This is a genomic window from Mesorhizobium sp. M0923 (assembly GCF_040319365.1).
In the GTDB taxonomy this organism is placed as follows: domain Bacteria; phylum Pseudomonadota; class Alphaproteobacteria; order Rhizobiales; family Rhizobiaceae; genus Mesorhizobium.
The window spans coordinates 1-57,671 of sequence record NZ_JAMYNW010000027.1 but is presented as its reverse complement, the minus strand read 5'-3'; the positions used below and the strand labels follow the sequence as shown (position 1 = coordinate 57,671).

The following is a 57,671-nucleotide window of genomic DNA, read 5'->3' as shown; positions in this document are numbered from 1 at the left end:
AAAACGCAAGCTTATAGGTATACGTGCTTAGCACCTCGGTCGCATGGATCGGGCCACCGCCCGTTGTCATCCAGACCAGCGGGAAGACCTGCATCGTCCAGATGAAATCCAGCAAGGCGATGCTGATGATGATCGGCATCAGCTGCGGAATCGTGATGTACCGGAACTTTTGCAACTCATTGGCCCCATCGATGCCTGCGGCCTCGTAAAGGTCCTTGGGGATGCCCTGCAGACCGGCGAGTAAGCTGACCATGTAAAGCGGGTATCCCGCCCAGATGTTCGCAAACGTCAACGCATGGAGCGCGGTCTTCGTCGAGGAGAACCACTCGACCTTGAAGTTGACGATATGGAGCGCCATCAGGATGCTGTTGACCACGCCGTTGGGATCCAAAAGCAACCGCCATATGATCGCGATGATCACTGCCGTAAAGAGCCAGGGCAAGATGTAGAGAACACGCAGAATGCTTCTAATCACCGGATGGACGCGTTGGGTGTTCAGCAAGAGCGCGAAGGCCAAGCCGATTAGAAGATGGAAAATGACGCTCATCACCGTGAAATAGAGGGTCTGCCCGACCGACTGCCAGAAAACCGGATCTGCGAAGATCGTCACGTAGTTCCGCAACCCTACGAAAGCAGCGTCCTTTTTCATGATCGCGCCGTCCATCAGCGAATAGCGCAGGACCGTGATCATGGGAAACAGCATGAGCAGGCAAAACAAAAACGTGGCTGGTGCCACGTAAAACAGCGGGATCAGCCTCTTTCTTGTCTTGTAAGAGATCATGCCACGCTTGCGCACTTTCGTTGGCGTGACGATCAGACCTTCGTTGGCGAGGCTCATGAGGTGTAACCCGTTTGATCGTAGGAACGTATCGTCTGGTTACGATGCAGCGGCAGCGCGATAGAACCATATCGCGCTGCCGGAATTGTCTGGAGCTGCGCCTACTTGGCGAAGTCAACCAACCACTGCTTTTGCGTATTGGCAGCCGCGTCCTTTGCGGTTTGCTGGCCGTCGAACATCTTTTGCACTTCGACGTTCATGTCTCGCATCAGGTCCTCGGCGACGGGCAGGCCCACGAATTCGTTGGCCAGGTGGCCGCTTTGGTAGATCTTGAAGGCTTCCTCAAATAGCGGGTCCGATTTCGAGAAGTCAGGCTTCGCGTGCACATTGCCTGGAAAGGCGTTTGCGAGCGATACCAGGCGGCCGTTCACTTCCGGGCTCATCAGATATTCAACAAGCTTCCAGGCTTCAGCCTTGTGCTCGGAGCTGTTGCTGATGCCGATGCCCCACGAGGCATAGGGCAGTCCGCGCTTACCCGAATAGCCATCAACCGCAGGCAGGGCAGAGATGCCGAACTTGAGATCGGGGTTGCGCTGGCGGATAAGATTGATATGTGCCAGCGAGTCGATCATCATTCCAACGCGGCCGTTGACGAACTCTTCGACCTTGTCCTGTTCCTTCTTGGCAAAGATGCCTGGCGATATGACGCCGGCGTCCTGCAGGGACTTGATGTATTCGAGCGTACCGACCACGGCACTATTTTCCACATCGGGCTTACCGTCCTTGAGCATCGACGCCCCGGAAGCCCACACCCAAGACATCACGTCGTTCTGGATGCCGCCGGGATTTTGCAGCGATAGCGGCAGCACCCACCCGTATTCGTTCTTGTCCGTATTGGTCATCTTCTTCGCGGCAGCGGCGAATTCTGTGCGGGTAGTCGGCATCTTGTCGACACCGGCAGCCTTGGCCAGATCGAGATTGACGAAGACCGGGTATACGAACGAGGCTAGCGGGAACATGACGCTTTGGCCGTTGACCTTGATGATGTCAGCGATCTGACTCGGGTCATATTTGGCGTCGGCCATTAGGCTGTCCATCGACGCGATTGCGCCCTGCTTTGCAAGCCCGTTGACCCATGCGCCGTCCAGGCCGACGACATCGCTGAGCGTACCCGACGCGGCGCCGACCACGATCTGATCATGGGTGGCGGAGTAGGGGCCGCTGACAAGCGTCACCTTGATGCCAGGGTTTTTAGCTTCGAACTCATCCATGATGCCACGCAAAGCGCCAGCGGGCATTTCGGGCTCCCACCATTGGATGAATTCGAGATTGGTCTCAGCGAAGGCGCAGGTGGCAGATAGTACCCAGACGGCCACAGCGGACGAAGCCGCTACAATATATTTACTGACATTCATGTTTCCCTCCTCGGAGCGATGTTTTGGCTCGATCCTCCCGATCGCGATCAAACTAGGTTCCCTTCCGGGTCTTTGTGTCAATCAAGAACTGGGATCGTGAAGAATGGCTGGGATAATGCGAAGCCAGAAATAAATGTAAGCAGTTGAATAATAACGCGATTTGTCTGAGTTCCGAGGAGGTGCTTTTCCATTGTACACATTGCTCGCGTCGCATTTTTCCGCTAATTTCGTAAACAAACGAAAGCCTGTTAGCTCAAAAGAAAACAAATGAAAGGCGCATCGATCGGGCGGAAAAGCGGGCTTTCGGCGAGGTCACGCACTTGCGAAGACGTCGCAATTTAGACGGCGTTCAGGCGACTCTTGATCGCTTGGTCGCTTTGTTGGGTGACCAATGGGCACAAGACGATCTCGAGCTCCCGGTGAAAAAATCGGCGTGTCGCACCGCTGAACGATGTCGAGCAGGGTTGCACCGTTTGCCAAGGAGGACGGCCCGAAATTTCCCTTGATGCAAAGCCAACGATCTTAGTCGCCCACGAATGCTTGGCTCCTGGCCGGCTACGATCTTGCAGCTTAGAAGTCACGGCCCAAAAATAACCCTCAACCAACCGATTTGATGGTCGAGCGAGGGGTTCGCACACCAGAGCGGAGCCAGCGTCTAACAAAATTTGCGCGTCCGATTCTTTCCGGATCAACCCTCGCGGATCACGCTAAATTGCGAGATGCGTCTGGGGATCGAAGAAGTGCAACTTGGCCGCGTTGATCGCAAGATTAATCAACTCGCCCGGCCGGACCGCGCTGACGGCTTCAAACCTCGCTACGGCGTTTGCCGCACCGCTTAGATCTTCAACAGCATCTGGGTCGCCGGAATCGATTCGTGCCGCATCGACACTCAGGTGAACGACAAGCTCGGATCCCAATTCCTCCGTCGACTTTACGATGGCCGGCAGAGTGGCATGGCGCGATCCCGATTCCAGACTGCTGTCGTAGAGATCCTCGGGGCGTATGCCGAAGATGAGTGTCTTGCCTTCGAAGGCGGTCAGACTAGGCGAGCGCTCAAACGCACTCGTCGGCACCGGTATCGAAAAGGTCGGCAGGTTGATCCTGCCATTGCGCAAACGGCCTTCGAACAGGTTCATCGACGGCGAGCCGATGAAACCCGCCACGAAGGCATTGATTGGCCGATTGTACAGTGTCTTTGGCGTGTCGACCTGCTGAAGCACACCGCCCTTCAAGACCGCAACCCGGTCGCCCATGGTCAAGGCTTCGGTCTGATCGTGTGTTACGTAAATCGTGGTCACCCCCAACTGTCTTTGCAGGCTGACAATTTCCGCGCGCATTTGCACGCGCAGCTTGGCATCGAGGTTTGACAAGGGTTCATCCATGAGAAAGGCCGCCGGTTCGCGCACCATCGCGCGCCCCATGGCGACCCGCTGGCGTTGTCCGCCTGACAGCGCCGCCGGCTTACTGTCGAGCAGCGTTTCCAATTGCAGGGTCTTTGCAATTTCATGGACGCGCTTCGTGCGCTCGGCCTTGCTCTTCCCCGCAAGCTTCATCGAGAAGGCTATGTTGTCGAACACTGTCATATGCGGATACAGGGCATAATTCTGAAAGACCATCGCAATATCGCGGTCCTTCGGCGCCAGATCCTCAACATTCTCGCCGCCAATGCTCAGGGTTCCGCTGCTGATCTCTTCCAGCCCCGCGATCATGCGCAAGGCAGTTGATTTTCCGCATCCCGACGGGCCAACGAGAATGAGGAACTCGCCATCGTTTATCGTCAGGCTAAGATCCCTGATTGCTTGGAATTTCGTCCCGTAGGTCTTGCAAATCTTGTCCAACACAACAATGGCCACGTCACATCCTCCCTATTATCAGCGCTAGCTAAACGTCGAATAGCCTCCACCCAGCGCGACTGCAGATCGAACCGGCAGTGTCATCGGCGCAGCCAAGGCGCGCTCCCGGACGTTCCACCAGAAGCGGCAATATCCGAGCGATGAATTCTCAGTCTGGCGACGTAATCGGTATGGGCACAGGCGCATTTTCTTTCGCCATCCACGCGAGACAGGCGTTGTGGTCTGGCAGAGCCATACGGCCACCGCGGCCCGTTACCGAGATCGCGGCCGCGGCGTTTGCGTAGATAACGCAGGCGACAGGCTGCTTTCCCTGTGTATGGGCAAAGGCATAGGCCCCATGGAAACAATCCCCCGCGCCGGTCGTGTCCACTGCCCTGACCTTGTAGGCCGGAACGTGCCACAAAACGGCATCGTCCTTTTGCCGGAGGTAGGCGCCTCGATCGCCATCGGTCAACACGACCGCGGAGCGGTCATCCGACCACAACTTGCGCAGGATCGCCGTCGCCTCTTTTTCGCCTGTATAGGTCTGCGCAAATTCCAGAGGGAATACGAGGTGATTTGATAGGCGGATCAATCGGTCGGTTGCAGGTCCGATTGTCCACTCAATATCGGCGATCACCGCCAGACCCAGCGTGCGGGCACGAGCAACGACCATCTCCGCCTGCGTGGCGTAGCCGTCGATCAACAGTACCTGGGCTTGCGCAAGGACGCTGTCGGCCAGCGCATCCGAGGTCCCGTGCGGCACATCATCATCATAGGCGATGAATCGGTCACCATTAGGCGCGACAGTGATCACCGACCGGATCGGCCTGGCATCGGAACGACGTGGCGCGAACGATATGTCGACACCGTGTCGTTCAAGTTCGCGGGCGCTGACATCTGAATGTGGCTGATCGCTCAGCCAGCCGATGAAACCGGCACGCCCGCCCAACTTGGCGACAGCAACGAGTGCCGTCGCCACATTGCCGCCGTGGTCCCTCGTGCGATTTGTCACCCTCCCTTTGCCGGCACCCAGCGGGCTGTCGACATAGATGATGTCGTCAATCGCCAAGGCTCCGAAGCCCAAGACCTGAAGATCGCCGGTCACGGCTCACGTGCCGCAACCGCCAAAGCGTCTTGCGGCGCCATCCCGTCGTGAATGACGCCCTTGAACGCACGCGCTGCCATCGTGGTGTCACCATGCCCCCACAAATTGCGCCCCACGACCGCACCCTTCGCGCCGGCGCGCAGGGCTTCAGAGGTCTGGGTCAGAGCGCCCAGAAGATCCTCGGTCTTCGGGCCGCCGGCGATAACGATGGGAACCGGGCAAGTGGCGACGGTTTCCTTGAATGAGTCGAAGTCCCCAGTGTATCCGACCTTGATCACGTCGACGCCGGTCTCAAAGCCAATCCTAACTGCATAGGCGATCTCGTCGGGCGTGAAGACGATCTTGCAGCCGTTTGAATAGTCGCGCGGATAAACATGCGCAACGACCGGCATTTCGAAACGAGCAGCAGCGTTGACCGTATCGGTAAGCCAGCGAATGTAGTGGCCCTCGGTATCGCCCCGCACCGGAATGGCGACGGCCAGCGCATCGGCACCGTAGCGCACGGCATCTTCGGGTGTCGCGATCAACTGACTGATCCGATCGTCGGGCGTAAAGCACCCCGCCTGAATGACCAGCGCCGCCTTGCCGGCGTAAGCCGGCCACAGATGACGCGCCGCACCAGGCTGAATACTGATGTAATCTGGCTCTCCGGCCATCACTCGCTTGAGCGCGCCGGGGAGATCCGCAAGGCCGCCCTCACGGACGTTGCCATAGCCTACGAAATGGTCGACCGCACCACCGAACAGGTTTCCAGATCGATGCGAGAACAGCCGCGACAAGCGAATTTTAGTTCCAAGGCCCATATCGGTGCAGTCCCTTCGCGATTTTTGATCTGACATTGAGGGACCCTAACTCGAAAGCAAAACAACACTCAATATTTCGATTTCTTTCGTTTTGATATAAGATTGCGATTGCGACCGCTAGCGTTCGCTACGATGACGCGCTATCCGAAGGATTCGCAAACGCTTGCCGGTTTGGGGTTCGATTTTCGAAAGGTTAGCGTGTGCAGCTATTCAAACAGCAATTCGGGGTCACTCATGCTGGCGGAACAACGACGACATCAGATCATGCTCGAGCTTCAACGGACCGGCCAGGCGCGCACCAGCCAACTGGCGGAAAACTTCGGCGTGTCCGAGGTGACCATTAGGTCCGACCTGGAAATTCTGGACGCAAAAAAGCAGTTGATCAAAACGCATGGCGGCGCAATTGCCTTGCCCGCTGACTCGCCCGCCGCGGCCTTCGAAGAACGGATGTACCGCAACTTCGATGCCAAACGGCGTATCGCGCAGATGGCGGCGCGCCAGATCATAGACAACCAGTCCGTGGTGTTCGACAGCGGCTCGACGTTGCTGCAGGTCGCAATGCAGATGCCCCCGGTCAGCAATGTCGTAGTAGCGACAACCGCGATGAACATCGCGCAGCATCTGATGTATCGTCCCGGACTGGACGTGCATATGATAGGCGGTCGGGTCTATCCCGAGACGGTCAGCACGATCGTGTCGGATTTTGACAAGGCCGTGGGCGGTCTTGTGGCTCACCAGGCATTCGTCAGCGCGCATGCGATAGATCACTCATTCGACGTTGTCGATGTCTCAGAAGACATTGCACGTACGAAGCGTAATCTGGTTCGTATGGCCAGGCGTGTGATCCTTGTGGCAGATTCAAGCAAATGGGATATCGGCGCCTCGTCCAAGGCATTCTCGTTGTCACGTGTCGATCTGATCATCACCGACACTGGTATGCCGTATGGGATTCGTAGCCGATTGGACAAGCTGGGAGTCGAAGTGCGCTACGTGTGAGTGCCTTTCGTCTGCCATCAGCCTCTCGGTGCCGCGCCGCGTTTGACGCTGGAGTTCGAATTCGCTGCGGCCGAAGCGCTCACGGCGAGTGCCGGCGTCATCTTCTCTCGTCGTTCTGCGCCATTGCCAGTGACGTTCCTGGCTCGCCCTCCCACAGGATCAGGCTTGCCGCGCCGACCAGGCCGGCCTGGTCGCCGAGCTGCGCCTGTACGATCGGCACATCGCGATAGGCGGGCATCGCCCGCGCTTCGACGGTGCCCCTGATAAGCGGCGCCAGCAGATCGAAGCCGTTGGCGAGGCCGCCGCCCATCACGATCAGATCAGGCGAGTAGAGGTGCAACAGATTGGTGAAGCCGATGCCCAGCCACTTCGCCTCGGCCTCGACCAGTTCGAGCGCCCTGATATCGCCGGCGTGCGCGGCCTCGACGACGTGCCTGGCCGAGACATTGCCGTCGCCGGAAAGACGCCTGAGCAGTGAGCCGTCGCCGGGAGCCGTCAGCCGCGTGGCATGCCGTCCGAGCGCGGTTCCCGACGCCACCGCCTCGAAGCAGCCGATGGCACCGCAGAAACAGCGGTCGCCTTCGCCGGTGATGGTCATATGGCCGATCTCGGCTGCCAGCCCGCGTCGGCCATGATAGATGTGGCCATCGGCAACGACGCCGCCGCCGATGCCGGTCGACACGGTGACGAAGACCACCGATCCGCTACCCCGGCCGGCGCCGAAACGCCATTCGCCCAGCGCGGCTGCATTGGCGTCGTTCTCCAGCCGCACCGGCAGGCCGAAATGCCTGCCCAGAATGTCGAGCAGCGGCACGTCGTACCAGCCGGCCAGCGTCGGCGGCGCTATCACGATCCCGGCCTTGGGATCGAGCGGCCCCGGCGCGCAGACGCCGATGCCGGCAATCTCTGCCTGCGGCCGCTCGACCAGAAGCCTGCCAGCAAGTGAGATGATCTGGCCGATCACCGCTTCCGATCCCGCACCCGCCAACGTCGGCGCCGAAATGCGGGCGACAGCCCGACCGTTGCGCTCGACCAGCGCGCCCCGCAGCTCCGTTCCGCCGAGATCGAATGCAAGCGCAACTTTGGTCATCAGGCGGTGACCTTCAACCCATGCAGCCAGGCCATGCGCTGCGCAAGGTCGGGGTCGCCGAACGCCAGCGATCCGAGCACCACCGTTTCGGCCCCGGCAGCGCGCAGGCGCGGCACCGTCTCGTGTCGGATTCCGCCATCGGCAGCCAAGATGATTTGGTTCTCTCGACCTGCTTTTCGCATCAGCGCGCGCGCCTCGATCAGGCGCGGGCAGGCCTGGTCGGACAGGGCCTGGCCCTTGACGCCGATCGACGTGCCGAGAAGCGTCACAAAGGCAACTTCGGGCAAGAAGGGCGTGACGGCGCAGACAGGCGTCTCCAGCCTGAGCACCGCGCCGGCCTCGGCGCCTAGCTCATGCGCCAGCCGCACGGCGCGCAACCCGGCCTCGCCGTTTTCAACATGGACGCTGATGAGGTCGGCGCCGGCCTCGATGAACTGGCGCGTTTGCTCCTCGACGATTTCCGCTTCGACCATCAGATGCACATGGATCGGCTTTGTCGTCAGCTTGGCGATCCGTGCCACCAGATCCGGAAAGAACAGGAAGCCGGGGGTGAAGCGGGCGTCAGCGACGTCGATGTGATGCAGGTCGACATAAGCGTCTATGCGCTTCAGATCGCGCTCCATGTTGGCCAGGTCGGCCGACCACAGGGAAAACTCTCCGAGCAGCCGGTTGCGGGGCAAGGCGGCGATGGCAACACGGCCGGACAGGGATTTGCTCGTCATGACGCAACAAGGCTCCGGATGTTGAAGTGGGCGTGAAGGAACGTGGTGATCTCGGCCTGCAGCTCGGCGAAATGCCTTTTGCCGTCGAGCGCCTTGGCGGCGATCTCCACAAAGGCCGCGCCGGGGATGGCATCCGCAAGTGTATGCGCGGCCGATAGTGGATGCACCGCATCCACAGTATTGCCAATGACCAGCACAGGAATGGCAAGGGTGGCGGCGTCGCTTGCCGAGATCTCAGCTCCATGGGCAGCGATGTCGGTCAGGACTTGCGCAAACAATGCCGCATCCGGGCGGTCGAAATAACCGAACAGCGAGGCGAGATTGTCTGGTGCCTCGCTCTGGAGGCGCGCGGCGACTTCAGACCGCGAGAAGATCGTCCTGGCCTTGTCGGGGCCATGATCGAGGATGAGGCCGGCGACCTCGGCGATCGGCTGCAGGTTCACTGGCGCGCGTTCGAACGTCCAGGCCGGCCGCACAAGCATCAGGCCGGCGACGCGGTCCGGACAACGGCAGGCAAGGCGTAACGCAATCGCGGCGCCCATGGAAATGCCGCCAGCGACGAAACGTTCGAGGCCGGCCTGATCGGCGGCGGCCAGAACATCGTCCGCAAACATCGCCATTGAAAACGGTCGGCGGCTGCCCAGATCGGACTCACCGTGTCCGCGGCATTCCAACGTGATGCGCCGGCAGCCGGCGTCGATGGGGAAAGCCTGCGCGACCTGTGCCTCGCCGCCGCCCAGCCCGTGCTGGAAGACGACGGCAAGCCCGTCGCCCTCATCGGAAATCCGCAGCGTGGCATCGTCGCGAAACAAGGTGGCCGGGCGCGCCATCAGGCCAGCCCCTTCAGGAACCGGGCGACGCCTGGTGCCTCTTCGGCTGAAAGGCCGTGCGTGACCAGCGGCCCGTCAAAGCCTGACACTTTGAGCCGGGCGACGAAATCGGCGAAGTCGACGACGCCGCGGCCGACGGTGGCAAAGCGGCCGTCGGCGAAACGGTCCTTAGCGTGGGCCATGGCGACGTGGCCTGCGGTGCCTTCGACTGCTGCAGCGACGACGGCGCGTGCTTGCCCTGTGCTCGCCTGTTCGAACAGGTTCGCCGGATCGAGCACAATGCGCAGCCGCTTCGAGCCCATCTCTGCGATAAGGCGCATCGCGTCCGCTGCCGATGTGACGATGTTGGCCTGTTCGGGTTCGATGCCGAGATCGACACCGTGATGCTCGGCCAGAGCAAGCGCCTTTTCCATCTCGCTTGCCATATCGGCCCAGGCCGACGGATCGGCATTGCCAGGGTGATGCGCCCACTGGTCGTCCGCGTTGCGCGTTCCCGTGCACAGGGTGACGAGCGGAACCGAAAGCGCTGCCGCGGCCTCGATGACCGCGCCAAGACGGCGCAGGCCGTCGTGGCGCACCGTCCTGTCCGGATGGGCCATGTTGTAGGTGCCCGACAGCGCCACCAAAGCGACGCCGGAGGCATCAGACGCAGCCGCAATAGTGCTGATGGCGTGATCCGGCACCGCATCCGGCATCGACGGCAGGCCGGCGCAGGCAAGGTTGAACTGGGTAACGGCAAATCCGGCGTCGCGCACCGCGGCCAGCACACCGGCCGGCTCGCTTCCCGGAAAGGTCTTGGCGAACACCCCGATCTCCATCAGACCGCTCCTGTTACGCCAGCAATCTCGACGCGTTGGCCGGTTTCGACCGAGCGGGCGATCGCCACCATGGCGCGGATCGAGGCGAGGCCGTCCTCGACGTCGGCGCCACGCAGCGGCGCGCCGTCAAGCACGGTGTCGGAGAGGCCTTCGAGCTGGCGTCGGAAGAAATGGCCGTCCGCGCCAAGCGGCTTGCGCGACGTTGCATCCTTCTCATGGAAGATATCGACCTCGCTTGCCCGGAAGTACCAGGGATTGAAAGTCTTCGCGATCACCGAGCCGTTTTCGCCGTAGAGCTGGAAGCCCTCGTGCCAGTCCATGCGCACAGCCACCGTCAGGTCGAGATGGCCAAGCGCTCCGTTGGCGAATTCCGTTTCGACGAACCAGCAATAGGCGCCGAAACGTTGGTTGAGACGGGCGCGCACCGCGAGGATCTCGCCGCACAGGAAGCGTGCGGTGTCAACGAGATGCGAGCCATGCGCAAGCATGAAGTACCGCCTGAGATCGGCCTTCGGATTACCGGCCGGCTTGCGCGCCAGCCGGCTGCTGACCGGCAGCGGTTGGATGGCATCGGTGTTGGTGTAGCGGTGGGTGGAATCGCAATACCAGGCTTTTAGCGCCAGTATCTCGCCCATCTCGTCGCGGACGAAATCGCGCGCCGCCTCAAGAGCCGGGTCGAAGCGCTTCATGTGGCCGACCTGCAGCACCTTGCCGGAGCGCTTGACCGCGTCGGCGAGTTTTTGGCCCTCTTCGACCGAGACGCCGATAGGCTTCTCGCACAGCACATGCTTGCCGGCCTCGAGCGCCTTGATCGCCATCGGCACGTGATAGGCGTCCGAGGTCGCGACGATCACCGCCTCCAGTTCCGGGTCGGCCAGCATGGCGTCGTAGTCGCCATACATCTTCTCAGGTTCATAGGTTGCGCCCATGCGCGCCAAAAGGTCGGGGGCGGCATCGCAGATAGCATAGAGGTCGGCGTTCCTTGCTTTGACGCAGGATTCGAGATGGGCGAATTGCGCGATCGGCCCGCAGCCGAGCACACCGACACGAAGGCGGCGGTCTTGTTTCCGGATCATGATCTGTTCCTCACGCGCCGTAGCCGCGCATCGTCTGGCGGTTGGTCTTGACCGCGGCGGCCGGATCTGCGGCAGCGGTGTCGGATTCTTCCTCCAACACCAGCCAGCCGTTGAAGTTGGGCGCGGCGCTGGCGATGGCGATCACTGCCTGGGTGTCGCAGACGCCCTTGCCAAGCATTGCCCAAGTGCCGCTGGCATCGACATCCTTCAGGTGAACGTAGCGGATGCGGTCGCGATGGGTTGTGAGGGTGTCGATCATGTCGTTGTGGCCGCGCAATATATGGCCGGTGTCGGGCACCCAACCGACCAGCGACGGATCGATCAGCCCGAAGATACGGTCGTAGTCGGCGCGGTCGAACAGCAGCGTGTTGTGGTGCGAGCTCGGATGTACCGCGACATCGACGCCGGCCTTGCGCCCGAGCTCACCCGCCCTGTTGTAGATCTCGGCCGCGATGGCGAACCTGTCGTCGCGTCGGCCGTCCGAGACGACGGTGGCCGAGCCCATCGACACCATCGCGCCCGGAAAAGCGGCGGCGAAGTCGATCCAGCGCTTCGCGGCCTCGAGGTCGGCGCCGATCTGCTCCTTCAGTGTGAAGCCGTTCTTCGAACCGAAGGCAAAGGAGACGAGGGTGAGGCCGGTCGCCTTCAGTGCGGTGGCGAATTCCGCCGGCCTGCCGGCATAGCGGCCGATCATCGTGTCGGTGATCTCGATGCCGGCATAGCCGCCATCCGCGATCGCCTTCACGAGATCGTCGGGGCCGCCGGCAAAGCGGTCTCCCAACATTTCCCAAGTAAAAGTCTGGCAACCGACTTTCAGGTTTTTCACGACCGTCCTTTCCTTCCTTGATGCCGCCCTGCGTCAGCCTCCCCCGAGGCGGTGTTGGCAAAGCTCGGCGCGCGACTGGCGCGAGTCCGGCGAACGCCCAGTCCTGCGCGCAAGCCGACCGCTGCTGCACCAGCTGCCCGGCGCTTCCAGTGAGAAATTGCCGGCGGTCGGCGATCGTCACATGAGCACGGGCTTCGAGCCGGCGGCCGGCCGATTTTTCATGTCAGTCATTTCTCCTCCCAGGGCCGGCAGCGCGCCCGACGTTCGTCAGCATTTTCGCATGTTCTATAACAATTTTACGCGCGTCAATATTTAAAATGTTGTATAGCGGCTTGCGAATGTGATCCGTTGCCGCGCAGCGGTCCAGGCCGCTGACGTGTTGGGAGGTACGATCGAAATGCACGGGAAATCAAAGACAAAGCTCGGCATCGGCGTTGTCGGGTGCGGCAACATCTCGATGACCTATTTGCGCAATGCGGCTCTGTTCGGTGAGGTGGAACTGCGCGCCTGCGCCGACATTTCCGCCGACATGGTGGCCTTGCGCGCCAGCGAATATGGCATCCGTCCGCTCAGCGTCGACGCGCTTCTGGCCGACCCGGAGATCGACCTCGTCCTCAACCTGACCATCCCGTCGGCGCATTTCGACATCTCATTTTCAGCACTTTCGGCGGGCAAGCATGTCTTCACCGAAAAGCCGCTGGCGACCTCGGCCAACGACGGTCGCCGTCTTGTCACGGAGGCGGCGAAGCGCGGGCTGCTGCTCGGCTCGGCCCCCGACACGTTTCTTGGCGCCGCCGGCCGGCGGGCGCGCCGCCTCATGGACGGGGGCGCGATCGGCCGGCCGGTGACCGGCACCGCCTTCATGATGGGGCGCGGCATGGAGCATTGGCATCCCAATCCGCAATTCTATTATCAACCCGGTGGCGGCCCGGTCTTCGACATGGGGCCATATTACCTGACTATGCTGGTCAACCTGCTCGGGCCGGTCGGCCGCGTGATGGCCATGGCAACGCGTGGCCAGCAGGAGCGCCTGATCACCGCAGAGGGTCCCTACAGGAACACCACCTTCAAGGTCGGCACGCCAACCAACATCCTGTCGCTGCTGGAATTCCGCTCAGACGCTATCGTCGCCTTCGGCGCCTCCTGGGACGTCTTCAACCACTCCAACCATCCGATCGAACTGCATGGCACGGAAGGCTCGCTCAAGCTGCCCGATCCGGACACATTCGGCGGCACCGTCTCGCTTTCGGAGCGCGGAGCCGACTGGGCAGACTTCACAAGCGAGAGCGAACTCTACGGCGCTCGCAACTGGCCCTTCGCCGCGCCCGATCGCGCCAATTACCGCATGCTCGGCGTCGCCGACCTTTCACGCGCGCTGTTGAGCGGAAGAAAGCCGCGTGCGTCCGGCGACCTTGCGCTGCATGTGCTGGAGATCATGGAAGCGATCCTCGCTTCGGGAGAAAGCCGCGAGTCGGTTGCAGTCAATGGAACCGTCGATCAGCCGCCACTCCTTGCGGAGGACGAGGCGGCAAGCCTGCTTGCCTGAGTTTGGGGGCCGTCCATGACAATATCGCCTTCGCCCTTGCTCGATCCGGAAGCCCGGCATGTGCTCGACCTCGGCCGGCAGGCGGGCGCCAAGCCGTTCGAGGCCGGCAGCCCTCAGGAAGCCCGCCACGCCTATGAGCAGGGCTTTCCGACACTGCAGGGCGAACGCGAGCCGGTCGCCTCGCTGACCGAGCGCACCATCGCCGGACCAAGCGGCCCATTGACGCTCAGGATCTATCGTGGGCTAGGAGCTTCCGCGCACGGCGCGCCGGCGTTGCTCTATCTGCATGGCGGCGGCTGGGTGATCGGTAATCTCGACTCCCATGACGAGATCTGCCGCTGGTTTGCCAACATGGCCGCCTGCGTCGTCGTCTGTCCCGACTACAGGCTGGCGCCGGAGCACAAGTTCCCGGCGGCCATCGAGGATTGCCGCGTGGCGCTTGCCTTCATGCAAAGTGCCGTCGACGATCTCGGCGTCGACGCGAAGCGCATCGCTGTCGCAGGCGACAGTGCGGGCGGCAACCTCGCCACGGTGCTCTCCCTGCTCGCGCGCGAAAACAAGAATCCGCCGACGGCGCAGCTGCTGTTCTACCCGAATACGGACGCCTCGCAGACGGCCGACAGCTATTGCCGCTTTGCCGAGGGTTTTGGTCTCACTGCGGCAACCATGGCTTGGTTCCGCGACCACTACGTCATCCATGCCGGCGATATCGACGATTGGCGCGTGTCGCCGCTGAAGGCGGCCAGCCTTGCCGGTGTGGCGCCGGCCTTTGTTGCCATCGCCGGCCATGACATTCTCGCCGACGAAGGCGAGGCCTACGCGAAGCGTCTGGAAGATGAAGGAGTGCCGGTCGCCCTGCGCCGCTGGAATGGCCAGATCCACGGCTTCGTCTCGATGGGCCGCCATAGCCCGGCTGCACGGCAAGCGGTCAGCGCGGCGGTCGGCGCATGGCGCGGCTTCGATCTCGCCTTTGGAAATGCTCAGGCCGATTGACGCATGACCAATGTCGCGTCGAGATTGATCTTGGGTGCAACCGCAGTCCCGTCCTCATCAAGCAGGGCCAGCAGCGTCTCCACGCTGCGTCCCGCCATAGCGGCGAAGTCCTGCGCCATGGTGGTCAAGGCAGGACAGGTGTAGCGGCTGAGCGGGTGGTCGTCATGGGCCGCGACGCGCAGGTCGCAATCGCTTTTGCGGCCGACCTTGCGACCTTGTGAATAGGCGGCCGCCATGATGCCGAAGGCCAGGCGGTCATTGGCGCACAAAATGGTCTTACCCGGCAAGCCACCAGTGCTGAGCATTGCCTCCATCTGCTGGTAGCCGAGCCGTTCGAAATCCCAGGTGTATTCATGGGTGTCGCCAATGATCACCGGCTCTTGCCCGAGCCGTTGCATGGCGCTTACATAGTTGTGCAGGCGTTCGCGCGTATTGTGATTGACGTGCGGGATGTCGAAATAGACCGGCGCGTCGCCGGAGCGGCAGAGGTAATCGACGATCGTCGAAACGCTCTGGCTGTTGTTGTTGCCGACGAATGGCGTGCCGCTCTCGAGATAGGTGTCGAAATAGACGATTGGTATGGCCTGCGTCAGCTTCTCCAGCGCACGATGGTCCGAGCGCAGGCCGAGCGGCGCGATCAGCCCACCGGAAACTTTTAGTGACAGGATGGTTCGCGTCGCTTCCACTTCGAGTTCGCGCGAGCCGTGCGAGGAGATCACGATCGGCCAGTAGCCTTCGTGGCGCAGCCTGAGTTCGATGCGGCTGACCATCTCGGAATAGAAAGGATCGGCGAGTGTCGGCACCACGATGCCTATGCTGCGGGTCCGCTTGCGGTTCAGGTTGCGGGCAAACAGATTGGGCTGATAGTCGGACGAGCGGAGTGCCTCCTCGATCCGCTTTCGCGTCGCCGGCTTGACGCTGGTTGGATCCTCGAAATATTTCGACAAGGTCGGCCTGGAGACGCCGCAGGAGCGGGCGAAATCCTCCATGGTCTTGTGCGTCATCGGCATTGAAATCCTCTCGTCACAGACATCCGATCCCGGGTGGTTCCTCGGCGCTGCCCGCCAGGCGTGCAAACTGCAAGGCGAAAATTTACAGATAATGTCCAAGAGTTTCCATGCGTAAATTTATAAATTGCTAGGAGCCGGCCGGCGCGAGGAAGTCGCTCAATAGTTGAAGATCGGCCCGAGTAGACTAAGTTGCATGGACTAAGTCGCGGGGCCCGCAATGCACACCGTCAATATTCACGAGGCCAAGACGCATCTGTCTCGTCTTGTCGACAGGGCGGTCAAAGCTGAATCCTTCATAATTGCGAAATCCGGCAAGCCGATGGTGAAGGTCGTTGCCATAGACGCACCTGCGGCCGGCGAAATGCGTCGCGTTGGGTTTATGGCCGGGCAGTTTTTTCAGTTCCAGACGAGGTTGATCGCATGGCCGATGAGGAAATCGGGAAGCTGTTTGGCGGCGACGCATGAAACTTCTGCTCGATGCCTATCTTTTGCTCTGGGCGGCGGGCGAGCCCGAAGAGCTCCCGCCCCTCGCGCGGGTGACTGCGGCCCTTCCGTGCGGTGGGGGGGTGAAGTCAGCTATCGCCTCAGACCACCCATGAACGCCTTTACTCGAGCAGAGTCGACTTGGTTCCACCAGACGCCGTCGTGCTTCAGCGCGCTGGCGATGATGACCCCGTCGACAATGGCGAGGATATCGTTGGCGTTGTCCGGCGTCACGCCGCTGCCGACCAACGTCGGCAGGCCGGCGGCCTGCTTGATCATGCTTATGTAGCCCAAATCCGCGGCGTGGCCGGTGCGCTGGCCGGTGGCGATGATGGCGTCGGCGTCGAAGAAGACCAGGTCTTTGACCAGTTCCTCCACTGGGCGGTCGGCGACGATGGCGTGTGCGCCATGCTTGACATGGGCATCGGCGAAAATGCGGATGCCGTTGGCGCGCAGCCTGGCGCGGTAGCGTGCCGCACGGCCCGATTCGCCTTCGACAAAGCCCTCATTGGCGACATAGGCATTCGCCCACTGATTGACGCGGACGAAGCCGGCGCCGGCGGCGCTAGCGATCGCCAAGGCCGGGATGGCGGCATTGGCCAGCACATTGATGCCGATCGGCTTGCCGAGCTCGCGGCGGATGCGGTCTGAGACGACAGCCATATAGGCCGCCGTCTCCGGTCCGATATCGTCAGGCTTGGCGAAGGGGATGTCGCCATGGTTCTCGACGATGACGCCGTCGCAGCCGCCATCGAGATAGGCCCGGGCATCGTCGAGCCCGCGCTGGTAAATCGCCTCGATCGCCTCGCCATCATAGCGCGGCGCGCCGGGCAGCGGCGCCAGGTGAACGACGCCGATCACCACCTTGGTGCGGCCGAAAAGGTCCACGAGCGCGTCGCCGCCGGATTGGCCGATCTGGGTCATGAGAGCTCCATTTGATCGATGAGCGCCGCCATCTCGGAGGCGGAAGGACAGGATGCCAGCGTGCCCGGCCGTGTCACGGCGATTGCGGCGGCGGCGAGCGCCAGCTCCAGTGCCGAGGTGACCGGCATGCCCCGGGCAAGCCCGCCGGCGAGGCAGCCGCAGAACACATCGCCGGCGCCGCTGGTGTCGAGTGCTTCGACGCGCGGCGCCGGCAAGCGAAGCGGTTCCGTCTGGTCCGGACCAAGCACGAGACAGCCTTCGCCGCCGAGCGTGATCACGACAATACCTGCGCCTCTGGCCGCCAGCGCCCGGGCGGCGGCTGCCATATCGCTCTGGCCGGTCAGGGCTTGCGCTTCGGATTGGTTGACCACCAAAACCTCCGCCAGTCCGAGATCGGGCACAGATGCCGCATCGATGGGGCTGGCGTTGAGGACGGTGCGCGCGCCGTTTTCCATTGCTGCTCGGAGGCAGGCATTGGTCGCGGCGAGGGGCAAATTTCCCTGGCAGACGAGCATGTCGCCGGGCGCGATCCAGCGGGCAAGCGCAGTTTGTTCTATCGGATCGAACGCTTCGCTGCAGGCGACGCCGCTGACGATAAAATTCTCGCCGCCTCCATCGACGACGATGGTCGAGCGGTCGCTCGGCAGCTCGAATTCGCTGACCTCGAGGTCTGACAGTTCGCTGTCGAGCCAGCTCCTGATCCATGCGCCTTCGCGGTCCTTGCCGAGCGCCGTCCAGAACGTCACCTCTGCACCAGTCCGCGCTGCCGCGACCGCCTGGTTGGCGCCCTTGCCGCCGAGGCCGTCAGCGTAGCTCACGGCGTTCAAGGTCTCGCCCACGGCCGGGAAGCGGCCGACGCGAAACATGGTGTCGACGCAGGCATTGCCGACGACGTGGACGCGCATGGCTCAGCTCTCACCGGTCGCCCAGCCCAGCGTCTGTTCGAACAGGGTCTTGTAGCCTGGCCAGGCGATGAACTGCGGCGGCAGCCAATGCGGCCCGACATCGGATGTCCAGGCCACGGTGCGGCCCTTGCCATAGTGGCCGGTGACGAGCAGCGGCAGTGAGCCATAGTCCGACGACACGGTAGCCAGAACTTCCGCACCGTCCTTCAGCCTCACCTCGTTGAAGCCGAGCAGGATCGGCCAGTCCGAACCAATGCCCCTGAGGATGGGATGTGTCGACCCTGGTTTCGGTACGGGCGCAAAACCTTCCGGAACCTCGACGCGGTCGTCATAGGCCAGGCAGCTCACAGGCAGCACGTCCTCGACCGGCGTCTTGCGGTAGCGCGCCCCGCCGTTGATGCCCTGGAAACTATAGTAGCCGCCGAACATCAACAGACCGCCGCCGCCGCTGACATAATCGCGCAGCAGGCGCAGGCGGTTCGGTGTCGGCTTCGAGTGGACCCAGGTGTCGGGATGCAGCAGCAGCGTGTTGGCGCCGATGTCGGATAGCACGACCGCGTCATAGGCCGACAGCGCCTCCATCGTCTGCGGAAAGCCGCGCTGCGCCTCATGCGCCGGCATGAAGGTGACGTCGAAATCGGTCGCCTTCAGCGCGCCCAGCAATTCGTCGGGGCCGGTGTGGTAGGTGACGGTCGGAAACTGGTCAAAACCCTTGATATGGGTCGCGGTCGACACCCAGGATTCGCCGGCAAGCAGGATCTTCTTCTTGGACATTTGAACTCCCGTGTAATTCCAGGCCGCTTAGAGCCGCGCGAATACGCTTTTCGGATTGGCGATCAGCATGCGGTCGATGGCCGCCTGCTCGACGCCGTGGCGTTTCAGGCGCGGTATGAAATGCTTCAGGATATAGCCATAGCCGAAGCCGCCGAAGCGCGTCAGCATGATCTTGAGGAAGACATCCTGCGACAACAGCAGGCGGTCGCCGAAACCGGCCTCGACAAGGGCGGCGATGGCGCGTGCGTTCTCCTCGTCGGAGGGCGATTGCGCGTCCTGGTCGGCATAGTAATAGTCCATGCCGATCATGTCGTATTCGAGGAACGCGCCGCGCCGGGCGAGGCTTGTCTGGTAGTCGGGGTCGTCGTGGCTCGGGTTCATGTGACAGAGCACGGTATGGCGGAGATCGGCGCCCTCGGCCTCGACGATATCGAGCACCTCGTGCGCCAGCCGCTCCCAGCCCGGCAGATGGATCGACAGCGGCACGCCGGTGATGCGCGAGGCGCGCGCCGAAGCTGTCAGCGACTTGCGCTCCTCGGCGGTGAAATCCTTGCTGACGCCGACCTCGCCGATCAGCCCGGCCATGATCGGCGGCTGCGTCTCGCCGCCGCCGACATCGTTGACGATGAATTCGGTCACCGCGTCCACATCCATGGCCTTCAGCCATTCGGGATGGGTGTGCTCAAGATAGAAGCCGGTGCCCATGACGATCTTCAGGCCGGACATGCGGCTGATACGGGCGAGCTTTTCGGGATCGCGGCCGATGCCGATATTGGTGGCATCGACGACGGTGTGGCCGCCCAGTGCGCGATAGCGCTGTAGCTCTGACAGCGCCAGGTCGGCGTCGTCGAGCGAAACGTTGTCGCGGTTGACGTATGGGTTCATGCGCAACTCGCCGATGATCTCGATGTTCACCGGCTGCTCGGCGACCGCCATGTCATCGGGATGGCAGGGGCATTTCCAGCTGCGTGCGCCATCGAGCAAGATGTGCTCGTGCATCAGCGTGATGCCCATCTCCTCGACCGGAACCGGGCCGAGCACAGTCATCACATGGCCGGTTTCGACCCCGATCGCCAGCCGCTGGCCGGGCACCGCGTCATCGAACAGACCGCCCATCGGCTCAACGGCTCCGCACGGCGCCGCGGAACAGGCGGAAGTTCAGCCAGATGGCGACCAGGATGATCGTTCCGGTGACAATCGGCGTCAGGAAAGGCGACAGATGCGCCAGGATCAGGCCGTTGCCGATGACGGCCACGGTCAGCGCGCCGAGCACCGTGCCAATGATCGTTCCGCGGCCGCCGAACAGGCTGGTGCCGCCGAGCACGACGGCGGCGATGACTTCCAGCTCGAAACCCTGTCCGGCATTCGAAGATCCCGATCCAAGCCGGGCAGCAATGATGATCCCGGCAAGGGCTGCCGCGGTGGCGGAAATCACATAGACGAAGAGCGTCGTCTGCCGCGTGTTGACGCCGGCGCGCCGCACCGCCTCAGCGTTGGCACCGATGCCGGTGACATAGCGGCCGAACGGCGTCTCGTTGAAGGCGAGATAGGCGATGGCCAGGATCGCCAGCGCGATCAGCGCCGGCACCGGCACGCCAAGGAACCAGGCACGGCCCAGCACGGTGAAAGCGCTTCCGGGCTCGATCGGGATCGAATAGCCGCCGGTGATCAGCAGCGCCACGCCACGGATCACCGAAAGCCCGGCAAGCGTGACGATGAAGGACGGGATGCCCTCATAGGCGACGAAATAGCCTTGCACCGCGCCAAGCAGGGCACCGAGCGCCAACATGGCGAGGATAACGACTGACCATGGCAGGCCGAACTGCAAGAGCGTCGCCGACAGCGTTGCCACCAGCGCCAGTACCGAGCCGACCGAAAGATCGATGCCGCCAGTGGTGATGACGAAAGTCATTGCCGCGGCGACGATCAGCAGCGGCGCCGACTGCCGCAGGATGTTCAACAGATTAGGCGACGTCAGAAAGGCGTCGGTCGCCACCGAGAAGATGATGCAGACGACCAGAAAGAACAGCGCGATCGAGACGACACTGCCATTGGCGAGCAGCGCATCGCGCCAGGTGCCCTTGCGCACTCGTGAGGGCTGGGCAGCGTGGATCGCATCGCTCATGCCGGCGCTCCACCGCGATAGCCGTTGGTGGCGGAACGCGCACTGAATTTGCGGCCGACGATCAGATTGACCACGTCCTCGATATTGGTCTCGCCGATCAGCCGCTCGGCGACATTGCGCCCTTCATACATGACCTGGATGCGGTCGCAGACGAGGAACAGGTCCTGCAGCCGGTGGGTGATCAAAATGACGCTGACACCGCGCGCGCTGACCGCGCGGATCAGTTCGAGCACCGCCTCGACCTCGGCCACCGCAAGCGCTGCCGTCGGCTCGTCCATGATCAGCACGGCCGGCTCGAACGAGGCGGCGCGGCCGATGGCGATCGACTGGCGCTGCCCGCCGGAGAGGTTTTCGACCTTGAGCCGCGTGTCGGCAATGACGATACCGAGCCGATCGAGCATCTGGCGCGTCTCGTCGTGCATGCGCTTCTTGTCGAGAAAGGAAATGCCGGCGATGCGGCGGCGCGGCTCGCGGCCGAGAAACAGATTGCCGGCGACATCGACCGTGTCGCAGAGCGACAGGTCCTGGTAGACCATCTCGACGCGCGCCGCACGTGCGTCCGCCGGCGAGCTGAAGATCACCGGCTTGCCGTCGATCTCGATGGTGCCGGCGTCGGGAACCACAGCCCCCGACAGCACCTTGCTCAATGTCGACTTGCCGGCGCCATTGTCGCCGACCAGCCCCAGCACCTCGCCCGGCTTCAGCGTCAGCGACACATCATCGAGCGTCTGGATGGCGTTGTAACGCTTTGAGATGCCGCTCATCCGCACCCGATAGGTCTGGCCACTGCTCATCTGGGATTCCACGCGATTGCCAGGTATCCGCGGCGCAGCTTCAGGCGGCGCCGCGGCTCGGTCGCCGACGCAGTTTACTTGAACATCGCGCGGTATTGGTCGACATTCTTCTTGGTCACGATCGTCACCGGGATATTGATGATCGGGTCGATTTTCTCGCCCTTCTTGAGCTTGCCCAACGCTTCGACCGCGGCCTTGCCTTCGCCTGCCGGATCCTGCTGCACGACCGCCACCACCCAGCCGTCGTCGATGCCCTGAACGGCCTGCTTGGTCAGATCCCAGCCGAACACCTTGACGTCGCCGGTGCGGCCCTGGCTGGTCACAGCCGAAACGGCGCCGAGCAAGGCGGGTTCGCCGGTTGCATAGAGCGAGTTCATGTCCGGATTGGCGGTCATCAGGTTTTCCGAAGCGCTCAACGCCGTCTCCTGAACGTTTTGGCCGTCGACCGTGTCCAGGAAGGTGACGGCCTGGCCGCTTTCGGTCACCGCCTTCTTGAACCCGTCGAGCCGCTGGTTCTGGATGAATGAATTGAGTGCGCCGACGATGCCGATCTTGGCCTTGCCGCCCATCTCGGTCTTCACATAGTCGGCGTAGAATTTGCCGATGTCGTCGCCCGCCTTGGTGTTGTCCACACCTATGAACGAAACGTTGTCGCCGTCGGGGATCTGCGCGTCGATGGCGATGACGGGAATGCCGGCCGCCTTGGCCGCAGTAATCGCGGGCTTGACGCCGTTGACGTCGATGGCGACCAGAATGATGCCGTCGACTTTCTGCGTGATGTAGTTCTCGATCGCGTCGTTCTGCGCGCTCGGCACATTGTTGGCGTTGAAAATGACCAGCTTGGCGCCGGCGGCGTCGGCTGCCTTCTGCGCGCCCTCGTTGATCTGGTTGAAGAACAGGGCCTGCTGGTTGATGTTGACGAGTGCGAACGTATCGGCAAGCGCCGATCCCATGGCTGCCGAGCCCATGGCAATGGCGGCGGCACAGCCGGCGAGAAGTTTGAACAGACGCATTTTCGGTTCCCCTTGCTTGCGGACCAGACCGGCTGGTTCCGTTGGTGCTACAGGCACGAGGCAAGCATTCAAGAGACTTGAATATTTGTCAATCCAAATGAACGCTGAGCGTTGCTCAGAAAGTCGCCGGCGTGTTGACCCAGAAGATGCTGGCGCGTTCCTTGCCGATATTGCGGTAATGATGCGGCAGCTCCGACCTGAAAACGAAGGCATCGCCGGTGGCGAGAGCATGTCGCTTGCCGTCGACGATCAACTCGATCCGGCCGGCGAGCACGTAGCCGACTTCCTCGCCGGCGTGCTGAATTGGACCTTCGCTCTCGCCGTCTGCCTCGATGTGATGGATGTTGCATTGTAAGAGGTGGCCGGCCGAATACGGGATGATGCGTTCGAGCGAGATTCCCTCGCCGCGCCGTAACGCGTCGAGCGCGATCAACGGCCGCGCGCCGGCCCGGAACACGATCGCCTCGTCGTCGTCGACCTGCTCGAACATCCAGCCGATATTGGTGTCGAGAACCTCAACCAGACGGTGAAGCATGGGCAGGGACGGCGAAGCCTTGCCGTTCTCGATCTTGGACAGCAGGCTTTCCGAGCAATTCGCAGCCGCGGCCAGGCTCTTCAGCGTCATGCCGCGTGTCTGGCGGGCGAGGCGCAGCCGAGTTCCAAGTCTCGCGGCATTTACGGTGGCGTCCGTTTCCGACTCTGGCCGCCGCCGATCGATTTTATTCATCTGTTCGCCAACCATTCAACGGTCAAGGGCAACTATCGCGCGAGCAAAAGACCTCGGCCGACGAATTGCAAGTGCTGATGCGTCAAATTCGAGACTGCAGCCGACCTCCCGCATCTGGCGAATGCTAATCCCGCATGAATCGCGCTGATGACCCCGCGCTCAGTTGTCCTTATCGCATGGCTATCCATCGTGGCCGAAATCGCCAGCCGCTACCGCGTTGCGTCACGTGGCGAGTGGACCTGGAACAACAATGCCTGCAAGACGGCCACACAGCCAATCTACACAACCACGGCCGTGCCGACACGATAAAATCTGGACTGTCACCGAATTCGCGGAGTCCGCCAGAAGTCACCCGCGGCAGCGCCCTATGGAGTTACGCCCAGGGCGCGCAGGCTCTTGGTAGCCGCGACGTACTCGATAAAATCCCTGGGGCAGTGGCGCACGGCTAGCCGGTAATGTCGCAAAGCCTTGTCGGCATTGCCCTTGAGCTGGTGGAATTCCGCCGCGTAGAAATTGGCCTCACACAGATTTCCGCGCCTCCTGCTCGGGACGAGATCGTCGGCCGCGGCCAAGGCTGCTTCGGGCGACTGCTCGCCAAGGAACATGCGAACCAACGGCGCCGGCCATCTGGTCATGTCCAACTTGCTGGCCACACGGCGCAAATGGCTGGCGCCGCCACCGCGCAGCTCGGCCAGATCCGCCCAGATCGCATAGTAGGCATTGTCGGGTGCAAGTGTCGCCGCCATTGTAAGATCGGCTTGCGCTTTGGCCGGTTCCGGGCCGTAGAAATAGTAAATTCCCCTGCTTCCATAAGGGTTGACATAGGTCGGATCGAGCGTGATCGCCTGGCTGTAGTCAGCGACGGCGCGCTCTGCATCACCCTTTGCGCCCCAGGAGATGGCCCGGTTGTTGTAGGCGAACGGGTGTCGGGGGTTGAGTCTGATCGCCTCGTCGAAATCAGCGATGGCGCGGTCGAATTCCCCTATCCTGTTGAAGACGAAGCCGCGGTTGTTGTAGGCCTCCATATATGCCGGATCGAGCTCGATTGCGTGGCTGTAGTCGGCGATTGCGTGAGCGTCGTCGCCCTTGTGAGCCCAGCCGAGACCTCTGTTGTAAAAGGCCATGGCTTTCCCCGAGTCGAGCTCGATCGCCCGGTCGAAATCGCGGATGGCGCTGTCGTTCTTACCCTTCTCGAACCACAGCAGCCCACGCTCGTTGTAGGCATCAGTGTCGTTCGGATCGAGAGCGATGGCGTTGTCGTAGTCCACCATGGCCTGGTCATTGTCACCGCTGTCGATCCAGGCCATAGCCCGGTTGTGGTAAGCGATGGTGCGACTGCCCGGGCTTCGCGTCCTGTCCTCGATGATCCGCGTGCAGGCCGCGATCCGCTGTGAGCCTGCAGCGGCGCCACCGCAATCGTTGCCGTCCTCAACCAAGGTCGGAGCGCCGAGCGCAAGCAGCAAAACGAGACCGGCCAGTACCCGATGTCCCGCTTGAATTGACCGTTCGATTGGCCGCCTGTCAAACATCATGTCAGCAGATTTCGGATCACTATTGCGGGTTGTTGGTCTCCTGCCAATTTGATCAACAAATTCAGGTTCTGCGGAAGGCATCGCCGCTAAGAAGATGGGCTGATAAATATTGACTTGAGCTGATCGCGAGGTTGTGGGCTTGCTCGCGCTCGGGACCGCGCAGCCAAAGTGGGCCTGGACTAGGACGAAATCACGTAAATTGAGCTTCGACAATTCTAAAGAAAGTCCAACAGAATTAATGGCCTGGCACCTTGCGAAGGTGAATTGCGGAAGCGGAGTTTGGTATTTGCCTTAGCGCTTTAGAAGTATAGACACATCGACACGAGGTGCGAAGAAGCAACGCCAATACAGCTGATTGGTTACAACATATTTATTCTCGCAGATATGGTATTGTCCATCCGGGGATTCCTGTACACGGTCCCGTGGGATGGTGAAATTATGCGGCAAATAAGTGTACCCACCGTCTACCCTGGACCGCACCGAAGACCGAGGTACGGCGCGGCAATCCGAACCACCGCAGCATTTGAATTTGGTCTGCGGGTCAATCTTGTCTTCGTACCAATCATGGGCGTTAGCTGCTGTTGCGGCGACGATACACATTGCCGTGAAGATGAGCCTTCGCATGGCATTCCTCAAATATCTGGCAGGCGCTGCTCGTTGGGGTTTCCATGTATATTAGCGTTCCATTGAAAATACCATTGGCCTCCGATCGAGTAACGCAGCTCCAGCCAGCGACGCTCGCAGCCGAAAGACCACGTTGGGTCAGGTCAGGACGACATTTGCGCCGAACAAAGGTCTGCTCTTGTCGCTCCGGTTCGAAAGCCGCCTGTCTGCTCTGCGCCTAATATCCGACATTGAGGCCTCCTGGGTCGTTTCCCGAAAACAGACAGACAGCTCAGGCGGCATGGTGTCCGGGGACCCGTAACTGCCATTCGCCTGGTTCCCGAGCGTATGACGACTCCCCTTCCAATTTGGGATATGGTTCCACACAGCACCCTTAGTGCTTGGTTGGGAGAAGGACGTGGACATCGCGGCATGGCTGAGTAGCCTGGGACTGGAGCGATACGCTCTGGTCTTCCGCGACAATGACATTGAATCCGAGATGCTTCCTCAGCTAACGGCGGAGGATCTGATAGCACTCGGGATCACATCGGTCGGTCACCGGCGCCGGCTGCTTGCCGCTGTGGCTTCATTCGGAGACACATCCGGCCCGTTACTGATCAAAGCATCCTCGCGCGACCGCGGGAGTGCGCCGGCAAGGTCGCCCGAGCATGGTGACGCGCGGCCACCGCACGCCGAACGGCGCCAATTAACAGTCATGTTCGTGGACCTCGTCAGCTCGACCGAGTTGTCGCAGCGCCTCGACCCGGAGGACATGCGGGAGGTTATTCGCGCTTATCAGATCGCAGTGTCGGAAGAGATCACCCGTTACGAAGGGCGAGTCGCCAAGCTCATGGGCGATGGGGTGCTGGCCTATTTCGGTTGGCCGCAGGCGCACGAGGACGATGCCGAACGAGCGGTTCGCTCGGGCATGGCCGCCGCCGCAGCAACGGCCCGACTTACAGCGCCGGGAGGCGAACCGCTGGCTGCCCGCATTGGCATCGCGACGGGACTGGTCGTTGTCGGCGATCTCGTTGGCGAAGGATCGGCACAGGAGGAGGCCGTTGTAGGCGACACGCCTAACCTGGCTGCGAGGCTGCAAGCGCTCGCCGAGCCGGGCAGCGTTGTTGTAGCTGACGGCACGCAACGACTGGTGGCCGGTCTATTCGATATGGTCGATCTCGGTCGCGGGGAGCTAAAGGGCTTCGCAAAGCCGGTCCGCACCTGGCGCATTGTCGGCGAGACAGCGGCAGAGAGTCGTTTCGAGGCGCGGCAGGACATTGTGACGCCGATTGTTGGGCGGGACCAGGAACTCGAGTTTCTGGTTGACCAGTGGCACCGGGCCTGCGCCGGGGATGGCCGAGTGGTGCTGTTGTCTGGAGAGCCGGGCATTGGCAAATCCCGGTTGATCGCGGCGATGGTTGATCGATTGAGCGCCGAGCCGCCTCCGCGGCTACGCTATTTTTGCTCGCCCTATCACATCAACAGCGCGCTCCATCCCGTGACCACGCACGTCGAGCGAGCCGCCGGACTGGATCGTGACGACACTACGGACGTCAAGCTTGACAAGCTTGAGGCCCTGCTCCGCAGCATCGTCCCGGACGTTGCGGAAGCAATGCCTCTATTGGCGACGCTGCTGTCGATCGACACGACTGGCCGCTACCCGCCCACCAGGCTGCCGCCGTCAGCCCAAAAGGCCCGTACTTTGGCTGCCCTTGTCCAACAAGTCGAGGCGCTGGCCGCACGCGAGCCCATCATCGTCCTCGTCGAGGATGCGCACTGGATCGATCCCACGACCGGCGAATGGCTGGATATGCTGATTGGTCGCTTGCGGGACATGCGGGTGCTCCTGATCGTAACCTTTCGACCCGAATTTCCGTTGGGTTGGAATCAATTTTCGCATGTAACCGCCCTGTCGCTCGATCGCCTCGGACCCGATCAAGGAGCAGCGATCATGGATCGCGTGGCAGGTGGAAAGGCGTTGCCGCCGGAGGTAGCCAGCCAGATTCTGGCCAAAACCGAAGGCGTTCCGCTGTTCGTTGAGGAGCTGACCAAGACCGTGCTCGACTCCGGTCTCCTTGTCGACGCGGGCGACCATTACATGCTCTCAGGTCCTCTGCCTCCTCTTGCGATTCCTTCGACGCTCCAGGATTCTTTGATGGCTCGCCTCGACCGACTGGGGGCGGTCAAGGAGGTCGCTCAAATCGGCTCTTGTATTGGCCGCGGCTTCCATCACCGACTGCTCGCTGCCGTGACGGACCCCGACGAAATCCGTCTCCAAGACGTCATGCCGCAGTTGGAAGAATCCGAGCTCGTTTGTCGGCGAGGCGTTCCTCCAGAGGCGACCTATACGTTCAAGCATGCGCTGGTGCGGGATGCTGCCTATCAGAGCCTGCTGAAAAGCCGTCGGCAACAGATTCACGCCAAGATCGCCGCGACGCTAGAGGCGCAATTCCAGGAAGTTGTCGCGACAGAACCTGAAACGCTTGCGCATCACTATACCGTCGCCGGCGTCAATTATCAGGCTGCCGTTTATTGGCTCAAGGCAGGGCAGCTCGCGCTGAAGCGATCTGCCAATCTCGAGGCGGCCTCCCACCTCCGCAAGGGGCTCGAGCTGGTCGGATCATTGCCCGGATCTGAGGACCGCCTGCGACTGGAGCTTTCGCTTGAAAGCGCAACGGGAACGGCAATGATTGCAGCCAAGGGCTGGGGAGCACCAGAAGTCCTTCAGGCCTTTTCGAGCGCGCGGAGGCTTGCCGATACGCTAGGCGACAAGCCGCAAATATTCGCCGCGATGCGCGGCGAGAGCTCCTACCAGACCATTTCAGGCAACCTGCGCGCTGCCAAGATGCTGGGCCACCAATGCCAATCGCTCGGATTGGAACTCGCGCAAGCATCCGATGATTCGGGGTACATCCTCGAAGCACATCACCAACTCTGGGGGATCTACTATTACCTCGGTGACTACGACGCGAGCGAACGTCATGCAAGCCATGGCCTGGCCACTTATGATTACGAGCGACATCGTCACCTTGCTTGGGGCTATGCCGGACACGACCCCGGCGTATGCTGTAGGGCGTTTTCCGCACAGATGCTCTTCATGCGCGGCCATTCGGTCCAGGCGCTCGTACGCTCACGCGATGCAATAGCGCTAGCCGAGCGAGACTCGCATCCGGTCAGCACAGCACAAGCGCAGCTAAGTTTCTGCTTGGTCCACCTGATGCGGCGCGAGCCCGCCGAAGGCCTTCAATGGGCGAAGAAAGCTATCACTCTGTGTGATGAATTCGTCATGCCGTTGCTGCTTGGCCAGGCTCGTGTGTATTTCGGCTGGGCGCTCGCCGGTCTGGGGCAGTTGGAGGAAGGCATTCGCCAAATGCGCCTGGGAATTGCGGGTATCGCCGCGACTGGCGCGGATATGGGCATGGCCTACTACCTTTGCATTCTTGCGCGTAACTGCGGCGAGCGCGGCGATGCAAGCGAAGGCCTTGCCCTCCTGGCGCAGGCCTTCGATACTCTGGGCAAATCGACCTCGAAGTATCAGCTACCAGAGTTATTGCGCACAAGGGGTGAGTTGGTTTCAGCGCTGGACCCAACCGATGAAGCCGCCGAAAGCTGGTTCCAGCAATCTCTCACGGCGGCCCGCGATCAAGGCGCGAAATCCTCTGAACTGAGGGCCGCGCTTCGGCTCACCCGCCTCTATACCGGCCAAGGCCGCAACGACAAGGCGCGGCATATTCTTGCGCCAGTCCACGCCAGCTTCACCGAGGGGTTTGACACGCCTGATCTCGTAGAGGCCAAAGGCCTGCTCCGAATGCTTTCGCATTCGACGGAACGCAGGTGAAGCATTGCATCCGATACGCAAATTCCTAGTTGGACGACGTCGCCGTGGAAGGAGAAGCGATATGCAAACGTGGGCTGGTCTGTTGGTGGGCGCCGCCATGACATTTGCGAGTGGATCGGTTTCGGCAGAAGAGCTCACTATCTTTTGGGCGGAATGGGACCCGGCGAATTACCTTCAGGAACTCGTCAACGAGTATGAGAAGGAAACCGGCGTCAAGGTAACTATTGAAACGACGGCCTGGCCGGGATTCGAAACCAAGGCCTTTGCCGAGTTCAACGCCAAGGGCGACGCCTATGACATGGTCGTCGGCGACTCGCAGTGGCTCGGCGCCGGCTCGACCGGCGGCCACTATGTCGACCTCACCGACTTCTTCGCGAAGCACGATGTAGCCAAACTGATGGCCCCCGCGACGGTGAAAGTCTACGCCGAATATCCCGGCAACAGCGGCAAGTACTGGGCGATCCCGCTCGAAGGCGACGCCATGGGCTGGTCCTACCGCAAGGACTGGTTCGAAGACCCGAAGGAAATGGCAGCGTTCAAGGCCAAGTACGGCTACGACCTCGGCGTGCCGAAGGATTTCAGGGCGCTGCGCGACATCGCCGAGTTCTTCTACCGTCCCGATCAGAAGAAATACGGCGTCGCCATCTACACCGACAATGTCCACGACGGGCTGGCAGGCGGCTTCGAAAGCTTGCTCTTCTCCTACGGCGGCGAGCTTGGCGACTATTCGACCTACAAGGTCGACGGCATCATCAACTCCGACAAGGCGATCGCCGCGCTCGATGCCTACAAGGAACTCTACAAGTTCACGCCTCCGGGCTGGGCCAACGCCAATTTCATCCACGACAACCAGGCGATCACCGAAAACCTGGCCTCGATGAGCATGAACTTTTTCGCGTTCTTCCCATCACTGATCAACGAAGCGAGCAATCCCAACGCCAAGAACACCGGCTTCTTCGCCAACCCGGCAGGGCCGAACGGCGACCAGTTCGCCGCGCTTGGCGGGCAGGGCATCTCGATCGTCTCCTACTCCTCGAAGCAGGCAGAATCCCTGAAGTTCTTGGAATGGTTCATCAAGGATGAGACCCAGAAGAAGTGGGCAGCGCTCGGCGGCTACACCTGCAGCGCAGCCGTACTGAAGTCGGATGAGTTCCAGAACGCCACGCCCTACAACAAGGCCTTCCACGAGACCATGTTCAAGGTGAAGGATTTCTGGGCGGTTCCCGAGAATGCCGAACTACTGCTACAATTCAACCAGCGCGTCTATCCTTATGTGACCGGCGATTCCGGCACGGCCAAGGAAACGCTTGACGCGCTGGCAGCCGACTGGAACGCGACGTTCAAGAAATACGGCCGCCAGTAGGCCGTCTGGCCTTGGAAGGCTGGAGACCAAGCCGCTGGCTAAGAGGCGACTGAGCGGTGATCCATTGCTTTGTCGCTGTTTTGGTGACCTCAATGGCCGCTCCTGGCGCGCAATGCTGCCATCCCTACGCGCGAAAACTATTGGCTACGGGTCAAGGGCGGACTTTGGCTTGGTGCACGGCCAAGGTCTCGATCGGGGAATTGCAGACGTCCCGCTCTAGACGGGCGGCGCGAGCCACCAACCGTCTGTCAATGGTATGACCCAGCGGCACGACTCTGCGATAATCCCAAAAATGAAGACTGGAAGGAATGAGCCGTGCCCTTGCGGGAGCGGCAAGAAGTTCAAGAAATGCTGTTTGAATGCCGCCAAACAGGGTGTGCGGAGCGGGCTAATGCCTGAACGCGACCCCGTCTTCTTGGCGCAAGCGCAAGCCATGATGCGCCAGCATCAGGCTGCGGAGAGCGTGCGCCAGCAGCAGCAAGGGTACGGCAACCCCATCGTGTCGTGGGTGGATGAGGCGAACGGCTTCCGGTTCGTGGCGGCTAAGACGACGGTCCACTGGGGGAGGAATTGGGTCATCTTCCCCAACTTCCTCGACTACTTCATGAAGAAGACGCTCGGCCATGAATGGGGCGAGCGCGAACGCAGCAAGGGCCGGCACCCGCTCTTCCGGTGGTTGCAAAAGACGCAAGCATACAGCAGCCACAAGCCCGGCGACCGGAAGGTGACGACCATTGAGATGATGGGCTTCATCGCGTGCTGGCTGCACCTGGCTTATCTGACCTCTTCAACCGACGATATTGACCGCTCCTTTGCGGATGCTCGCGGGGTATCCTCGCCGCCCGCTACGATAAGGTGCGCGAAGCCGGCATTGTAATGAGCCAGGCAGTGCTGATCGCGGTCGGCATCGAATGGGATGGCAGGCGCCAGATCTTGGCCGTGGAGTGGCCAATCGCGAGAGCCGCTCGGCCTGGAAGGACTTCCTCTCGCGCGCTGAAGGCGCGGCCTCAGGGCGTCGAAGTCGTCTCCGACGATCATGCCGGCCTGGTTGCGGCGATCGGAGAAGTGATCCCGGAAGCACGACGGCGGCGCTACTACCTGCACTTCCTCAGAAACGCGCTCGATCACCTAACGAGGAAACGTGGCGACGATTGCCTGGAGGAACTGTGCTGGCCTACAACCCGCGCGATCTCACCGAGGCCAAGGCTGATTTCGTCGCATGGTTGTCCAAGTAGTCGGGACGTTATCCCCGACTGCCGGCTTGGGTGGAGGAGTCCATCGACGTACGCTGACCTTCTTCCGCCTGCCGCGCCAGCACCACAAGCACCTCAAGTGCACCAATATGCTTGAACGGCTTAAACGAGGAAATCCGCCGCCGCAGCGATGTTGCTATCAAGATGGGCGACCTGCGTGAGCACAAGAAACTCGCTCTGCGCCAAGCCGCATGAGCACCACCACGGCCGCCCCTTTTTGCAGAACTTCACGCACAACCGCCCGAAGGCGATCGATCGGATGGAGAGCTGTGCCGCGTTCGGTCAATGTAGCGATGAAGAGGATAGTCGCTCTAAGAGGTGCCCCGAAACGCCTGAAGATCAAATTAGACGAAGTTCGGCATGCTAGGCCGGGATAATGCGCGGCCAGCGGCAAGGCAACCGAGAAGACTATAGCTGATGCGGTATTCGGCAGCGCAATACCAGCAGTTCCTCAGCAGTCGATTGCCGACTATGCCGCCTGACCCAAATGGGTCAAGCGGATACCAATCAATCAGTGATACGCCTCCTTGTGTTATCAAACACAACATCGAGGTCGTGAAATGATGGGGGTAGCGAAGCTCTTTAGTTGCGACACTCGCTTTGCTGGCGGTAGCCGGCAGCCTGCCTTTTCCACAGGCCGGGGGTTCGCGCCTTCGCTTGCCAATGCGGCGAGGAAGGTTGCCAGGAAGACAGCAATGGGGATGTTTGCGCACCCGGTCGTCAAAGGCTGCACCGCCAGACTCGGCTGCCCTCCGCCACATAATTGCGTTTAAGCCGCGCACTCTGAATCGCTTACTCACCTGACCTCCTCCGCGAGCAGAGAGGGAGGAGGGAAACCTAGGAGGAACAGACCATGCGCTACAAACTAGCAGTTACTATCCTCGCATCAATGATCGGACCCTTCGCGGCCACGACACCCATCGCAGCCAAGACGATCGGCGCGGTGGTATGGGACACCTGCAGAGGGCCAATGTCCAACAAGTACGACAGAATCCGGTATCCGAAAGTGTTCGTCGGCGGCTATCGGCATAGCGACGGCGAGGCATATTGTTTCTGGCGGCACAACAAAGGCCTCAAATATACGATGAAGAACGCCCGTTCCATGATTACCGCCACGCTGAATGATTGCTACAGCGCCGGTTATGACCTGTGCCAAGTAGTCGCCCTAAACGGCTCCCTCACCGAGAACGGGCTCCGAATCCGCAACTTGTCGGTGGCAGACGCCAGGTATTCACGGCAACAAAGGCAGCAACAAACGGCAGGCAACGTGGACGCGTTCTTGAACGCATTCGTTGGCGGGCTCGGCGCGGCTGGGGCTTTCGTACCATCGCCGCCTCGCGAAACGTACCGCCCAGCGCCGCGGTACAACAAACAAGCTGACAATTACATCCGTCAAAACAACAAACAGCTTCTCCCAGGGGGCAGCGTCTGTACCGCCGCGCAGCGGGCGAGAGGTTGGTCAGAGGAACGTTGCATGCTGAACTAGGCTCAAACCGATCAGAGACTTGAGGCGGAAAAGCTTTCCTGATTCACGTATGATGGGAATCTCGGGAAGTGGCGCATGGCGCTCTTCTCGTTGCCGGATGAGGCGTGGGCGGCGATCGAGCCGCATTTACCCGGGCATCAGTCCGGCGCCAGGCGGGTCGAGGCAGCCTTGATCATCGTAGGCCTCTTCGGAGGGACCAGGTGCAACTTGATTTCGGAAGTCCTCAGCTTTTCACGGGGCACGTGACGTCTATCGTTCGATGAGTCCTTCTGGATGATCTCGCTGCGATTGCGCCCAAAGTCTTGTATCGAAGCGGTGCCATCGGTGGTAGTAGGCCGTCCGGAACAATCGTCCTTGGCGAATTTGAATATGGGACGATCCGAGGAGGTTTGGTCGAGTTGCCTCGCGCCAGCGGCAAGGCGGCAAGGCTAGGAAGTGGTGCAAGTCGAATGCTGCATTTCCTCTGTCGGTACGCGGCGATCAGCGACAGCACCAGAAGGGGAGGGAGGACGCTCTTCTCTGTACAAGCTCAACCAAGTACTATTGCCAAGCTTGACACCAGGAGCGACAAAGCTTCTTGGGCTTCTGCGAACAAGAAGCCAATTCCTTCTACCTTTGCACGTGATTGAGTTCACCTGGAGGAGAACTCAATCTTGGCGTTTTGCGCCGCTGCTAGTTCCCTGACTACTCGAGTATTCGCCTGGTTGATCGAAAAGAATGCAGCGCCGCTGCGATGCTGTGAACGAGAACGCCACACATTGATTCAAGGCCCAACATTCGCTCCCGCATTTGTCCCGGCTCCGTGCTGACAGGACATGAAAACCATCCCCCGGGAAAGCCTTGTTGTTGAAGTATTCGAAGTACATGTCGGCCTGCGACGAAGTCGGAGTGGCAAGGCTGGAAAGGACACCGCTGGTGGCGCGGGCGTTCACCAGAAGCTGCCCAGTTCCCTCCTTTAGGAAGCACTTCCTGTTCCAAGCATCGAACGTGTAGGCTCGACACCAAGCGTCAGCGCTTCGACACATACCTTCACATTGGTCAGCATCCAGAGCCCCGATTGTTTCGGTCGCCTCGCCGGTGAGATCCCTATTGCGAAATCTCGTGAAACTCGCAGGCGGTGGCGAAGCCGTGGCTTCCTCGATCGGTGGCTCCGGCGGTTGAGCCGCGACAGGCGGATTCGAGGGCGGATGGTAGCCCATGACCAGACTGCGAGTGCCGGCGATGTGTGGCTGGCTCTCGCTGGCGCCGGCGACGTTCTTGAACAGCCTGCAAAGTCCGTCTGCAAACGAGTAATCGAAACCGGCGCAGCCTGAACGGGTGGAGCAGAGCTTCCTGCAGGACTCCATCGGGATGCCGACCTTCGCACTGACTTCTCCATTGAGGAAAGTCTGTGGATAGTTGAAGAGTTCCTCGGTCGATTGCGCCTTCGCTGACCGAATTCCGACCAACGAAACGACAGCAGCCGTAACTGCGCCAACCAGTGCCAAAAGGAGCCCGGGGATCCTGTAGCTAGAGCTGCCAACCGACATGCACGCTCCTCGTCTGCGCCAGCGCCAATGACCTCGTATTTGTTTTCTTGGCTACAGGCTCCAACGCTACCTTCCTTTCAATCTTGCGCATCCCCACCAAATCGGCCGATTGTTGTTCGAGGCATTTGATATTGCCTTTATCCGGGACTCAGCCAGAGGCTTCCCACCAAACAGGCAATTGCTAGCCAGAACAGAAGCGCGATCCGCCACTTATGGACGAGCCGGGTTACCCGAAAACGCGTTTGCCATTCGTCGGTACCTGTGTCGTAGGCGCGTATGCCAACGAAAACCACGAGCAGAGCTAACGGAGCAACCCACTCTAAATTACCAACGTCAGGATGCCCGAGCCAAGGAATGACAACAATCGAGACTAGAATGGTAAGAAGCAACTCGATCCTTTTCACTTTGTGCCCTTCCTTGACTTCTTCTAGAGAGGTTCGGAGCGCATCAGGCATTCATCCCGGCAATTGAGCCGCGACAGGCGGACCGGCCGACGGAGAGTAGCCGGTGATCAGACTGTGCCGGCGGTATCTAGCTCGGCTTCGCTGGCGCCTTTGAGCCGTCAGCCGACACGTATTCTCCCTACCCAAGCCGCGGCTCGCGCCTGCGCTGACGTTCCCGCAACCAGCGAGCACCCGAATTCACATCCCTGGCGAGCAAAACTCGCCCGCCGGCACTTGGAAAACGCCTCTCACAGTCTTGCACATTTTAAACCGCCCCCCTTGCTTCTTTACCGGTTCTTGCTGCTGCGGCACAACGCGGTGGGCGGCGGCCGGCTTGGATTTGCGAACGCCTTTTTTCCGCGTGCTTTTCGCATTCTCGTGTAGCTTCGGAACCGGCACGTTAAGACCGTTAACCTTTGGCGGTTGAGCCGCAGCAGCAGGCGGATTGGTTGGTGGATGGTAGCCGATGATGAGGCTGCGGGTGCCGGCAGTGTATAGCCTGTTTTCGCCCGCGCCGTCGACACTCGAGAACAGGCTGCAAAGTGATGCGGCCGACGAGTAGCTGAAGCCGGCGCAGCCGGAACGGGTGGAGCAGAGATTCCTGCAGGATTCCATCGGGACACTGACCTGTGCGGTGCCGATCCCGTTCAGGAAAGTCTGTGGATAGTCGAAGAGTACCTCGGTCGATTGGGCGTTCGCTGGCCAGACTGCAACCGATTGAACAACGGCAGCCGCTACTGTGCTAAGCAATGCCGTTAGAAGTTCTACGACTCTGTACCTAGAGCCATCAGCCGACATGCTTCATTTTCCTTGCCCCAGAGGCTCGCGCCAGCATCGTCCCACGCGCTAACGTTCTCTCACAGTGATTGTTTCCTTGGCAACAGCCGGCGCAAGCTTCCTTTTCAAGCGCATGACGTTGCCGTAAGATTCTCGTATTCGTTCAAGCATTTCCGGATCTTCGCGAGCTTCCTCAGACAAGAGATCAGCTATCTTTTCGGGGATCGAAGGGTCAGGATGTTTGTCGTTGGCGAATATCAGGATGTCATTCCCTGCTAGAACGGCTTGCCGCACTGAGTCTTCAAAGCTGAGGCGGTCGGTGATGCCCTGCATCTGCATGTCGTCACTGATGATCACTCCTGAGAAGTGCAAGGCTTTTCTCAGGAGCCCCGTCAACGTCGCGCGGGAAAGAGAAGACGGAACGTTGCTCGAACCGGACAGCCTGTCGTTTATGACATGCGCGGACATGATCATGTCGACGTCGCCCGATCCGATCAGGGCTTCGTAAGGAAGAAGCTCCTCCGTGCTCCATGTCCCGGTGACGTCTGCCATGCCCTTGTGAGTGTCCTTGTTGCTGGAACCGTGTCCCGGAAAGTGCTTCAGCGCGGTCAGAACCCCCTTCGCCCGATGCGCTTGCACGAAAGCCCTCGAGTAGGCCTCGACCTTATACGGATCCGCGGAAAAACTTCGTCCGAGCTTTCCAATAATGGGATTAGCAGCATTGAGATTGACGTCGACCACCGGGGCTAGGTTGAGGTTGAAACCCAAATTGGAGAGACCTGACGCGAGGTCTAGGTAAACAAGGTTGGCTGCGTCTGGAGTCATGGTCTTTGCGACCGCTGCCTCGCTGGGGGTCTCCTTGAATCCGACGGCGCTCGTGAGCCTCTGGATGCGGCCACCCTCCTGGTCGACCGCAATGAGCAGTGGGGCTGCGGCGACTCGCTGCAAGCCTTCGTTCAGTTGCCGCACTCCCTTAAGACTACCTATATTGCGCCCCAGATAGATGACTCCCGTTATTGTTCCGTCTTCGGCTTGTCTGACGACCCTCCTGTAGCCCTCGGCATCCGGGTCGCTGCCGACGAAGCCAACCAGCACCATCTGACCGATCATCTGACGCAATCTGGCGTCTTCGATCATCCGGTGCAAATTGGTCTCTTGAATTTTAGCTTCCGACATCGGTTCCGCCCGCAATGGACTCGAGAGAGCTTCTGCTATGATGCCACCCAAGATGGCACAGGCGACAGCAAGAACAGGTGCGATCCGCGGCGGCATCTTCAGTCCCTCGGAGAGACGGGGCGGACAAAGTCAGGATAAACCGTCCGTTCAGACTTTCGCGCGGATGTCCTCGTTTTGGAGCTCCTGACGGGAGAGAGGTATGTACCGCTTTTCAGGTAGCAGCGATTGGGCCTCGTGACATATGTAAATCCGCCGCATTGGCTGTCCGACCCGCACTGCTGCATGCATTCCTGGTACGAACGCGCCGGCCAGTCATTTAGGTCATTGCCTAGAAAATCGCTGTTCATGAAGAGTTCCCATTCGGTGCTCAGGGTCAAGGCGGGCTGCGAAGGCTTTGCCTTGAAATAGAGGCCCGAAGTTCCGCCCGAGTAAGACTGCACGAAATCGTAGCCCGACTTCAGAAAGCAGCGGTTCGCTTCTTGGTTGTAGGTGAATGCACGGCAGGAGGCATGGCCGTCACACATTACCGAGCATCTTTCGGCATTGGATGCAGCCAAGCCTTTCGGCACGATATCTTGGCCCCAGAGATCAATGCCACTGAAAGACGCGTAGTACCAGGACTCGGAGTTGACGGGATCGGGGTATCCCGGAATCCGTTGGCGCGTGCCGGCAGTCGAAAGCGGATCTGACTGAGCGGAGCCAATTCCTTCGAACAGGCGGCAGATGTTAGTTGCAGAGGAGTGATCAAATCCAACGCAGCCCGAACGTTCTAGACAGATTTTCCGGCAGTCATCCAGAGGTCTCTCGAACCCCGCGCTGGTGGTCCCTTTCAATGCAGTCTCTGGATAGTCGAGAAATTCCCCGGGCTCCTGTGCAGATACTCTGGGCACAATTTCGGGCATCGCTAGCAAAAGGGACAGCAGCAGCGCGGCCGACGCGATCCTTGCCGCGAACGCGCTAAACCGATGACACCTCTGCTGCATACTCGCCTTCCCCTAAGCCCAAACCCCCGATGAAAACGCGGCCTGGTCAGGGATTGATCGACCCTTCGCAGTAGGTGGTGCGAAGGAAGTTTTCGTATGCGTTGGCGTGGTTCGAGCCGGAATCGCTGGATTCGAGACAGAGTGAGTTCAGGAGGCTGTTGGCTTTCGGATTGCCCTCGAGCGCAAGTTCGAAATAGGAACGCGCGGCTTTGTTGGCATCGATTCCGTCGACGCGATCCGGCGCAAACGTCCTTGGATCGTACCAGCGCGCCATTTCGAGTTTCGCATCCTGGTTGCCTCTCTGCGTGGCAAGATTGATAGCCTCCATGCCGACGCTCCGATCTCCACGTTTGAACGCCTCCTGGCTCAGGGCGAAGAGTTCATGACCATCCGTGTCCGTTTCCCTGAGCTTCGCCAGCCTGACTGCGAGTGGAGGATTTGTCGGACCGGGGCAATTCGGTACAAGGCTGCGCGTCTCCGAGGTCGAGCCACTCCCCGAACGGCAACCAACTACGCTCGTAAACAGGCGGCATTCGTTCTTTTCAGAGTGGTCAAAACCTTGGCACCCGGAACGGCCTTCGCAGAGTTGCCGACATGCTTCCAGTTTCATGGGAACCTGGGCGCTGGTGATCCCGTTCAGCACAGTACCCGGATAGTTAAAAAGCTCGACGGGCGCGGCAGCATCCTGCGCGCCCGCCGACACGGCGGTGCAAAGGAGCATTGCCGCGGCCGCCACAGAAATACGGAGGGGCAGGGCACATAAAGCAAGATACTTCTCTAGGTTGCTCTTCCGCATGCTTCCATTCCTCCGAAGATTCCACAGGCGGCGGGTTGCCAGGCCTTGTCATTTGTCATTATTCTAAAGTCCCTTCGCAATAAGTGTTCACCAAGAACCCGTCAAAACCGGGACCTTGAGGAGAACTCGCGCTTTTCGCGCAGAGGGAACGAAGCAGTTCCTTGGCCCCCGTTTGACCCTCTATCGTCAGCTCGAAATAGGTCCTCGCAGCCTTGTTTGCGTCTGGCCGATCTGCTTTGGCGGGATTGAAGGAACCCGGATCGTACCAGCGCGCGACTTCGAGCTTTGCGTCCTTATTGCCCCTTTCCATCGCAAGATTGATCGCCTGCAAGCCGATCGCTGCGTTGCCTTTTTGGTATGCCTCGCCGCTCAGGGCGAACAGTTCAGCACCGCTACTGTCCGTCCGCTTCAGCCTCTCGAACTTCACGATCAAAGGCTCGGGCTTAGGTATTATCCAGTATCCTCCGACCGCCGACAGCAACACCAACGGGATCAGAAGGTATAGGTACCGCCGCCTCTTCTTTGGCAGTTGCACAGGCGGAGTTCGGTCCTTCGGCTTCTCTTCCTCCTCCTGGGGCGGGTCGACGATCTTTTCTATGACATCGTCGGAGGGCTTCTTGATAGGCGTGAATTTCGGAGGGGGGGTCAGCCCTGCGCCCCAATTACCCGGGCGAGGGGTGATCGGCGGCCAGAAGGCGTTGCCCCATACGTCATGGCCGTCGACTTCGATCCTAACTTTGGTGTCCACCCTAATGTTGTCGCAGACCTCGGGCGAAACAGCCACCGTGGCCGAGTTCGCGGAACGGCTGACGACCACGGCTTCTATGGTCGCCGGGCTCGCCTGCCATCCGGCATCGCCAAGATACGGAGTGTCGGAGGTCTTGCGTGTTATCGTCAGGCGCAACTGCGGAGAGCTGCCCAATTGCTGCGGAAATTTTACCAGGGCATGCCAGAAGAGGCGCTCTTCGTCCTCTGTGACGTCGATCTTAACCTCCGTCATCGAACCGCCCCAGCCAACCCGGCAGGCTGCGTCGCCGACGCATCGAGCGCCTCCAGGATAGCCCTCAAGCGTTCGTTCTCCCCGACGTTGACTGTGACCCCTTCGCCTGAAAGGACATTGTCGGTGACCAGTTGGTTGAAGGCGTACATCCATTCCGAGAGGGCAAGGTAGGAAAAGTTCCGACGCTCCTTGCCAATCCCGTCGCAGTTGGAAACGTTCGGGCGGCGGGCAAACACCTTGACCTCACCGTCTTGGCCGTCAGGAGCCGATGGCCGCTTGTCCTCGGGCACCGCCTCGAAACCGAGCGTGCTGACGAAACGGTTTATGCGGCTCGTCGCCAGGAACCCTGCCTTCTCGAGCAGGATGGCAGGATTCTCGAGAGCTCCCGAGAGCTTGGCAAGGTCCTCGGCTATGCTCTCTTCGACCCCAGAGCGGCGCGCTGCGGCAGTCAGCTCCGCGATCAGCTCGCTTGCCAATTCCTGGCCAAGGCCAATGGCGAGCAATGCGCTGTCGTTTCTCGCAAGAGCAGAAAGCCCGTCCACCCAATGCCTCATCGCGGAGCGGGCGAGATAGGCTTCGCGCGCGGGCGCTTTCTGCGAAACAGACTGCGAGGACACCGCGGCAGTGGCCACCTTCGTTCTCCCAGGCAGATGAGGAGGTTGTCGGGGCCCTGTACGCCTTCTCGAGGTGGGGTCCGATTGGGTGCCTTCCTCCGGCGCGTTCTGGCGCTTGAGACGGTTGCCGTAATCGATGTGAAGATGTTCGGAAATTCCGCTTTGCGAAATCTGCAGCAACTTCATCGCGAGGCCGAACTGGTCCCGCTCCCATGCTTCGGTCAGGCCCCCAAGAATCCGGTCTGTTACCTCCCGGCGCTCGGCAAGGCGCGTATTGATGTCGCTGTCGACGAAATATGGCGCCAGAACGCGCCGGATTTCATTGACAATGATGCCAACGCGGCCGCGGATTTGCCCATATTTAATCTCGGGACGGCAGATTGCCGCAAGGTTCTCCGCCAGATAGCTTACGCCACCGTCGTTTAGTTTCAGAGCCTCGTCGAAAGCCCTGGCCGGTTCACGGAAGTGCTGATTGACTTCATCGACTTCGAGATAGGCTTCGCGCAGGGCGGCCACTTTCGCCACCTTGTCCGGCAAAATTGCGACCTCGTCACTGCCCTTGTACTTGATCAGGAACTCGGCCTTGAAATTCGGGTTCCGGAGCCAGAACGTGTTGTTGAACGGCCTCTTTGGTGTCCACTCGGACGGCCACTTGTGGGCCTTGCCGAAAAAACGCGTCAGCGAAGATCCCAACCGCGCGCCGAAACGATCCGCCAGACTCTGCCCTTCATCCCCTGCTCTTTCGTTGAAGTGCTTGTCGAACATAGTCAGCACCAGGAACAGCGCAGTCTCGGCGTTGGCCCGCTCTGCCGGAGTCGCGCCATGCGAAGTCTGGATCCAGTCGTCGATCATGTCAGGGAGCGTGGCGACGTCCTGGTTCGAGTCTTTGATGCAGAGCAGCATGCTGGAGAGTTCCTGCTCGGCCACGTATCGGTCAAACAGGAAGGCCACCTTGCCTCTGACGAAAAGGTCTTTAAGCCCGTGCGGGTTAAGCTCGAGGAAAGACTCGATCTCCACCTTCTGGCGGCTCCGCGCGCCGGGGAAGTCGAGGAGGTCCGTGTGTTCGAAAAACGGCCATGGCTGTTCAGAAATCGCGATGCGGAGTTCAGCGGCCAAGGCGGTAATGACCGGCTTCGGAAGCGAAATTGCGGAACCCTTCATCGGCTGGATGAGCAGTTCTTCCTGGCCAGGTTTTCCGAGACCGAGCAGTGTTTCGACGTCGATGATGCTGCGGTCCCTCGGAACGATCGCCTCGATCGGGCAGTAGGCCTCGTTGGGGAACCCGAGCTTCTCGAGCGCTTCGGCGAGTTCGAGGTAGATGTCGCTGAACGCCTGAACCCCGCCCCATAGCACGGAAAAGAGGTCGGCCCGCCCGGCAACGGAAAGCCGCGGCGCAAGTGTTGCCGCCTCTTCCCAGTACGCGCCGAGCGTCTCGATGTTCGGCATTCCAGCGAACTGCTTTTCGAAATATTCCTGGATGTCCCATACGTCCTCTTCGGTCATGCCTCCGGCTGGCGCTTTCGAAGCGGCCCGGCCGCGGGCTTCTTCCAATGCGGATACGACGGCATCTGGCGAGAGCGGCGCACGCTTTTTCGCGTCGCCATCAAGGAAGAAACTGTTGCCGAGAATTTTGGCGGCGTCGGCTTCGCTGAGCATTCGCAGGACGACCGGCGCGCCCGGAGGGCTCGGCTCTTCGCGAACCGAGAAACGGGTGACAAGCCCGGTGGACTCCCGATCCCCACCCGGATTGATCTCCCGGATGAAGTCGACCTCCCGACCGAGATCGCCAAAGCGGGCCATCAAGGGCGCGCTTCCATGGCGGGCCAGGACCGACACGAGATAGGACTTGCCGGCCTGGCTCGGGCCGAACACCCCGACGCACATCGGGCGGTCGATCGCCGCCATCGCCTTTCGGGTGGAGACGATCGTCTTTCTGAGCTGCTGCTCGGCTCCTCCGCGCGTGCTGCCAACCCGATCCGAGTTCGCAGCGGTTCCGATCCACGCAAGCCCATCCTGCGCCGATTTCAGCGCGGTGTCACAGGCTTTCTTCAATTCCTTACGCATGCTTAAACCGCCGTTTCACTGGATAGAGATTATTCCCGTGTCGAGCCAGTAACCGTCACCTGTCTCGACCGCTAGCGTGTCCAGCTTCAGCTCCATCAAACGCTTGACCGGAATGCCATCGGCGTCTTCCGCGTCCTGGATCACGAATTCCTCGCGCGTCGCCTCGCTTGACAGAAGGGCGATCTCGCCCGTCTCGTCCCCTTCCGGAACCTGCACGTTGCGCCCGATAGTGACGCGGACTGGATTGTTTATGCTTCTCGACGAATGCATCTGAGCGGTCGTCAGCTTGTAGAGTGGCGTTGCCACCCAGCGCTCCAGCGGAAGTTGCCTGAAACCGAGGCGAGTCGGGCTGTGATAATCGAACTCTGCCTCGTCTGCAGAGGCAGTTGCGGCATCGAGGTCGACCTCCGAGAAAAGCAGCCTTTCGTCCGGTAGCGTCGCGTTCCCCTGGAGCCGCCCGATGTAGCGGGCGGTCGACTTCATCCTGAGGTACTTGGAATAGAGCGTGAAGTCGGTGAGCTGCCGTTCGGAGAGCGCGCACAGCATCGCTCCCACGACCGCGGTTGTCTTCGGATCGTTGATGTGCGTGTTGCTGAGGCCCCGGAAGGGATACCACGTGCCGACGCGATAGTCCTTGATCGGAATGACGCAGTCGGCGCGGACGGACATCTTGTTCACGAACAGGTTTATCATCTGCGGCAGGCGCATCGGCCGCCCGGTCAGCAGCACCACGTCCACGTCCAGATGGTTGATCGCTTCCGCGATGTTGTCGAACGCGCCGTCGAATATCGACAGGACGCACTCCTCGACCGCCAGAGGGTCTATCGCGATATCGCAGTCAGCGATATTGAAGTCGCCGGCTCCGAGCGCACCCATGTTTTCCTTGAGATAGCCGAGTATGCGCGCGGCCACGGGAATGTCGCCTCCGGACTCCATCGTCCAGCCCCCCATCTCGAAGAAGCTGCCGGCCTTGCGGATTTCCGTCTTGCGGCTTGTCGGCGGCATTGCTTCGCATTCAGAAAGGAGCCCGATTGCGATTGGCTGAAGGACCTGAAGCACGAATTGTCGGCGCAGGTGTTTTTCCTGCTCGGACATGTTCGGATTGTCTCCCGCGAAGCGGGCTTTTAGATAGTTCCGCGCATTTGGCAGGCCTGCCTGGGCGAGCCCTTGCTCGAGCTTCGGGATCACGACTCGCTCGATCACTGCCTTGAGGAGGTCGTCACCCGCGATGCGGAAGCCCTCTCTGAAGTTCTGGTCGGGAAAGATCGCAACGTTGTCGGTCTGGTAATAGGTCGTAACCATGAGGTCGCTTGTGCCGCCGCCCACGTCGACGCTGGCGATGCGCAGAGAGCGCTCCGGCTTCCCCTTGGATTTTGGCGGTGGAAGTGTCGATGGCCTGTCCCTGTCCTTGCCAAGCACATCGAACAACGTCCTGATGGAGCCGCCCAGCTTGTGCACCGCCTCGCCATACAGATAGACGAGATGAACCGAACTCGCCTCGTCCCACGAGCAGTGAATTTTCGGACGCTCGCTGTTGATGCCGCCGCTGCCCCATTCTGACAGGGACCATAGCAGCTTGACTGCGGCTTCCGCGCGCGACCGGAGGATGCGCTGCTCCTGGACCGGAGTAGCGGACGGGATCGTGATGATGATCCTGCGGAGGCGGCGGGGAGAGTCCTTGAGTCTTCTTTCGCGACGCGCGCCGGGATTGTTCATCATGGAAATCGCCTGCGCGATGATCTCGACGAGCATGAACGTGAAGAAGGACGACCTCGAGAAGCAGAAGCGGCTCGCCGTCTGCATCTCGCTCTCCCTGACCCTCAACTTGAAATCGCGCCTGTCTTGCTCGATCTGTTCGATAACGTCGCCCCTGTCGTTTACGAAACGGTACATTGAGCGCTCGATCGGCGGCTCTGGCGAATTCGAACGGAACTTCCACTCCTGCAGAACAGGATCGGAACTCCACAGATACCGCTTTGGCGAAGAAAGCCCGGTCGCGGCCTCGGTGCCTTCCGACTCGCCGCGCAGGCGCGAGGCTTCGGGGCCAATGCGCAGCAGGCTTGGCCAGAAGAACGCCCGGGGCCGGCCAGACCGCCTTGCGATGTCCTCCGGGCCGAATTCCCCGGCTATCAGCTCGCACTGGCTCTCGAACGGATCGCGATAAACGAGCTCGGGCTTCGAAAGGTCCCGTAGCTCCAGGACAACGGAGTTGTTGAGGTCAACGTTCACGTCGTCCGGAAACGACTGGATCAGAAGTCCGCATGCCCGCGAGTTTCCGATGTCCAGCACGAGGTCCACGTCGACCGGCTGAACGTTTCTGTTTTCGCTCACCGTATCGATGAGGGTGACGCGAATCGGCTTGATCGCGCTGGCGAGAAACTGGACGAAGGTCATGTACCGGGCGAGATGCTCGAACTGTTTACCCTCGAAGTCCTCTGGCCGAAGCTCCCGCCCTCTCCTCTGGAGCTTCTTGATCGCATAGAAAATGTCCTTCACCCAGTCGTCCAGCCACTTCTGCGCGTCCACAGGGCCTTGCCCGGGAAGTTCGACCTTGTGGGACAGGAATGAGATGATGTCCGGAATCTGGCTGACGAACCGAAAAGACTCCGTCCTCATCGCGTCTTCCGGACTGGGCGCCAGATAGGCGCGGTTCGGCTTCCGGGGGGCGAGCGAACTGTCGAACGCGAAGATCGCCCTATGCGTTCCCTTCCGGTCTCCGTAGGCCTTCCTGGTTTCGGTCACCCTTACACGGACCCAGTCGGTCGGGCCCTGCGCGTATATTTCGTTGCCCAGCGCGTCCTTTCCAGGTTCAATCTTGAAGAACGGCATCGGGACCCAACAGTCCAAAAAGGTCTCCAGCGCCTTCGCACTCGAGATAGGGTACTCTATGTCGTCTCCTTTGGGGGGGTAGGGCTGCTCGTCCGATTCGGGATCGTCGTCGTTCCAGTTCGGAAGCAGGCGGACCAACGTCTTTCCATCCGAACCCGTTTCGCCCGGCGACAGCCGTTCGATGAACGACCTCGACAGGCGCGGAGTCGCGTCGACGTCGAACCCGAACTCGACGAATTGGATGCCGCTGTCCGGAACCAGCGTAAAGCCGTCGCTGAAATCGGCGAGGTTGGTCAGCATGCGGTCGCCTCATCGGGCTTTGCCGGGGCAGGCGCTGTCATGGCGTGTCTAACCCCGTGGCTTTCAACAGCAGATTTTTTGTCTGGCGTATCGAGGCCGCCACCCGGTTGTTTTCTCAAGCACATGGTCCTTCGCCCTCTTCGGCCCAGCCTGCGCCACCCGACCGATGCGGGCCGCAGCCTCTGTCCCGTCTCCAACCCGAAGCGCATCTGGTCGAGCTGGGAACCAGAGCGGCCCCTTTGCTCAAGTTGACAACATTCGCCAGCATCCGTGTTTCCTGCATCCTTTGCACTGCCTCTTCAGACGATCTCCATAAATCCGCGTCAAGCGGGGCAACGTCATATCAGTGTCTATTGCTTGCAATCTGTAACACACATGGTAATTTCGTTTGTTTCAAAATTGCAATTAGGCAGAGTATCGCTGTAATTCCAAGTTAGGTGTTTCGCTGTCCCAATGACTCCATCTCCTTTTGCGGCTCCTCGCGTCACAGTATCATGACAAATTGTCTCTTTTCCATCAAGGCGAAACCTAAGATCAAAATGGATACTAATATCCCTGTTTTTAATCTTTGTAGACCATGGATTTACAGTGAAGTCGTAAGTGCCCTGTGGAATGTCGTCTTGCCACACGATGTTCTCGACGGGTTCAGAACTTATGTTTTTCTTCAGATTCCTGTTTGAATCGCGGTCTCTTACGCCATCGCCACAGATCCCAGGACCCGTGGCGCCTTTGTTGCCGCCAAGAATTCCTCCTGGGCAGGAGGCAATAAGGTCAAGGTCGTCCAGGGTTTGCCATGACAATGTCACCTGCAGCTTTCCGGTGTGCCCCTCTCCTAGGCTCTTGTCCATAGCCTTCGACTCCTTCGTCTGCGCCGGCTTGGGAATGCACGAAGTCAGGTGCCGCCGCAGTTGGACCTCGACCGCTGCTGCTTCCGTGATGAGTTGCTGCGTCCGCAGGCTGGCCTGGTCCAGGGGCGGCAGCGGCGCTGCCAGGGCGCAGTAGGCGCCTTCGCCCTTTCCGAAGGCGACGGTCCCGAACGGTAGGATCAGGCCGCAGGCCGGAATCAGCAGCCATGCGGTCGCCCCCGCAAGCACTAGGGGGACGAGCCAGACGAGGCTGCCGACGACCCACCGCCACCAAAAGGCCCCGGCGGAAGTCCCGGCCACCCGTCGCGCGGACTGCTCCGTCTGACGCGCCACACTCGACAGCTGGCGGTCACTGACGTCGATTATCTCTCCCTTGCCGCTCGTTACGGCGTCGTGCTTTTCGTAACCCCACGCCGTGACCACGAGCATTCCGTCGCTGCCGTCCGAACCGCCGGAGACCCAGACGTTCTCGTCTCCGGGGAACGTCACTGCGTTGCGCAGCGCAGTCGCCGTCGACTTGGCCGCCGGGTCGGAGCGGGCTTCGTGCGCGGCCGCCGCCCTGAGAACTGCCTGGACGGCTTGGTAGAGCCGCGTCTTGTAGACGGCAGACGTTTCGGGCGGAAAATCCGTCAGGCGGACGAGAGGCTCGTCGCGCTCGGTGTACCAGTCGATCCCGGAGCCGTCCGTGCGCGGCACGGGCTCGGCGAGCTCAAGACCGATCCCGGCGGGGAATTCCCGGCCCAGCACCGCCTGAAGCCGGTGGACCGAGCGCTCCGCCGTCGATCCGAGGGACCGCATCTGGCTGAGCGTAGTCGTTGTGACGAACTGGCTCATTGGGGCGGTACCGACGCGTCGCTGTCGGCTTTCTTCCCGGCTTCCTGGAGCGGAGGGCCAAAAACAGCGGGGTCTGCATCGCATGCGGCCTTCGCAAGCTCGGCTTTCATTCTGCCGATCTGCTCTTCGACAAGCCGGTTGACTTCCGCGCTGTCCACGACGGGAGCCATCGGCTGGGGCGGAAGCACTTCCGGATAGAGAAGGTGAGTTGGCCAGAGCCAGGCCACGTAGACCAGGCAGGCGGCGAACACCAGCGAAAGCGCCCCAAGCGGCCAAAGCCAGGAACGCCTGGGCCTTGACGAAGCCGCGACCTCCATCCCCAGGGACAAACTGGCGGCCTCGGGTGCAATGACGCGTCGCGGTGGAGTTTGGCCGGCCATCTTGAACCCTCCGACTTACAGCCCACACCTGACCTGGTACCCCGGGCGATATGCCGCTCGGAAGGTATCGGTCAGGCAGGGGTCGACCAGCAGGCCATGGCGGTTCTCCATCAGCCGATGAACCACAGCTTGGTCTCCTTGCCTTGCCCCTTGCAATAGGGCCGCGCATCCAGATCGGTGGTTGAGGCATGCGTGTCGTTCGATCGATTTTGGGATGGAAGCTCGCTTCGACATTGCGCCCGCCCCCTTGGCCGAGCCGTCGTTCGGCACTTCGCAAGCAAAGACGCGTCGATCCCCAACTCGACCAATGGGATTCCGCTGTCCGGCACCGGCGTAAAGCCGTCGCTGAAATCGGCGAGGTTGGTCAGCATTTGAGTAATCCTGCCAGTGGGGCCGACTTGCCGCAGTCATGGGACATCGAACTCCGTGACTTTCAGTTGCGTCGCTTCGGGGGATGTTTCAGTCAGCACGCCGTGGATGGGTGGTTCCGCTGATTTGCCCTTTTTGAGTTTGAGGATGACGTCGAATTCGGTCCGCGGGGCCGGATCTCCGTGCTTGTTGTACATCCTCACGTAAACCTCGTAGTGTCCGGGCGGAGGCTTGCTCGCCCACGATATGTGTTCGACAGGATCGGTCCTCTCCCCATTGAGGTTCGTGTCGATGTCGTGCTTGCCACCGCATGCCAAAGTTCCAGATAGAGGCACCATTTCGCCGCCTGGGCATTTTACGAAGAGGTCCAAGTCTGTCCGGTTATTCCAGATGAGCGTTACCTGGGTGTAGCCTTGCTCCCCGTTCGCCTCTATGACGCGTATGTCCGCTTCCTTCACTGGATCAAGCTCGGGCTTTGGTTCTGGAACGGGTGGAGCGCACGAAGTCAGGTGCCGCCGCAGTTGGACCTCGACCGCTGCTGCTTCCGTGATGAGTTGCTGCGTCCGCAGGCTGGCCTGGTCCAGGGGCGGCAGCGGCGCTGCCAGGGCGCAGTAGGCGCCTTCGCCCTTTCCGAAGGCGACGGTCCCGAACGGTAGGATCAGGCCGCAGGCCGGAATCAGCAGCCATGCGGTCGCCCCCGCAAGCACTAGGGGGACGAGCCAGACGAGGCTGCCGACGACCCACCGCCACCAAAAGGCCCCGGCGGAAGTCCCGGCCACCCGTCGCGCGGACTGCTCCGTCTGACGCGCCACACTCGACAGCTGGCGGTCACTGACGTCGATTATCTCTCCCTTGCCGCTCGTTACGGCGTCGTGCTTTTCGTAACCCCACGCCGTGACCACGAGCATTCCGTCGCTGCCGTCCGAACCGCCGGAGACCCAGACGTTCTCGTCTCCGGGGAACGTCACTGCGTTGCGCAGCGCAGTCGCCGTCGACTTGGCCGCCGGGTCGGAGCGGGCTTCGTGCGCGGCCGCCGCCCTGAGAACTGCCTGGACGGCTTGGTAGAGCCGCGTCTTGTAGACGGCAGACGTTTCGGGCGGAAAATCCGTCAGGCGGACGAGAGGCTCGTCGCGCTCGGTGTACCAGTCGATCCCGGAGCCGTCCGTGCGCGGCACGGGCTCGGCGAGCTCAAGACCGATCCCGGCGGGGAATTCCCGGCCCAGCACCGCCTGAAGCCGGTGGACCGAGCGCTCCGCCGTCGATCCGAGGGACCGCATCTGGCTGAGCGTAGTCGTTGTGACGAACTGGCTCATTGGGGCGGTACCGACGCGTCGCTGTCGGCTTTCTTCCCGGCTTCCTGGAGCGGAGGGCCAAAAACAGCGGGGTCTGCATCGCATGCGGCCTTCGCAAGCTCGGCTTTCATTCTGCCGATCTGCTCTTCGACAAGCCGGTTGACTTCCGCGCTGTCCACGACGGGAGCCATCGGCTGGGGCGGAAGCACTTCCGGATAGAGAAGGTGAGTTGGCCAGAGCCAGGCCACGTAGACCAGGCAGGCGGCGAACACCAGCGAAAGCGCCCCAAGCGGCCAAAGCCAGGAACGCCTGGGCCTTGACGAAGCCGCGACCTCCATCCCCAGGGACAAACTGGCGGCCTCGGGTGCAATGACGCGTCGCGGTGGAGTTTGGCCGGCCATCTTGAACCCTCCGACTACCGCCCACACCTGACCTGGTACCCCGGGCGATATGCCGCTCGGAAGGTATCGGTCTATCGTCTTCTCGCTGTGCCGCGCGAACCCCGCGCAAGAGGAGCTGGCTTCCTCCGGCAACATCCCCCAATTCGTGAGGGCAGGGTCCTGGCCGACGGCGAAGATGGAGTTTTCGTCCGCCACCTTGAACATAGCTCGGACGGTCTCGCCGATTTCCTGGTCGGCTTGCGCCGGACGAAGGGCCGCAATCCGCTCGGCCAAGTTCGACTCGACCCGGGACCGCATTCCTTCGTCGAACCGCTTCGGCTCCTGGTCGAAGCTGCCATACCACGCAACAACGACCAGACGGGCACAGCCCTTCCGTTCCTTGACGATCGGCTCGGGCAACAGCCTCGACGCATTTTCCCCGCACAGTTCGTCAATGCGGGCAAAAGTCGTTTCGCAGTCACGCCATAGGGGAGTCCCCGCAACAGCCAATACGTCGCCGGTGCGTGCCTGTGTTGAACGAATGAAGTGGGCGTTGCCCCCCCCAGCCATAGTCTGTTCCCCTGCCACACGTATTGACCGTTAACCATGCGGCATCCCGGCCAGGATATTCGACGGAAAGGAAACGCTATGTCAACGAGCCCTCAAGTAGATTTCTTCACACTTGCTTTAACCGGAACGGGATCGCACTCAGATTTCCTTGCTTAGTCGCAGCTGGGTCTATTTTGGCTCCGATTTTGCCTTGCGGCATCCCCCATTTGGGGCTGGAAAAGTAAACGCTGGAGGACTACTGTGCGCGCCGCGCCAACTTGTCGGACGCCGTGGGGACCGCCGGGGCAAAAGAAAAGAGGGGTAACCTGAAAAACTGCGGTCAGCCATGAGGTTCTGGCCGTTCTATGGCGCCAGAGCGCCATAGCCCGAACGGGCGGCCGCTTTTATGCGCCGTGATCTTATCGTTATTGACATCAAGACACAGAGTTCTCGCCTACTCAGGTCGAGATCACCAGAGATACAGCGGGGGGAAACATGTTTGCGAGCCTTTTTCGCTGCGGATTCCTCGGGCGCCTGCTTGTAGCGGTCGGCGCGTCTTCGACAGCTCTCGTTATCTTGGCTGGAATTCAACTGGCGAGCGCCCAGGCCACGGCAGAACTCTTCGACTATCCAGTGACTGCCCTGGACGGGACCGTAAGCGCGAAGGTCGTCGCGCCCTTGCAAGCATGCCGTTCCCTTTGCTCCTCGCGCTCGGGCTGTGTCGGCTTTGACCACTCGTCCGAAGGCAGCATCTGTCGGCTTTTCTCAATCGTGGGCTCAGCCCACCAAAGCTTGGTGTCGACGGCAGCTGCGCGAAACCTGATCGCCGGATATCGTCCTCCCTCAAATCCTCCTGTGGCTCCCGCTGCCACTCCCGCCGTCCAGCCGAAGCGAGCTGTTGCGCACCCGGAGCCGCCGGACGTCAGCGGCCGCAAGATCACTTATCGTACAATTCCCGGAGACCCGCGCCCGATCGGCTGGGTCTATATCAATGTTTGCAGCGGAGCCCCGGTCGACGCGGAGTCGTTGCGCAGGTCGATCAACGATTATGTTTTCGAGTCGTTGCGGCTCATTCCCGGCAGGATTGAACAGTTCGACAGGGACACCACGCCGCAATGCACGCTAGTGCCCAAGGCCATCGGTTATTCCGCGACGAATGCCGGTGATCGGAGAATCGGAGCGGCGTTGGAGGAATTGGGTTCGACCCTTCGTCCTTTGGGAATCGGAACACGACCAGACGGCATGTTGCCGATGCAAGGCTCGGACCGCTATCGCATCGACATATGGCTTAGTCATCAGTAAAAGGCGGCGCGCGCGGAGCTCTCGACCCGTTTGGGTCACCTGCCTCGCGATAAGCCATTTTGTGCGAACGCAACTGTCGCCTTCGATCAATCCCAAATGGCGCCCGTGTGGGTGCTCATAATGTCGAGATGCTGTTCAATCTGGCAAGTAAGGCGACCAACTCCGCCTGCCGATGAGTCTCAGTTTTCATGAATATGGCTTTGAGCTGGTTCCTCGCGGTTTCGAAGGAGATTCCCAAATGTTCCGCTACGGTCTTCAATCCGTCGCCCGATGAGATCCGGCAGGCCAGCCTTGCCTCGGCTGAGGTCAGCCCAAAACAGGTCCGCACCGCAAACTCGGGCGGTCGAATATAAATATCGGGATCAATGAAGACTATGACAGCCTGACAGGACCCAAAGGCGTTCGAGGTAATTTTTCGAAGGCGCAACGGATAGGCCAGCACGGGTCTGCCATACCGTCGAGGCAATGAGATTGGCGGCATCATTGCTGCCGGGTGCGGATTACGCAATAGAGCGTGTAAGGCGCGGTCGAGGGCATCCGTGGCGTTTCTGTCGAACGAAGCCAGATGGCGGCCAATGAGCAGAAGATCTTGACCAAACATTTTGCCGGCAGGTTCATTGACCAGAATCACTGCCGCGTTCCGATCAAGCATTACTGCGGGCGTGGCGCTTGCGCTAAAAGCATCCATTGCACCTTCGGCCCGTGCGTGGCCGAGCATCCGAGCCAAGGCTGCCGCGGGACCTAATAGTTTTGAGAGCTCGGCAAGGCGCTGCATCTCGGAAGGCGAAAATGGCCCTTGCTGGATCGACCGCTGAATTGATAGGCACCACAAGTCATCGCCAGCTGCAACCTTTACGCCCGCAAACCATCGTAAACCGAAGGGGGTTAGAAATTCCTGATAATACGGCCGCTTGGCCATGTCCTCAGGCGTCAGAACGTCAAGTTCGCTGACAACCCCTCGGCGCACCATCAGCGGCACTAAGTCATAGCGGTCGTCGCGGTCAATCCAGCCATCCCGGACGTATGCTTCGAAAGATGGGCTCATTTTGCGACTGCGCGGGATGCTGGGCAAATGGCTCCTCATATCGAAGAGCATCGCTCCAAAGCTTCCCGTGGCCTCAGCAGCAACGTCCATCGCCGCATCCCACCGCGACGGCTCGACCGCGGCTTCAGCCATCGCGTTGGCCACTCTATCCAGATCGAAAGCTGCACCCATGTCCATTCCGCTATCGCACGAGGGCTTCGAGCTATATTGGCAGATTTGAAATTTCAGTGACATCCCGACTGGAGCTACACAAATCTCTGGCTGCGGCGCGCAGTATCAACTGTATCATGCCGTGTTTGTGATCAATATCAACCGGAGAGGAATTTGTTCCATCTCTATTCTCATGGCGCACTCTATTCTCATGGCGCACGATTCGATCGGCACCCGACACAACATGCTTGTGAAGGCTGAGTGCAGCTGCGGCAACGTCCGCTACTGCCGTTCCGCCTGATGATGGTATATGGCGGCGGCGATCCGCAAAACACGAATTCGATTGCAGCCGCTGCAGCCCCACCGTGAGGACCACGCTCTTCGAAGTCCACCGGAGCACCTGCGGAAGCGGCTTATGATCCACAAGCCGATGAAGGTCGACGGGAAGGTCCATTGCGTCACCGAGTGGTTCCGGGCATGAAGACCGCCTCAACGTTCTCGGCTTGCCCGGAAAGCTACAAAAGTTGAGCTGGCTACCCCCAAGTCCTATTGAGCGCTCTCTGCTATGCACTGTCCATTAGACATATGCTCGCCTGATGGGCAATCTGGGCTGTTTTGGAAGACCGGCGCTGGTCGCTGCGGTGGCGGCGGACGATAAGGGGCAGGTCGACGGTAAACAGGTGCCCGCCGAGGTTGGGAAAGCGTCTGGTTCATCAACGGCACAAATGCGTTCGTGGTTGAATTAATTTGGGCTGTGGTGCAACCAGATGCGCAAGTCAGTCCGACTAGTATAGGAATGATAATCGTACGCACGATAGTTCCTCCCCTCGGTTATTGCTCGTCCCCTTTGTATTAAAATCCCCGCCAACTTGGTTTATAGGTCGTGAGCCATGCTCACCGCCATGCTCGCATATTCTGCTCCTGTTACACGGGTCTTCACCACCTGCGGAATAGTGCCCCAGACATCCCCCGGCCCACAAAAGTGCCGATGCGGCAACCGTTCAAACTAGCGCGGCCCACGGTGGGCTTCATCCATCGATTGGATGACGCGGGTTAGGATGTCGATGCTTTCGAACTGGTTCCTGCCGCATGCGGGAGTGCCGAATTCAAGGGGGTGAGCGAAAACGGGCTCCTGATACCATTCTCGCCCCTGAACAGCCCGACAATTGGCAAACTCCGCGGTAACAAACTGCAATAGAACCAGGCACGTACTCTTAAAGACGGGTTAGATCGTGCCGATCGACCGCCACGCGACGCCACGCCGACCGAGACGAGAGAGGTGCGGGCGCCGAAGGTAGTTTCTCAGCAGAATCACAGGCCAGATCTTCCCCGCACTGGCGCAAGTCCTGCTGGGCCTCGATTTGGCACAATTCTCGAAAAATATTGGTAATCTTTGAGGTTTTCCAAACCTCCAATTGCCATTTGCGAAAGCTGCGTGGCTTACCCAATAGTGCAGCGACATATCACAATACTGCTTTCGGGGATCTTGGCTTGTAGCCAGCCTGTCGATTAGAAAGCCGTCGGGGGCTGCAGTCGTCAGAATCTTTGCGACACTTGCCCGGGCCCAATTCACCGGGGTGCCGCGGTGGCGCTTTGGGCGGTGCAGGCACCCTCTTGCCGGCACCAACTTTGTTCCAATATCCTTGCGGCGGCGCCGCTGCCACACGTCGGCTCCCCTTCATTTGATCAGCCAGGTTGTTTCGGGCATGTCTTCGCAGTCGATATGGCCAGGCCAGCCACTAGCACGTAAGGTCAAGCCTGGCATGTTTTGCCGTACCCGCAGTCGTGCTAGGGATACGCTTCCATCATCAAGGCGGCTGCAGATCGGCCGCAGCTGTTTGGCGCTATCGACGAGGACCCCCGGAACACGGCCGAAGACTGATTGCCAGACGCGGTGCGTTCGAGCAGGCGGTGATCCAAGCAGTGGCGGACGATCCGTTGTCAGCCGAGTTAATGGGCACCATACTGTCGGCACGCGCAGTGCTATGGCGAGAGTATTGCCGGCTGCACGATCTCGTCCGTGAAAATGGGGGCGCGCAGCGAACCTTGCCTGCGCTTCATGGCCATCCGCGCAGTCGGCCCGGTGGCGGCGCTTTCGTTCATGACGGAGACCCACGATCCATCGCGCTTCCGCCGTTCGCGCGACCTCGCGGCCTGCTTCGGGCTGACTTCGCCGCGCTCGCTGGCAGTCGGGCACCTCGAGTTCAGGGCCGCATCTCGAAGGCCGGCGACGCGAACATGCGTCGCGTGCTCTACGAAGCGACGTCGAGACTGATGACCCGCTCGAGGGCAAGGACAAGGTCAAGATCTGGAACCGGGAGATCGCCAAACGCTCCTGCATGTCGGCCAAGCGACGGCGAGCCAGGGCGACGCCGCGCAGCGCGCGCATGTCAAGGACCGCAAGCTTCTGGGAGCGCATCGATGAGTGTGCGACGGCGGATCAAACGCATGGCGCCCGCACGCTGACGGACGCCATCTGAACAACGAGATCCGTGGGCCGGATTAGGACCTGATGCAAACCAGGAACAACGGACCGCACATTATCCTGCCTGCGGCCGCGTCGACGATGAGACGGCCGACCTTGCTCGACAGCCCGTGACGATGCTCCGTCAGTCCGATTGAAAAGCGCGCGACGACGATTCGAGTGCTGCGAAACTATCCCGTCGCGGAGCGCCGAAGACTGCGCGGCGCACCGGAACTCGACGCCCAAAGGTGGAATCGTAGCAAGAGAATTGAGGCGTATATTATCGTAGCCGATAGCAGGAACGACGATGCGCACAAAGTATCGCCAAAACACCTAAAACGAGCACACAACCGTAAGCGGTGTTCTCAGGCCACGGCCTTTAGCTCGGCCGCCCGGATGTAGGCCCAAGGCAGCAGGTCGTCGATCCGGTTGTTGGGATGGCCGTTGAGGATCCTGGTGAGGACGTTGGCGAGATAGCCGAGCGGCTCGACACTGTTGAGTTTCGTTTCGATCAGCGACGCAATGACGGCCCAATGCTCGGCGCCGCCGTCCGAGCCAGCGAAGAGCGCGTTCTTGCGGTTGAGCGCGATCGGGCGGATTGAGCGCTCGACGGTGTTGCTGTCGATCTCGATGCGGCCGTCGTCAAGGAAGCGCGAGAGGCCTTCCCAGCGCGAGAGCGTATAGCGGATCGCCTCGGCGAGCTTCGTCTTCTGACTGATCAGGCCGAGCTTTTCACGCAGCCAGGGTTCGAGATCGGCGATAATAGCGTGGCTATTTTCCTGACGCATCGCACGGCGTTCATCGGCCGATCGGCCGCGGATATCGTCCTCTATTCTGTATAGCTCGGCGATCCGTCTCAGCGCCTCGCCGGCGATCGGCGCCGGTCCGGACACGGCCAATTCATAGAACCGCCGGCGAACGTGCGCCCAGCAGAAGGCGAGCGTCACGCCGCTCTTGTCGGCCAGCACACGATAGCCGCCATAGCCGTCGACCTGCAGGATTCCAGTGAAGCCTGCGAGATGAGCGATCGGACGCTCGGCCTTCCGGTCGGGTGCATAGACATAGGCGACGCCCGGCGGGTCGCTCCCCTCCCATGGTCGGTCATCGCGGGCATAGGCCCAGAGCTGCCCAGTCTTGGTCTTGCCGCGGCCGCGATCGAGCACCTCGCCGTGGTCTCGTCAGCAAAGAGCTTCGGCGACGCCTTCAGACTGCCAAGCAGCCGCTCATGCACCGGACGCAGATGCCAGGCGGCGCGGCCGACCCAGTCGGCGAGCGTGGAGCGATCGAGAGCGATACCCTGCCGGGCGTAGATCTGCGCCTGACGATAGAGCGGCAGATGATCGGCATATTTTGAGACCAGGACCTGGGCGACCGTTGCCTCAGTCGGAAGGCCGCCCTCGATCAGCCGGGCGGATGCGGGAGCTTGGATCACCACGTCCTCGCAGGCACGGCAGGCATATTTGGGCCGCCGCACGACGATCACACGCAGCTGCGCCGGCACGATATCGAGCCGCTCGCTCACGTCCTCGCCGATGCGATGCAGACCATTGCGGCAGCACGGGCAGGCTTGATCCTCGATGTCGACGACCATCTCCACGCGCGGCAGATGGGGTGGCAGCGCGCCCCGGTTCGCTCGGCGCTTTGCGACACGCGCCTGACGTTCGCCAGGAGCGGTCTGTGCCTGCTCTTCCTCACCGGCGGCCTCGATCTGCTCGGCTTCCTCAAGCCCCAGGAGCAGCTGGTCTTCTGGCAGCGTCTCGGCACGACGGCCGAAGCGGTGACGCTGCAATTCCTTGATGATCTGGATCAGGCGGGCGTTCTCGACGTCGCGCGCCAGGACCATCGCCTTCAGCGCGTCCGGATCGT

43 protein-coding genes and 5 pseudogenes (1 of these 48 running past the window's edge) are annotated in these 57,671 nt (G+C 60.8%); 12 read left to right on the top strand and 36 right to left on the bottom strand.

Going from position 1 to position 57,671, the window contains the following annotated elements:
- The 5 genes from NKH89_RS30900 to NKH89_RS30880 form a co-directional block, all read right to left on the bottom strand.
- Positions 1–781 carry the 5' portion of a carbohydrate ABC transporter permease gene (locus NKH89_RS30900; protein ID WP_502896964.1) on the bottom strand. The gene continues 101 nt to the left of window position 1, outside the view, so the window shows 781 of its 882 coding nt (coding positions 1–781); its start codon is at positions 779–781; its stop codon lies off the left edge, out of view.
- Between the two features lie 158 nt (positions 782–939).
- A complete protein-coding gene (locus NKH89_RS30895) occupies positions 940–2,193 on the bottom strand; it encodes an ABC transporter substrate-binding protein (RefSeq protein ID WP_352911084.1) in 1,254 nt (417 codons plus the stop codon).
- A gap of 707 nt (positions 2,194–2,900) precedes the next feature.
- On the bottom strand, positions 2,901–4,046 hold the full coding sequence (locus NKH89_RS30890; protein ID WP_352911036.1) for an ABC transporter ATP-binding protein: 1,146 nt from the start codon (positions 4,044–4,046) through the stop codon (positions 2,901–2,903).
- Positions 4,047–4,194: 148 nt separating this feature from the next.
- On the bottom strand, positions 4,195–5,133 hold the full coding sequence (locus tag NKH89_RS30885; RefSeq protein ID WP_352911033.1) for a PfkB family carbohydrate kinase: 939 nt from the start codon (positions 5,131–5,133) through the stop codon (positions 4,195–4,197).
- Positions 5,130–5,936, bottom strand: coding sequence for a beta/alpha barrel domain-containing protein (locus NKH89_RS30880; protein ID WP_352911031.1), 807 nt, complete (start codon positions 5,934–5,936; stop codon positions 5,130–5,132). The genes NKH89_RS30885 and NKH89_RS30880 overlap by 4 nt, the downstream gene beginning before the upstream one ends.
- A gap of 234 nt (positions 5,937–6,170) precedes the next feature.
- Here NKH89_RS30880 and NKH89_RS30875 point away from each other — a divergent pair, with 234 nt between their 5' ends.
- Entirely contained in the window at positions 6,171–6,932 is a 762-nt protein-coding gene (locus tag NKH89_RS30875) for a DeoR/GlpR family DNA-binding transcription regulator (RefSeq protein ID WP_023721854.1), read from the top strand.
- Positions 6,933–7,029: 97 nt separating this feature from the next.
- Here NKH89_RS30875 and NKH89_RS30870 read toward each other — a convergent pair whose 3' ends face one another.
- The 6 genes from NKH89_RS30870 to NKH89_RS30845 are packed head-to-tail and all read right to left on the bottom strand — an operon-like array spanning position 7,030 to position 12,252.
- Positions 7,030–8,022, bottom strand: a complete 993-nt coding sequence (locus tag NKH89_RS30870) for an ROK family protein (RefSeq protein WP_352911029.1) — start codon at positions 8,020–8,022, stop codon at positions 7,030–7,032.
- Complete coding sequence (locus NKH89_RS30865; protein WP_352911026.1) at positions 8,022–8,744, bottom strand: ribulose-phosphate 3-epimerase; 723 nt, start codon at positions 8,742–8,744, stop codon at positions 8,022–8,024. Before NKH89_RS30865 ends, NKH89_RS30870 begins: the two co-directional genes overlap by 1 nt.
- Positions 8,741–9,574: an alpha/beta fold hydrolase gene (locus NKH89_RS30860; protein ID WP_352911024.1), complete on the bottom strand. Its 834-nt coding sequence runs from the start codon at positions 9,572–9,574 to the stop codon at positions 8,741–8,743. Before NKH89_RS30860 ends, NKH89_RS30865 begins: the two co-directional genes overlap by 4 nt.
- A complete protein-coding gene (locus tag NKH89_RS30855; RefSeq protein WP_352496436.1) occupies positions 9,574–10,392 on the bottom strand; it encodes a sugar phosphate isomerase/epimerase family protein in 819 nt (272 codons plus the stop codon). Before NKH89_RS30855 ends, NKH89_RS30860 begins: the two co-directional genes overlap by 1 nt.
- Positions 10,392–11,468, bottom strand: a complete 1,077-nt coding sequence (locus NKH89_RS30850; RefSeq protein ID WP_352548576.1) for a Gfo/Idh/MocA family protein — start codon at positions 11,466–11,468, stop codon at positions 10,392–10,394. The genes NKH89_RS30855 and NKH89_RS30850 overlap by 1 nt, the downstream gene beginning before the upstream one ends.
- Before the next feature lie 10 nt (positions 11,469–11,478).
- On the bottom strand, positions 11,479–12,252 hold the full coding sequence (locus tag NKH89_RS30845; RefSeq protein ID WP_352496446.1) for a sugar phosphate isomerase/epimerase family protein: 774 nt from the start codon (positions 12,250–12,252) through the stop codon (positions 11,479–11,481).
- A 439-nt stretch (positions 12,253–12,691) separates the two neighbouring features.
- Here NKH89_RS30845 and NKH89_RS30840 point away from each other — a divergent pair, with 439 nt between their 5' ends.
- Both NKH89_RS30840 and NKH89_RS30835 read left to right on the top strand, forming a co-directional pair.
- Positions 12,692–13,840, top strand: coding sequence for a Gfo/Idh/MocA family protein (locus NKH89_RS30840; RefSeq protein WP_352911022.1), 1,149 nt, complete (start codon positions 12,692–12,694; stop codon positions 13,838–13,840).
- 15 nt (positions 13,841–13,855) lie between these two features.
- Positions 13,856–14,833 carry an alpha/beta hydrolase gene (locus tag NKH89_RS30835; RefSeq protein WP_352911020.1) on the top strand — a complete coding sequence of 326 codons (978 nt, stop codon included), beginning with the start codon at positions 13,856–13,858 and terminating at the stop codon, positions 14,831–14,833.
- Here the strand turns inward: NKH89_RS30835 and NKH89_RS30830 are convergent.
- Positions 14,821–15,843 carry a LacI family DNA-binding transcriptional regulator gene (locus NKH89_RS30830; protein WP_352911018.1) on the bottom strand — a complete coding sequence of 341 codons (1,023 nt, stop codon included), beginning with the start codon at positions 15,841–15,843 and terminating at the stop codon, positions 14,821–14,823. The genes NKH89_RS30835 and NKH89_RS30830 overlap by 13 nt on opposite strands.
- A 217-nt stretch (positions 15,844–16,060) precedes the next feature.
- On the opposite strand from NKH89_RS30830, the pseudogene NKH89_RS30825 reads away from it, so the two are divergent.
- A pseudogene (locus tag NKH89_RS30825) lies at positions 16,061–16,308 on the top strand (type II toxin-antitoxin system Phd/YefM family antitoxin).
- Between the two features lie 111 nt (positions 16,309–16,419).
- Here NKH89_RS30825 and NKH89_RS30820 read toward each other — a convergent pair.
- From NKH89_RS30820 to NKH89_RS30780, 9 genes are all read right to left on the bottom strand, one after another.
- Complete coding sequence (locus NKH89_RS30820) at positions 16,420–17,250, bottom strand: BtpA/SgcQ family protein (protein ID WP_352483923.1); 831 nt, start codon at positions 17,248–17,250, stop codon at positions 16,420–16,422.
- Positions 17,247–18,155: a ribokinase gene (locus NKH89_RS30815; protein ID WP_352885508.1), complete on the bottom strand. Its 909-nt coding sequence runs from the start codon at positions 18,153–18,155 to the stop codon at positions 17,247–17,249. Before NKH89_RS30815 ends, NKH89_RS30820 begins: the two co-directional genes overlap by 4 nt.
- A gap of 3 nt (positions 18,156–18,158) precedes the next feature.
- On the bottom strand, positions 18,159–18,929 hold the full coding sequence (locus NKH89_RS30810; RefSeq protein WP_352911016.1) for a glutamine amidotransferase: 771 nt from the start codon (positions 18,927–18,929) through the stop codon (positions 18,159–18,161).
- A 27-nt stretch (positions 18,930–18,956) separates the two neighbouring features.
- A complete protein-coding gene (locus NKH89_RS30805; RefSeq protein ID WP_352548567.1) occupies positions 18,957–20,045 on the bottom strand; it encodes a phosphotriesterase family protein in 1,089 nt (362 codons plus the stop codon).
- 4 nt (positions 20,046–20,049) lie between these two features.
- The gene (locus NKH89_RS30800; RefSeq protein ID WP_352483919.1) at positions 20,050–21,054 is read right to left on the bottom strand and encodes an ABC transporter permease; all 1,005 of its coding nucleotides are present in this window, start codon (positions 21,052–21,054) and stop codon (positions 20,050–20,052) included.
- Positions 21,051–21,848 (bottom strand): ATP-binding cassette domain-containing protein, encoded by a 798-nt coding sequence (locus NKH89_RS30795; protein WP_023721835.1) that lies wholly within the window; start codon positions 21,846–21,848, stop codon positions 21,051–21,053. Before NKH89_RS30795 ends, NKH89_RS30800 begins: the two co-directional genes overlap by 4 nt.
- A gap of 74 nt (positions 21,849–21,922) precedes the next feature.
- The gene (locus tag NKH89_RS30790; RefSeq protein ID WP_352548563.1) at positions 21,923–22,861 is read right to left on the bottom strand and encodes an ABC transporter substrate-binding protein; all 939 of its coding nucleotides are present in this window, start codon (positions 22,859–22,861) and stop codon (positions 21,923–21,925) included.
- Between the two features lie 115 nt (positions 22,862–22,976).
- Entirely contained in the window at positions 22,977–23,588 is a 612-nt protein-coding gene (locus NKH89_RS30785; RefSeq protein ID WP_352483916.1) for a cupin domain-containing protein, read from the bottom strand.
- A 365-nt stretch (positions 23,589–23,953) separates the two neighbouring features.
- Entirely contained in the window at positions 23,954–25,333 is a 1,380-nt protein-coding gene (locus tag NKH89_RS30780) for a tetratricopeptide repeat protein (RefSeq protein ID WP_352548561.1), read from the bottom strand.
- 808 nt (positions 25,334–26,141) lie between these two features.
- Between NKH89_RS30780 and NKH89_RS30775 the strand changes: the two genes are divergently transcribed.
- The 6 genes and pseudogenes from NKH89_RS30775 to NKH89_RS30750 all read left to right on the top strand — a co-directional run bounded on the left by NKH89_RS30775 (position 26,142) and on the right by NKH89_RS30750 (position 33,663).
- A complete protein-coding gene (locus tag NKH89_RS30775; RefSeq protein ID WP_352911013.1) occupies positions 26,142–29,561 on the top strand; it encodes an AAA family ATPase in 3,420 nt (1,139 codons plus the stop codon).
- Positions 29,562–29,658: 97 nt separating this feature from the next.
- Positions 29,659–30,924, top strand: coding sequence for an ABC transporter substrate-binding protein (locus NKH89_RS30770; RefSeq protein WP_502896961.1), 1,266 nt, complete (start codon positions 29,659–29,661; stop codon positions 30,922–30,924).
- Between the two features lie 256 nt (positions 30,925–31,180).
- Positions 31,181–31,282 (top strand): annotated as a pseudogene (locus NKH89_RS30765) (SEC-C metal-binding domain-containing protein); the annotation flags it as partial.
- 33 nt (positions 31,283–31,315) lie between these two features.
- Positions 31,316–31,801, top strand: a complete 486-nt coding sequence (locus tag NKH89_RS30760; protein WP_352548640.1) for a hypothetical protein — start codon at positions 31,316–31,318, stop codon at positions 31,799–31,801.
- Positions 31,801–32,274: a transposase gene (locus NKH89_RS30755; RefSeq protein WP_352548559.1), complete on the top strand. Its 474-nt coding sequence runs from the start codon at positions 31,801–31,803 to the stop codon at positions 32,272–32,274. Before NKH89_RS30760 ends, NKH89_RS30755 begins: the two co-directional genes overlap by 1 nt.
- A gap of 756 nt (positions 32,275–33,030) precedes the next feature.
- A complete protein-coding gene (locus NKH89_RS30750; RefSeq protein WP_352483911.1) occupies positions 33,031–33,663 on the top strand; it encodes a hypothetical protein in 633 nt (210 codons plus the stop codon).
- A 647-nt stretch (positions 33,664–34,310) separates the two neighbouring features.
- On the opposite strand, the gene NKH89_RS30745 is transcribed toward NKH89_RS30750, so the two are convergent.
- The 13 genes and pseudogenes from NKH89_RS30745 to NKH89_RS30685 form a co-directional block, all read right to left on the bottom strand.
- Positions 34,311–35,192, bottom strand: a complete 882-nt coding sequence (locus NKH89_RS30745; protein WP_352483910.1) for a PAN domain-containing protein — start codon at positions 35,190–35,192, stop codon at positions 34,311–34,313.
- A gap of 641 nt (positions 35,193–35,833) precedes the next feature.
- On the bottom strand, positions 35,834–36,433 hold the full coding sequence (locus NKH89_RS30740; RefSeq protein ID WP_352548556.1) for a PAN domain-containing protein: 600 nt from the start codon (positions 36,431–36,433) through the stop codon (positions 35,834–35,836).
- A gap of 48 nt (positions 36,434–36,481) precedes the next feature.
- Positions 36,482–37,684 carry a glycoside hydrolase family 3 N-terminal domain-containing protein gene (locus NKH89_RS30735; protein WP_352911011.1) on the bottom strand — a complete coding sequence of 401 codons (1,203 nt, stop codon included), beginning with the start codon at positions 37,682–37,684 and terminating at the stop codon, positions 36,482–36,484.
- A 2-nt stretch (positions 37,685–37,686) separates the two neighbouring features.
- Positions 37,687–38,490, bottom strand: a complete 804-nt coding sequence (locus NKH89_RS30730) for a PAN/Apple domain-containing protein (protein ID WP_352483944.1) — start codon at positions 38,488–38,490, stop codon at positions 37,687–37,689.
- A gap of 127 nt (positions 38,491–38,617) precedes the next feature.
- Positions 38,618–39,367, bottom strand: coding sequence for a PAN domain-containing protein (locus NKH89_RS30725; RefSeq protein WP_352483907.1), 750 nt, complete (start codon positions 39,365–39,367; stop codon positions 38,618–38,620).
- Between the two features lie 58 nt (positions 39,368–39,425).
- Positions 39,426–40,367: a hypothetical protein gene (locus NKH89_RS30720; protein ID WP_352483906.1), complete on the bottom strand. Its 942-nt coding sequence runs from the start codon at positions 40,365–40,367 to the stop codon at positions 39,426–39,428.
- Complete coding sequence (locus NKH89_RS30715) at positions 40,364–43,045, bottom strand: virulence factor SrfC family protein (RefSeq protein ID WP_352548552.1); 2,682 nt, start codon at positions 43,043–43,045, stop codon at positions 40,364–40,366. The genes NKH89_RS30720 and NKH89_RS30715 overlap by 4 nt, the downstream gene beginning before the upstream one ends.
- Positions 43,046–43,060: 15 nt before the next feature.
- Positions 43,061–46,174, bottom strand: a complete 3,114-nt coding sequence (locus NKH89_RS30710) for a virulence factor SrfB (protein ID WP_352911008.1) — start codon at positions 46,172–46,174, stop codon at positions 43,061–43,063.
- 350 nt (positions 46,175–46,524) lie between these two features.
- Positions 46,525–47,874: a hypothetical protein gene (locus NKH89_RS30705; protein ID WP_352548550.1), complete on the bottom strand. Its 1,350-nt coding sequence runs from the start codon at positions 47,872–47,874 to the stop codon at positions 46,525–46,527.
- Positions 47,871–48,254, bottom strand: a complete 384-nt coding sequence (locus tag NKH89_RS30700; protein WP_352483902.1) for a hypothetical protein — start codon at positions 48,252–48,254, stop codon at positions 47,871–47,873. Before NKH89_RS30700 ends, NKH89_RS30705 begins: the two co-directional genes overlap by 4 nt.
- A gap of 69 nt (positions 48,255–48,323) precedes the next feature.
- Positions 48,324–48,501: pseudogene (locus NKH89_RS30695) on the bottom strand (IS5/IS1182 family transposase); the annotation flags it as partial.
- A 160-nt stretch (positions 48,502–48,661) separates the two neighbouring features.
- A complete protein-coding gene (locus NKH89_RS30690; protein ID WP_352483901.1) occupies positions 48,662–49,936 on the bottom strand; it encodes a hypothetical protein in 1,275 nt (424 codons plus the stop codon).
- On the bottom strand, positions 49,933–50,865 hold the full coding sequence (locus NKH89_RS30685; RefSeq protein ID WP_352483900.1) for a hypothetical protein: 933 nt from the start codon (positions 50,863–50,865) through the stop codon (positions 49,933–49,935). Before NKH89_RS30685 ends, NKH89_RS30690 begins: the two co-directional genes overlap by 4 nt.
- 474 nt (positions 50,866–51,339) lie before the next feature.
- Between NKH89_RS30685 and NKH89_RS30680 the strand changes: the two genes are divergently transcribed.
- On the top strand, positions 51,340–52,146 hold the full coding sequence (locus NKH89_RS30680; protein ID WP_352483899.1) for a hypothetical protein: 807 nt from the start codon (positions 51,340–51,342) through the stop codon (positions 52,144–52,146).
- 115 nt (positions 52,147–52,261) lie between these two features.
- Here NKH89_RS30680 and NKH89_RS30675 read toward each other — a convergent pair whose 3' ends face one another.
- Positions 52,262–53,362: a helix-turn-helix transcriptional regulator gene (locus NKH89_RS30675; protein ID WP_352548547.1), complete on the bottom strand. Its 1,101-nt coding sequence runs from the start codon at positions 53,360–53,362 to the stop codon at positions 52,262–52,264.
- Between the two features lie 1,869 nt (positions 53,363–55,231).
- Between NKH89_RS30675 and NKH89_RS30670 the strand changes: the two are divergent.
- Positions 55,232–55,766 (top strand): annotated as a pseudogene (locus tag NKH89_RS30670) (transposase); the annotation flags it as partial.
- A gap of 404 nt (positions 55,767–56,170) precedes the next feature.
- On the opposite strand, the pseudogene tnpC reads toward NKH89_RS30670, so the two are convergent.
- Positions 56,171–57,671: pseudogene (tnpC, locus tag NKH89_RS30665) on the bottom strand (IS66 family transposase); the annotation flags it as partial.

Excerpts from the sequence above, each read along its gene's own strand:
- NKH89_RS30895 (WP_352911084.1), bottom strand. The coding sequence starts at position 2,193 with ATGAATGTCAGTAAATATATTGTAGCGGCTTCGTCCGCTGTGGCCGTC.
- NKH89_RS30880 (WP_352911031.1), bottom strand. The coding sequence starts at position 5,936 with ATGGGCCTTGGAACTAAAATTCGCTTGTCGCGGCTGTTCTCGCATCGA.
- NKH89_RS30875 (WP_023721854.1), top strand. The coding sequence starts at position 6,171 with ATGCTGGCGGAACAACGACGACATCAGATCATGCTCGAGCTTCAACGG.
- NKH89_RS30870 (WP_352911029.1), bottom strand. The coding sequence starts at position 8,022 with ATGACCAAAGTTGCGCTTGCATTCGATCTCGGCGGAACGGAGCTGCGG.
- NKH89_RS30865 (WP_352911026.1), bottom strand. The coding sequence starts at position 8,744 with ATGACGAGCAAATCCCTGTCCGGCCGTGTTGCCATCGCCGCCTTGCCC.
- NKH89_RS30860 (WP_352911024.1), bottom strand. The coding sequence starts at position 9,574 with ATGGCGCGCCCGGCCACCTTGTTTCGCGACGATGCCACGCTGCGGATT.
- NKH89_RS30855 (WP_352496436.1), bottom strand. The coding sequence starts at position 10,392 with ATGGAGATCGGGGTGTTCGCCAAGACCTTTCCGGGAAGCGAGCCGGCC.
- NKH89_RS30850 (WP_352548576.1), bottom strand. The coding sequence starts at position 11,468 with ATGATCCGGAAACAAGACCGCCGCCTTCGTGTCGGTGTGCTCGGCTGC.
- NKH89_RS30845 (WP_352496446.1), bottom strand. The coding sequence starts at position 12,252 with ATGTTGGGAGACCGCTTTGCCGGCGGCCCCGACGATCTCGTGAAGGCG.
- NKH89_RS30840 (WP_352911022.1), top strand. The coding sequence starts at position 12,692 with ATGCACGGGAAATCAAAGACAAAGCTCGGCATCGGCGTTGTCGGGTGC.
- NKH89_RS30835 (WP_352911020.1), top strand. The coding sequence starts at position 13,856 with ATGACAATATCGCCTTCGCCCTTGCTCGATCCGGAAGCCCGGCATGTG.
- NKH89_RS30830 (WP_352911018.1), bottom strand. The coding sequence starts at position 15,843 with ATGCCGATGACGCACAAGACCATGGAGGATTTCGCCCGCTCCTGCGGC.
- NKH89_RS30820 (WP_352483923.1), bottom strand. The coding sequence starts at position 17,250 with ATGACCCAGATCGGCCAATCCGGCGGCGACGCGCTCGTGGACCTTTTC.
- NKH89_RS30815 (WP_352885508.1), bottom strand. The coding sequence starts at position 18,155 with ATGCGCGTCCACGTCGTCGGCAATGCCTGCGTCGACACCATGTTTCGC.
- NKH89_RS30810 (WP_352911016.1), bottom strand. The coding sequence starts at position 18,929 with ATGTCCAAGAAGAAGATCCTGCTTGCCGGCGAATCCTGGGTGTCGACC.
- NKH89_RS30805 (WP_352548567.1), bottom strand. The coding sequence starts at position 20,045 with ATGGGCGGTCTGTTCGATGACGCGGTGCCCGGCCAGCGGCTGGCGATC.
- NKH89_RS30800 (WP_352483919.1), bottom strand. The coding sequence starts at position 21,054 with ATGAGCGATGCGATCCACGCTGCCCAGCCCTCACGAGTGCGCAAGGGC.
- NKH89_RS30795 (WP_023721835.1), bottom strand. The coding sequence starts at position 21,848 with ATGAGCAGTGGCCAGACCTATCGGGTGCGGATGAGCGGCATCTCAAAG.
- NKH89_RS30790 (WP_352548563.1), bottom strand. The coding sequence starts at position 22,861 with ATGCGTCTGTTCAAACTTCTCGCCGGCTGTGCCGCCGCCATTGCCATG.
- NKH89_RS30785 (WP_352483916.1), bottom strand. The coding sequence starts at position 23,588 with ATGAATAAAATCGATCGGCGGCGGCCAGAGTCGGAAACGGACGCCACC.
- NKH89_RS30770 (WP_502896961.1), top strand. The coding sequence starts at position 29,659 with ATGACATTTGCGAGTGGATCGGTTTCGGCAGAAGAGCTCACTATCTTT.
- NKH89_RS30760 (WP_352548640.1), top strand. The coding sequence starts at position 31,316 with ATGCCTGAACGCGACCCCGTCTTCTTGGCGCAAGCGCAAGCCATGATG.
- NKH89_RS30755 (WP_352548559.1), top strand. The coding sequence starts at position 31,801 with ATGAGCCAGGCAGTGCTGATCGCGGTCGGCATCGAATGGGATGGCAGG.
- NKH89_RS30750 (WP_352483911.1), top strand. The coding sequence starts at position 33,031 with ATGCGCTACAAACTAGCAGTTACTATCCTCGCATCAATGATCGGACCC.
- NKH89_RS30745 (WP_352483910.1), bottom strand. The coding sequence starts at position 35,192 with ATGTCGGTTGGCAGCTCTAGCTACAGGATCCCCGGGCTCCTTTTGGCA.
- NKH89_RS30740 (WP_352548556.1), bottom strand. The coding sequence starts at position 36,433 with ATGTCGGCTGATGGCTCTAGGTACAGAGTCGTAGAACTTCTAACGGCA.
- NKH89_RS30735 (WP_352911011.1), bottom strand. The coding sequence starts at position 37,684 with ATGCCGCCGCGGATCGCACCTGTTCTTGCTGTCGCCTGTGCCATCTTG.
- NKH89_RS30730 (WP_352483944.1), bottom strand. The coding sequence starts at position 38,490 with ATGCCCGAAATTGTGCCCAGAGTATCTGCACAGGAGCCCGGGGAATTT.
- NKH89_RS30725 (WP_352483907.1), bottom strand. The coding sequence starts at position 39,367 with ATGCGGAAGAGCAACCTAGAGAAGTATCTTGCTTTATGTGCCCTGCCC.
- NKH89_RS30720 (WP_352483906.1), bottom strand. The coding sequence starts at position 40,367 with ATGACGGAGGTTAAGATCGACGTCACAGAGGACGAAGAGCGCCTCTTC.
- NKH89_RS30715 (WP_352548552.1), bottom strand. The coding sequence starts at position 43,045 with ATGCGTAAGGAATTGAAGAAAGCCTGTGACACCGCGCTGAAATCGGCG.
- NKH89_RS30710 (WP_352911008.1), bottom strand. The coding sequence starts at position 46,174 with ATGCTGACCAACCTCGCCGATTTCAGCGACGGCTTTACGCTGGTTCCG.
- NKH89_RS30705 (WP_352548550.1), bottom strand. The coding sequence starts at position 47,874 with ATGAGCCAGTTCGTCACAACGACTACGCTCAGCCAGATGCGGTCCCTC.
- NKH89_RS30700 (WP_352483902.1), bottom strand. The coding sequence starts at position 48,254 with ATGGCCGGCCAAACTCCACCGCGACGCGTCATTGCACCCGAGGCCGCC.
- NKH89_RS30690 (WP_352483901.1), bottom strand. The coding sequence starts at position 49,936 with ATGAGCCAGTTCGTCACAACGACTACGCTCAGCCAGATGCGGTCCCTC.
- NKH89_RS30685 (WP_352483900.1), bottom strand. The coding sequence starts at position 50,865 with ATGGCTGGGGGGGGCAACGCCCACTTCATTCGTTCAACACAGGCACGC.
- NKH89_RS30680 (WP_352483899.1), top strand. The coding sequence starts at position 51,340 with ATGTTTGCGAGCCTTTTTCGCTGCGGATTCCTCGGGCGCCTGCTTGTA.
- NKH89_RS30675 (WP_352548547.1), bottom strand. The coding sequence starts at position 53,362 with ATGGGTGCAGCTTTCGATCTGGATAGAGTGGCCAACGCGATGGCTGAA.